The sequence below is a fragment of the Flavobacterium chungangensis genome, from assembly GCF_042654045.1.
GTDB lineage: Bacteria > Bacteroidota > Bacteroidia > Flavobacteriales > Flavobacteriaceae > Flavobacterium > Flavobacterium chungangensis.
This window is the reverse complement of the sequence record NZ_JBHSFY010000006.1, coordinates 1-56,838: the sequence shown is the minus strand read 5'-3', so window position 1 is coordinate 56,838 and position 56,838 is coordinate 1. Positions and strand designations below refer to the sequence as shown.

Annotated in this window: 58 protein-coding genes (1 of these 58 only partly in view); 28 read left to right on the top strand and 30 right to left on the bottom strand. The window is 32.9% G+C overall.

The features are described 5' to 3' along the window. Positions 1-688, bottom strand: partial view of a hypothetical protein gene (locus ACFO3N_RS11155; RefSeq protein ID WP_379797745.1) — the 5' portion only. The gene continues 302 nt to the left of window position 1, outside the view; only the first 688 of its 990 coding nucleotides appear in the window; it begins with the start codon at positions 686-688; its stop codon lies off the left edge, out of view. Positions 689-775: 87 nt separating this feature from the next. Here ACFO3N_RS11155 and ACFO3N_RS11150 point away from each other — a divergent pair, with 87 nt between their 5' ends. Further along, positions 776-1,900 carry a cysteine desulfurase family protein gene (locus ACFO3N_RS11150; RefSeq protein ID WP_379797743.1) on the top strand — a complete coding sequence of 375 codons (1,125 nt, stop codon included), beginning with the start codon at positions 776-778 and terminating at the stop codon, positions 1,898-1,900. A gap of 277 nt (positions 1,901-2,177) precedes the next feature. Here ACFO3N_RS11150 and ACFO3N_RS11145 read toward each other — a convergent pair whose 3' ends face one another. Continuing rightward, entirely contained in the window at positions 2,178-2,747 is a 570-nt protein-coding gene (locus tag ACFO3N_RS11145) for an L-threonylcarbamoyladenylate synthase (protein ID WP_379797740.1), read from the bottom strand. A gap of 218 nt (positions 2,748-2,965) precedes the next feature. Here ACFO3N_RS11145 and ACFO3N_RS11140 point away from each other — a divergent pair, with 218 nt between their 5' ends. Then, positions 2,966-3,685 (top strand): hypothetical protein, encoded by a 720-nt coding sequence (locus tag ACFO3N_RS11140; RefSeq protein ID WP_379797738.1) that lies wholly within the window; start codon positions 2,966-2,968, stop codon positions 3,683-3,685. 105 nt (positions 3,686-3,790) lie between these two features. On the opposite strand, the gene ACFO3N_RS11135 is transcribed toward ACFO3N_RS11140, so the two are convergent. The 3 genes from ACFO3N_RS11135 to ACFO3N_RS11125 all read right to left on the bottom strand — a co-directional run bounded on the left by ACFO3N_RS11135 (position 3,791) and on the right by ACFO3N_RS11125 (position 7,380). Further along, positions 3,791-4,852 carry an acyltransferase family protein gene (locus tag ACFO3N_RS11135; protein WP_379797736.1) on the bottom strand — a complete coding sequence of 354 codons (1,062 nt, stop codon included), beginning with the start codon at positions 4,850-4,852 and terminating at the stop codon, positions 3,791-3,793. A 392-nt stretch (positions 4,853-5,244) separates the two neighbouring features. Beyond that, complete coding sequence (locus ACFO3N_RS11130; protein WP_379797734.1) at positions 5,245-6,216, bottom strand: WaaS/CpsH family glycosyltransferase; 972 nt, start codon at positions 6,214-6,216, stop codon at positions 5,245-5,247. Positions 6,217-6,303: 87 nt separating this feature from the next. Next, the gene (locus tag ACFO3N_RS11125) at positions 6,304-7,380 is read right to left on the bottom strand and encodes a glycosyltransferase family 4 protein (RefSeq protein ID WP_379797732.1); all 1,077 of its coding nucleotides are present in this window, start codon (positions 7,378-7,380) and stop codon (positions 6,304-6,306) included. An 82-nt stretch (positions 7,381-7,462) separates the two neighbouring features. Between ACFO3N_RS11125 and ACFO3N_RS11120 the strand changes: the two genes are divergently transcribed. Continuing rightward, positions 7,463-8,227: a lipopolysaccharide kinase InaA family protein gene (locus ACFO3N_RS11120; protein ID WP_379797730.1), complete on the top strand. Its 765-nt coding sequence runs from the start codon at positions 7,463-7,465 to the stop codon at positions 8,225-8,227. Here the strand turns inward: ACFO3N_RS11120 and ACFO3N_RS11115 are convergent. Next, positions 8,208-8,978: a glycosyltransferase family 2 protein gene (locus ACFO3N_RS11115; protein ID WP_379797728.1), complete on the bottom strand. Its 771-nt coding sequence runs from the start codon at positions 8,976-8,978 to the stop codon at positions 8,208-8,210. The genes ACFO3N_RS11120 and ACFO3N_RS11115 overlap by 20 nt on opposite strands. A gap of 18 nt (positions 8,979-8,996) precedes the next feature. Then, complete coding sequence (locus ACFO3N_RS11110; RefSeq protein WP_379797726.1) at positions 8,997-10,061, bottom strand: glycosyltransferase family 9 protein; 1,065 nt, start codon at positions 10,059-10,061, stop codon at positions 8,997-8,999. Between the two features lie 126 nt (positions 10,062-10,187). Between ACFO3N_RS11110 and ACFO3N_RS11105 the strand changes: the two genes are divergently transcribed. Beyond that, positions 10,188-10,934: a glycosyltransferase family 2 protein gene (locus ACFO3N_RS11105; RefSeq protein WP_379798155.1), complete on the top strand. Its 747-nt coding sequence runs from the start codon at positions 10,188-10,190 to the stop codon at positions 10,932-10,934. A 70-nt stretch (positions 10,935-11,004) separates the two neighbouring features. Here ACFO3N_RS11105 and ACFO3N_RS11100 read toward each other — a convergent pair whose 3' ends face one another. Beyond that, positions 11,005-11,820 carry a 2,3,4,5-tetrahydropyridine-2,6-dicarboxylate N-succinyltransferase gene (locus ACFO3N_RS11100; RefSeq protein WP_248726233.1) on the bottom strand — a complete coding sequence of 272 codons (816 nt, stop codon included), beginning with the start codon at positions 11,818-11,820 and terminating at the stop codon, positions 11,005-11,007. Between the two features lie 263 nt (positions 11,821-12,083). On the opposite strand from ACFO3N_RS11100, the gene ACFO3N_RS11095 reads away from it, so the two are divergent. The 3 genes from ACFO3N_RS11095 (at position 12,084) to ACFO3N_RS11085 (ending at position 14,904) form a co-directional block, all read left to right on the top strand. Further along, a complete protein-coding gene (locus ACFO3N_RS11095) occupies positions 12,084-12,716 on the top strand; it encodes a PAS domain-containing protein (RefSeq protein ID WP_095930926.1) in 633 nt (210 codons plus the stop codon). A 154-nt stretch (positions 12,717-12,870) separates the two neighbouring features. After that, positions 12,871-13,284, top strand: a complete 414-nt coding sequence (gene ruvX, locus ACFO3N_RS11090; RefSeq protein WP_379797724.1) for a Holliday junction resolvase RuvX — start codon at positions 12,871-12,873, stop codon at positions 13,282-13,284. Positions 13,285-13,410: 126 nt separating this feature from the next. Further along, a complete protein-coding gene (locus tag ACFO3N_RS11085) occupies positions 13,411-14,904 on the top strand; it encodes a malate:quinone oxidoreductase (RefSeq protein WP_379797722.1) in 1,494 nt (497 codons plus the stop codon). A gap of 38 nt (positions 14,905-14,942) precedes the next feature. Here ACFO3N_RS11085 and ACFO3N_RS11080 read toward each other — a convergent pair whose 3' ends face one another. Beyond that, on the bottom strand, positions 14,943-17,165 hold the full coding sequence (locus ACFO3N_RS11080; RefSeq protein WP_379797720.1) for an FUSC family protein: 2,223 nt from the start codon (positions 17,163-17,165) through the stop codon (positions 14,943-14,945). A 199-nt stretch (positions 17,166-17,364) separates the two neighbouring features. Between ACFO3N_RS11080 and def the strand changes: the two genes are divergently transcribed. From def to mazG, 3 genes are all read left to right on the top strand, one after another. Then, positions 17,365-17,955: a peptide deformylase gene (def, locus tag ACFO3N_RS11075; RefSeq protein WP_250835534.1), complete on the top strand. Its 591-nt coding sequence runs from the start codon at positions 17,365-17,367 to the stop codon at positions 17,953-17,955. 60 nt (positions 17,956-18,015) lie between these two features. Then, positions 18,016-18,501: a DUF5606 family protein gene (locus tag ACFO3N_RS11070; protein WP_250835535.1), complete on the top strand. Its 486-nt coding sequence runs from the start codon at positions 18,016-18,018 to the stop codon at positions 18,499-18,501. Positions 18,502-18,600: 99 nt separating this feature from the next. Then, positions 18,601-19,371, top strand: coding sequence for a nucleoside triphosphate pyrophosphohydrolase (gene mazG / locus ACFO3N_RS11065; protein ID WP_379797716.1), 771 nt, complete (start codon positions 18,601-18,603; stop codon positions 19,369-19,371). Here the strand turns inward: mazG and ACFO3N_RS11060 are convergent. Further along, positions 19,368-20,051 carry a Crp/Fnr family transcriptional regulator gene (locus tag ACFO3N_RS11060; RefSeq protein WP_320492417.1) on the bottom strand — a complete coding sequence of 228 codons (684 nt, stop codon included), beginning with the start codon at positions 20,049-20,051 and terminating at the stop codon, positions 19,368-19,370. The two genes, mazG and ACFO3N_RS11060, sit on opposite strands and share 4 nt — an antisense overlap. Before the next feature lie 202 nt (positions 20,052-20,253). On the opposite strand from ACFO3N_RS11060, the gene ACFO3N_RS11055 reads away from it, so the two are divergent. The 8 genes from ACFO3N_RS11055 (at position 20,254) to ACFO3N_RS11020 (ending at position 28,877) form a co-directional block, all read left to right on the top strand. Beyond that, positions 20,254-22,638, top strand: a complete 2,385-nt coding sequence (locus ACFO3N_RS11055) for a heavy metal translocating P-type ATPase (RefSeq protein ID WP_379797714.1) — start codon at positions 20,254-20,256, stop codon at positions 22,636-22,638. Positions 22,639-22,755: 117 nt separating this feature from the next. Continuing rightward, positions 22,756-22,947 (top strand): cbb3-type cytochrome oxidase assembly protein CcoS, encoded by a 192-nt coding sequence (gene ccoS / locus ACFO3N_RS11050; protein ID WP_095930917.1) that lies wholly within the window; start codon positions 22,756-22,758, stop codon positions 22,945-22,947. 2 nt (positions 22,948-22,949) lie between these two features. Next, entirely contained in the window at positions 22,950-25,136 is a 2,187-nt protein-coding gene (gene ccoN, locus ACFO3N_RS11045; protein ID WP_379797712.1) for a cytochrome-c oxidase, cbb3-type subunit I, read from the top strand. A gap of 7 nt (positions 25,137-25,143) precedes the next feature. Beyond that, positions 25,144-25,338: a cbb3-type cytochrome oxidase subunit 3 gene (locus ACFO3N_RS11040; protein ID WP_095930915.1), complete on the top strand. Its 195-nt coding sequence runs from the start codon at positions 25,144-25,146 to the stop codon at positions 25,336-25,338. A gap of 2 nt (positions 25,339-25,340) precedes the next feature. Next, entirely contained in the window at positions 25,341-26,279 is a 939-nt protein-coding gene (locus ACFO3N_RS11035) for a cbb3-type cytochrome c oxidase N-terminal domain-containing protein (RefSeq protein ID WP_379797710.1), read from the top strand. A gap of 10 nt (positions 26,280-26,289) precedes the next feature. After that, the gene (gene ccoG, locus ACFO3N_RS11030; RefSeq protein WP_379797708.1) at positions 26,290-27,708 is read left to right on the top strand and encodes a cytochrome c oxidase accessory protein CcoG; all 1,419 of its coding nucleotides are present in this window, start codon (positions 26,290-26,292) and stop codon (positions 27,706-27,708) included. Positions 27,709-27,719: 11 nt separating this feature from the next. Continuing rightward, on the top strand, positions 27,720-28,169 hold the full coding sequence (locus ACFO3N_RS11025) for a FixH family protein (RefSeq protein ID WP_379797706.1): 450 nt from the start codon (positions 27,720-27,722) through the stop codon (positions 28,167-28,169). 6 nt (positions 28,170-28,175) lie between these two features. Then, the gene (locus ACFO3N_RS11020; RefSeq protein WP_379797704.1) at positions 28,176-28,877 is read left to right on the top strand and encodes a sulfite exporter TauE/SafE family protein; all 702 of its coding nucleotides are present in this window, start codon (positions 28,176-28,178) and stop codon (positions 28,875-28,877) included. Between the two features lie 18 nt (positions 28,878-28,895). Here the strand turns inward: ACFO3N_RS11020 and hemN are convergent, their stop codons facing one another. From hemN to ACFO3N_RS10995, 5 genes are all read right to left on the bottom strand, one after another. Then, on the bottom strand, positions 28,896-30,260 hold the full coding sequence (gene hemN / locus ACFO3N_RS11015; protein WP_379797702.1) for an oxygen-independent coproporphyrinogen III oxidase: 1,365 nt from the start codon (positions 30,258-30,260) through the stop codon (positions 28,896-28,898). Positions 30,261-30,379: 119 nt separating this feature from the next. Further along, positions 30,380-30,856, bottom strand: coding sequence for a hypothetical protein (locus ACFO3N_RS11010; protein WP_095930909.1), 477 nt, complete (start codon positions 30,854-30,856; stop codon positions 30,380-30,382). A 105-nt stretch (positions 30,857-30,961) separates the two neighbouring features. Beyond that, positions 30,962-31,309: a hypothetical protein gene (locus ACFO3N_RS11005; protein WP_379797700.1), complete on the bottom strand. Its 348-nt coding sequence runs from the start codon at positions 31,307-31,309 to the stop codon at positions 30,962-30,964. 94 nt (positions 31,310-31,403) lie between these two features. Beyond that, positions 31,404-31,826, bottom strand: coding sequence for a DoxX family protein (locus tag ACFO3N_RS11000; protein WP_095930907.1), 423 nt, complete (start codon positions 31,824-31,826; stop codon positions 31,404-31,406). A 122-nt stretch (positions 31,827-31,948) separates the two neighbouring features. Then, positions 31,949-33,577, bottom strand: coding sequence for an acyl-CoA carboxylase subunit beta (locus tag ACFO3N_RS10995; RefSeq protein WP_379797698.1), 1,629 nt, complete (start codon positions 33,575-33,577; stop codon positions 31,949-31,951). A 239-nt stretch (positions 33,578-33,816) separates the two neighbouring features. On the opposite strand from ACFO3N_RS10995, the gene ACFO3N_RS10990 reads away from it, so the two are divergent. The 4 genes from ACFO3N_RS10990 to ACFO3N_RS10975 all read left to right on the top strand — a co-directional run bounded on the left by ACFO3N_RS10990 (position 33,817) and on the right by ACFO3N_RS10975 (position 35,459). Further along, complete coding sequence (locus tag ACFO3N_RS10990) at positions 33,817-34,407, top strand: TetR/AcrR family transcriptional regulator (RefSeq protein WP_379797696.1); 591 nt, start codon at positions 33,817-33,819, stop codon at positions 34,405-34,407. 69 nt (positions 34,408-34,476) lie between these two features. Then, the gene (locus ACFO3N_RS10985) at positions 34,477-34,935 is read left to right on the top strand and encodes a hypothetical protein (protein WP_095930904.1); all 459 of its coding nucleotides are present in this window, start codon (positions 34,477-34,479) and stop codon (positions 34,933-34,935) included. A gap of 2 nt (positions 34,936-34,937) precedes the next feature. Continuing rightward, positions 34,938-35,249: a DUF3817 domain-containing protein gene (locus ACFO3N_RS10980; protein WP_250835547.1), complete on the top strand. Its 312-nt coding sequence runs from the start codon at positions 34,938-34,940 to the stop codon at positions 35,247-35,249. Positions 35,250-35,252: 3 nt separating this feature from the next. Beyond that, positions 35,253-35,459: a hypothetical protein gene (locus ACFO3N_RS10975; RefSeq protein WP_379797693.1), complete on the top strand. Its 207-nt coding sequence runs from the start codon at positions 35,253-35,255 to the stop codon at positions 35,457-35,459. A gap of 49 nt (positions 35,460-35,508) precedes the next feature. Here the strand turns inward: ACFO3N_RS10975 and lpxD are convergent, their stop codons facing one another. The 3 genes from lpxD to prfB form a co-directional block, all read right to left on the bottom strand. Next, entirely contained in the window at positions 35,509-36,507 is a 999-nt protein-coding gene (lpxD, locus tag ACFO3N_RS10970; protein WP_379797691.1) for a UDP-3-O-(3-hydroxymyristoyl)glucosamine N-acyltransferase, read from the bottom strand. Positions 36,508-36,839: 332 nt separating this feature from the next. Then, positions 36,840-37,286 (bottom strand): peptide-methionine (R)-S-oxide reductase MsrB, encoded by a 447-nt coding sequence (gene msrB, locus ACFO3N_RS10965; RefSeq protein ID WP_379797689.1) that lies wholly within the window; start codon positions 37,284-37,286, stop codon positions 36,840-36,842. 112 nt (positions 37,287-37,398) lie between these two features. Then, positions 37,399-38,497 (bottom strand): peptide chain release factor 2 gene (gene prfB, locus ACFO3N_RS10960; RefSeq protein ID WP_379797687.1). Its coding sequence is split into 2 segments (ribosomal slippage): positions 37,399-38,433 and positions 38,435-38,497, totalling 1,098 coding nucleotides; the frame shifts between segments, so codons are not numbered across the junction. 151 nt (positions 38,498-38,648) lie between these two features. Between prfB and ACFO3N_RS10955 the strand changes: the two genes are divergently transcribed. Continuing rightward, a complete protein-coding gene (locus tag ACFO3N_RS10955) occupies positions 38,649-39,668 on the top strand; it encodes a threonine aldolase family protein (RefSeq protein WP_379797684.1) in 1,020 nt (339 codons plus the stop codon). 132 nt (positions 39,669-39,800) lie between these two features. On the opposite strand, the gene ACFO3N_RS10950 is transcribed toward ACFO3N_RS10955, so the two are convergent. Continuing rightward, on the bottom strand, positions 39,801-40,121 hold the full coding sequence (locus ACFO3N_RS10950; RefSeq protein ID WP_276174292.1) for a YbaB/EbfC family nucleoid-associated protein: 321 nt from the start codon (positions 40,119-40,121) through the stop codon (positions 39,801-39,803). A gap of 144 nt (positions 40,122-40,265) precedes the next feature. Here ACFO3N_RS10950 and ACFO3N_RS10945 point away from each other — a divergent pair, with 144 nt between their 5' ends. The 3 genes from ACFO3N_RS10945 to ACFO3N_RS10935 all read left to right on the top strand — a co-directional run bounded on the left by ACFO3N_RS10945 (position 40,266) and on the right by ACFO3N_RS10935 (position 44,687). Further along, positions 40,266-42,326, top strand: coding sequence for a S9 family peptidase (locus ACFO3N_RS10945; protein WP_379797681.1), 2,061 nt, complete (start codon positions 40,266-40,268; stop codon positions 42,324-42,326). 72 nt (positions 42,327-42,398) lie between these two features. Beyond that, positions 42,399-43,439 carry a PLP-dependent cysteine synthase family protein gene (locus ACFO3N_RS10940; protein ID WP_095930895.1) on the top strand — a complete coding sequence of 347 codons (1,041 nt, stop codon included), beginning with the start codon at positions 42,399-42,401 and terminating at the stop codon, positions 43,437-43,439. 351 nt (positions 43,440-43,790) lie between these two features. Continuing rightward, complete coding sequence (locus ACFO3N_RS10935; RefSeq protein WP_379797678.1) at positions 43,791-44,687, top strand: LamG-like jellyroll fold domain-containing protein; 897 nt, start codon at positions 43,791-43,793, stop codon at positions 44,685-44,687. Between the two features lie 103 nt (positions 44,688-44,790). Here ACFO3N_RS10935 and ACFO3N_RS10930 read toward each other — a convergent pair whose 3' ends face one another. Beyond that, positions 44,791-45,810, bottom strand: a complete 1,020-nt coding sequence (locus ACFO3N_RS10930) for a DUF481 domain-containing protein (protein ID WP_379797676.1) — start codon at positions 45,808-45,810, stop codon at positions 44,791-44,793. A gap of 355 nt (positions 45,811-46,165) precedes the next feature. On the opposite strand from ACFO3N_RS10930, the gene ACFO3N_RS10925 reads away from it, so the two are divergent. Continuing rightward, positions 46,166-47,074: a LamG domain-containing protein gene (locus ACFO3N_RS10925; RefSeq protein ID WP_379797674.1), complete on the top strand. Its 909-nt coding sequence runs from the start codon at positions 46,166-46,168 to the stop codon at positions 47,072-47,074. 95 nt (positions 47,075-47,169) lie between these two features. Here the strand turns inward: ACFO3N_RS10925 and ACFO3N_RS10920 are convergent, their stop codons facing one another. The 10 genes from ACFO3N_RS10920 to gcvT all read right to left on the bottom strand — a co-directional run bounded on the left by ACFO3N_RS10920 (position 47,170) and on the right by gcvT (position 55,415). Next, the gene (locus tag ACFO3N_RS10920) at positions 47,170-47,619 is read right to left on the bottom strand and encodes a hypothetical protein (RefSeq protein WP_379797672.1); all 450 of its coding nucleotides are present in this window, start codon (positions 47,617-47,619) and stop codon (positions 47,170-47,172) included. 62 nt (positions 47,620-47,681) lie between these two features. After that, on the bottom strand, positions 47,682-47,888 hold the full coding sequence (locus ACFO3N_RS10915) for a hypothetical protein (RefSeq protein WP_379797669.1): 207 nt from the start codon (positions 47,886-47,888) through the stop codon (positions 47,682-47,684). A 105-nt stretch (positions 47,889-47,993) separates the two neighbouring features. Then, entirely contained in the window at positions 47,994-48,455 is a 462-nt protein-coding gene (locus tag ACFO3N_RS10910; RefSeq protein WP_379797667.1) for a hypothetical protein, read from the bottom strand. Positions 48,456-48,465: 10 nt separating this feature from the next. Then, positions 48,466-49,038 (bottom strand): SUKH-3 domain-containing protein, encoded by a 573-nt coding sequence (locus tag ACFO3N_RS10905; protein ID WP_379797665.1) that lies wholly within the window; start codon positions 49,036-49,038, stop codon positions 48,466-48,468. Positions 49,039-49,041: 3 nt separating this feature from the next. Then, complete coding sequence (locus ACFO3N_RS10900) at positions 49,042-49,431, bottom strand: hypothetical protein (protein ID WP_379797663.1); 390 nt, start codon at positions 49,429-49,431, stop codon at positions 49,042-49,044. Between the two features lie 22 nt (positions 49,432-49,453). Continuing rightward, positions 49,454-49,942: a hypothetical protein gene (locus ACFO3N_RS10895; protein WP_379797661.1), complete on the bottom strand. Its 489-nt coding sequence runs from the start codon at positions 49,940-49,942 to the stop codon at positions 49,454-49,456. Positions 49,943-50,176: 234 nt separating this feature from the next. Continuing rightward, entirely contained in the window at positions 50,177-50,587 is a 411-nt protein-coding gene (locus tag ACFO3N_RS10890; RefSeq protein ID WP_379797659.1) for a hypothetical protein, read from the bottom strand. Between the two features lie 75 nt (positions 50,588-50,662). Continuing rightward, the gene (locus tag ACFO3N_RS10885; RefSeq protein ID WP_012024626.1) at positions 50,663-51,376 is read right to left on the bottom strand and encodes a YebC/PmpR family DNA-binding transcriptional regulator; all 714 of its coding nucleotides are present in this window, start codon (positions 51,374-51,376) and stop codon (positions 50,663-50,665) included. Positions 51,377-52,096: 720 nt separating this feature from the next. After that, complete coding sequence (locus tag ACFO3N_RS10880) at positions 52,097-54,133, bottom strand: S41 family peptidase (RefSeq protein ID WP_379797656.1); 2,037 nt, start codon at positions 54,131-54,133, stop codon at positions 52,097-52,099. Between the two features lie 199 nt (positions 54,134-54,332). Next, a complete protein-coding gene (gene gcvT / locus ACFO3N_RS10875) occupies positions 54,333-55,415 on the bottom strand; it encodes a glycine cleavage system aminomethyltransferase GcvT (protein WP_379797654.1) in 1,083 nt (360 codons plus the stop codon). Positions 55,416-55,695: 280 nt separating this feature from the next. Between gcvT and ACFO3N_RS10870 the strand changes: the two genes are divergently transcribed. Then, positions 55,696-56,544, top strand: a complete 849-nt coding sequence (locus ACFO3N_RS10870; protein WP_379798153.1) for an NAD(P)H-hydrate dehydratase — start codon at positions 55,696-55,698, stop codon at positions 56,542-56,544. Positions 56,545-56,838 lie beyond the last annotated feature (294 nt).

Sequence of the window (56,838 nt, the reverse complement as noted above, 5' to 3'; positions counted from 1 at the left end):
AACTTGTACGAGGTTGATTGCTAGCTGTAATTACATTTACGATCAAAGCAGGATCGATATCTTCAATCGATAAATAAAATGAATTGTTGTAATTGTAAGTTTTGTTGTCACATTCATAAGCCGACCCATTCGGATTGGTTTTGAAAGTCAAATCGGCCTTAGTTACATTTGTGTTGTATGTTCCAAACACAAATTCAGCTTCTGTTTGGTTTCCTGCTGGTTTTGCAAATGTGATATTTCTAAAAATAATGCTATGTTCGTAACCCTTTATTCTTGTGCTTCCATCAGTTGCACTTGAATCTACTAGCTGAGTTGTCGCAACTTCAATCAAACCTTCAACGGCATTCCATTCTTCAGTTACTTTTGGAGTGGTAGGAGGTATTGCGCCACAAATATTATCTTTTGCTACAGTTCCGTCATAAGCTCTATAAACTACACGGTATGATCCTTTTCCATTTGCGTCAATAGTATACGTGTAGGTTCCTTGATCATTAATAATTGCTCCTTGAGGCAATTGAAGCAAAAGCGCTTCCTGAGATTTTAGTTTATAAATTAAAGTATTGGTTAACGGATCACAGGCTGACGATTCCTGTACATCAGCAAAATCTATTTCGTCTACAGTTAAATCTCCATCATCGCATCCGTTCAAAAAGAGAGCGAACAATAGGAGGGCAGCATATTTTTTCATCGTAAAATTTATTTGGGTCAAAAATAGTGAAAAAATTGCCAAATGATATTTAAGATTTGACAATTGATATTTCTTAACTTTGCAGCAATGAAAAAAGTATATCTAGATAATGCCTCAACAACTGCCATGCGTCCTGAAGTAATTCAGGAAATGACAAAAATAATGCTTGAGGATTACGGAAACCCATCGTCTACACATAGTTTTGGTCGAAACGGTAAGACCATATTAGAACTTTCTAGAAAGAGTATTGCAAAACACTTAAATTGCACTGCTCAAGAAATAATTTTCACCTCTGGCGGAACAGAAGCCGACAACTGGATTTTACGCTCTGCTGTTGAAGATTTGAAGGTGGAGAGAATTATTACTTCAAAAATTGAACATCATGCTGTTTTGCATACTGTTTGGGTGCTTCAGGAAGAATACAATATTCAAGTTGATTATGTAAATGTAAATGCAGATGGTAGTTTAGATCTAACGCATTTGTCTAATTTATTATCCGAAGAAAAAAAGACTTTGGTTAGTTTAATGCATGTCAATAACGAAACGGGGGCAATTTTAGATCTAGATCGTGTAAGTTTGATTTGCAAGCAGTATAGTGCTTTGTTCCATTCAGACACAGTTCAATCTATCGGAAAAACAGAAATCGATCTGCAAAAAACGCCTATTGATTTTATTTTGGCGAGTGCACATAAATTTCACGGGCCAAAAGGTATTGGATTTGCTTTTATTCGAAAAAATTCGGGTCTGCAACCTTTGCTTTTTGGAGGAGAACAAGAAAAAGGTCTTCGCGCAGGAACCGAAGCGGTGCATCAGATTGCTGGTATGGCAAAAGCTTTGTCTATTTCTTATGAAAAATTAGAGGAAGAAAGAATTTATATTTTAGGAATAAAAAATTATCTAATAGAACAATTAGAAATTCATTTTCCAAATTTTAGAATTAACGGAAAAAAAGAAGATTTCTATAACATTATCAATATCATTCTGCCATTTTCGTCAGACAAAACTTCGATGTTGCTTTTTAGTTTAGATATGAAAGGAATTGCTATTTCTAGAGGAAGCGCTTGCCAGTCTGGAAGTATTAAACCATCGCACGTTTTAAACGAAATGCTTTCGGAGACCGATTTAAAATTACCAAATCTCCGAATTTCATTTAGTCATTACAACACCAAAGAAGATATCGATTGGCTTATCGAGAGCTTGAAAACGGTATAAGTTGCTAAGGTTCTGAGATGCTGAGATTCTAAGTTTTTTTAACCGCGGAGTGCGCTAAGAATTACGCAAAGGTCGCTAAGTTTTTTTAGAGCCATTAAAATGAAAAAGTTCGCAAAGCTTGTTTTGATAAAGCTTTGCGAACTTTTTTACTCTATTTAGATTCTCAACAAAAGCTTCTTTGCGTACTTTGCGGTAAAAACTAAACTCAAAGTTTTTGAAACCTGAAACTTGAAACTTGAAACTTGAAACCTGAAACCTGAAACTTGAAACAAAAAAGCTATTTGCGTATAACTTTTACCTGAGAATCTTTAGTTAATTTGATTATCGTAGACGATTTCCCGTTTATTTTGTCTTGGTTTAATTTTACAACATAATCAACACCATTAATAATTTCTGGACTAATGTCCTTGAAAGCTATTGGTGTCGGTTGTCCAGAAATGTTAGCAGAAGTAGAAACCAAAGGTTTTTTCATTCTCTCCATCAATTTGAAGCAGAAAGGTTCCTTTACCAATCTAACTCCTAGCGATTTGTCTTCAGCAATAATATTTGGAGCAACATTTCTAGCATCATCAAGAATTAAAGTAGTTGGTTTCTCCGATAAATCCCAGATTTGCCATGCAACTTCAGGAATCTCTTTAAACACATTGTACAGCATCTTTTCGCCATTCATTAAAACAATCATGCTTTGTGTTTCTGCACGCTGTTTTAATTTGTAGATTTTAGCAACAGCTTCTGGGTTTGTAGCGTCACAGCCAATTCCCCAAACTGTATCTGTCGGATAAAGAATGATTCCGCCTTCTTTGATTACTTCGTATGCGTTTATAATTTCTTGATTGATATTTTCCATTAGAAAAAGACTTTTATTTTGGCAAAGATAATAATTCAAATTCCCGAATTAGATATTTATTAATTTATCATTAATTCGCTACATAAATTTTGATGTTACTTTTTTAATTTTATTTTTGTAATATATTTTTTATTTTTAATGATATTTTTTTTAAAAAAGTAAATTTATTCTTAATTTTGTGTAAATTTTTATACGTTTAATCTTAAAAATACCCAAAAATGAAAAAATTATTATTTAGTGTTTTAATTGCCGCATCGTTATTTTCATGTAGTAATAATGATGAAGAACAAGTTTTATCTGTTGCTGATAAAAAAGAAGTATCTATGAAAAATACAGATGGTACTATAGTTACAGCAATACAAACTGAGGCATTTGAAAAAATAATTTCTAATCTTAAAAAAGCAAATGAGAATGATAAGGCAGCTTCTTTGACTGCTAAGTATAAAGATGATAATGGAACGATGAAATTAATTGGTTCTGCTGGAAAATCATCTAGTTCTTCTGCTAAATCTGCAGCTCAAATTACATTTCAATACAGAGCCCATGTAACTGGGAAACCGGAAAACGGGCATGGCTGGTTACCTTGGTTTATACTTGGTACACCAGTCGGTACAATGGGAGAAAGCAGAAGATTAGAGGCAATTCAATTTTCAAATGCGTCTTCTATACCATTTTTTCAGGCTAGAGCCCATGTACAAGGGCACGGTTGGTTGCCATATGTGGGATTGGGAGATGTTGTAGGAACTACAGGGCAAGAACGTAGAGCAGAAGCTTTTCAAATTTTTGTTCCAGCAAGTTTTGCAAATCAGGTTGTTTACAGGGTTTATGTTCAAAACATTGGTTGGATGCCATATGTAAATAATGGTGAAATTGCAGGAACTACTGGACAAGGATTGAGAGTAGAATCTTTCCAAATGAATATGGTAGTTATAGAATAGATTCTGGTAAAAAAAATATACAACTAATAAAAAAAATCGGTTTTCTATTTGAGAACCGATTTTTTTTTTAGTTGTATGATAAGTTTTTTTAGAAGTCAGTTTTTATTATAACTGACTTTTTTTATTTCTATTTTTTGTTAAACTCATTAAAGGATGTTCAATATATTTAAAGCTAAGTTGACAAATAAGAATTAAAGGTATGATTGATAATGTAATAATAGACCAATATTCAATATTAGTTAATGCTTTTGCTTCTTCAAAACCAATTATATAATAAAATATAATAAAAAGTAAAATACCATGAAGTAAATATATGCTGTAAGTAATTTGACCCAATTTGCGAGAAAATGCACTTGACAAAACTCCGAAAAAATTGTTTCCAGAAGCAATTATTAAAAATACGATTGATGCTGATATAATTGGAAATGGTTTTCTGCCGCTGTTGAAAAAATAGACTGAAACAGCTAATAATAACAGTGCTAATATGGTGTACTTTTTTTGTTTTAAAATCGTATTAAACTTTTTTGTATTTATTAATAATGCAACACAAATTCCGCCAACAAAAGGCATAAAATGCCTTAATGACGATTTGTTTATAACCATAATTATTGCGGCGGTAATTGTAAAACCGATTAAAGCCTTATAGTTGATTTTTATTTTAAAGAACAATGCAATAAGAGGTAATAAAAAGTAAAAAACCCATTCGTAAGGCAATGTCCAAGTAATTCCAGCATTTAGAATAAAAGTATTTTCTAAGCCATTTAAGTTTGAATTTTTCTTGCTGACGTTAAAAAATATCCAGGAAAGAACACTTTTTAAGTTCTCTGAAAATGGAACTCTAATATTAAAATTAGTCAAGCAGGCCACTAGAATAAAAATGACAATTATAGAAAAAATATACATTGGGAAAAGCCTTAAAAATCTTGATTTAAGATAGTTTGACCAGTCAATTTCTCTAGTTTTATTAGTGAGTAATTTGGTTGTAAATAGAAAACTAGTAATTATGAAAAAGAAGACGACTGAAGTTTCTCCAAATTGATTGAATAAATTAGATTCAGGATCTTTCCAATCTGTAGTTTTTAGAAATACTTGCCAGATAAACGCATGATGCAAAAAAACAAAAAAAGCCAAGTAGCCTCGTAACCCGTCAATTTCAGGATATTTCATTTCTGGAAGATCGATTCTTATTATTTTGTTTACGAGCAAAACGGAGAGTACTAAAACAACTAGAATTGGAATAAAAAATGCGTAAATGGTGAAATTCATTTTTACTGTGTGATAAAGTATACTGTTGTTTCAATTCTTAACTTGAAAAAATGAACAGATATTATTGTTTTTTTTGCAAACATACTCAATCCTAAATAATTATTGAAAGAATAGTCTGTAAAAAAAAAAAATAATAATTTAAAGTAAAGGGTTGATGAAAAAAAGATTGTATAGGGTTAAAAATGTTATCAGATAGTAAAATACAAAGACGTAAAAATCTTTTTAGCCTCAAATTGATATTTAAAATGAAAAAGCAATTATGACAATGAAATTTTAATTTGAGGAAAGTTTTTTTAAATACTGCTTTTTTTTAAAACTACGTTCTCGCACCATCCTTCGATAGTATATTGATGCAAAATGGAATCTGGAATTTTCTCGTATTCATTTTCAAAAAAAGCCACAGGTATAACCGGTTTTTTTTTGTCAATAATCAGAATATTATTTGGATTGTAAAAATCGTAGTTTTTAATATCGTGATTTGTTGTTATAATTTTTTTTTCCAGTCCTAAGCTTTCAAAAATTCTAAAAGTTAATCCAATCTGTCCATCTCTATGAATGTCTAACAGTACTTTCGATCGATCTGCGTAGTCATTAACTTCTGATAAAGGCACATGCTTGTTAATATACGTAATGCCATCAGTTCCTGTTTTAGGCTCATTTTTTTTATCGTAAACAATAAACTTGAAGTTTATATTTTTAGATTTTAATTCGTTAGCTATTCGAATTAAGGTAGAAAGCCTTTTATCTATTGTGCTAATATTAAAAACACCATATTCTGCGGGAATTTCTTTATTAGAAGATGTGTTTTTCGTATAAATCCAATTAGGAGCAAAACTCAAATTAAAGTTTGCACAATCTTCTTTTTCAAATGAATAGACTTCATCAAAACTAGGAATAACTCGTTTAATTTTTGGACAGCGGTAAATATTGTCATTAAAAAAGCCGATGGATTTTTTAGTGAATTTTTTAAATTTTAAAATACTATTAGAATCAATAAAATCGCCTTTTATAGTTAGAATTACATCTTGAATCTCATGGTTTTTTTCTAATTCTTTCAGTATTTCTTTCCCGTGATGTAGGGTTTTTAGATTCTTTTTAAAAAAAGCTTTCAAAATAAAATTATAAACCCTGTGAAAAACAGAAGGATATTTGTATCTATAATCTCTAAAATTTATATGGCGTACATTATGTCCTTGTTTTTCTAGAGCTGAAGAAATGCATTCGTTCATTCCTAAATTATCTAGGCTTACTAGTGTTATATTCATTAATTAGCTTGATTTGTTTCTAACTCAATTTTATAGGTATAATTTGTAATATTTTACTTAGTACTAGTTGATTGTTTTTTTGTAATTTTACATTAAAATCTCATTGTATACTTTTAGGTACTCTGCTGCAGCTGTTTTCCAATTAAAACTTGCTGCTCTTTGTTTAAAAAACAATTCATTTTCATTTTTATTATTTTCATAGGTATTTAATCCGTCAAATAATACTGTTTTCATATTTTCAGGATCAAAATCTGACCAGTATTTTGCAGCAGTCCCTCCAATTTCGGGTAGAGAAGTTTTATCAGATAAAAAAGTTGGTTTTCCAAAACTCATTGCTTCGATGGGCGGTAGGCCAAAACCTTCTCTGATTGAAGGAAAAAGAAATGCAGTACAATTTTTCATAAAAAACTGTTTGCCTTGATCGGTTACTTTTCCCGTTAAAAAAACTTGATCCGTTAAGCCATTATGACTTATAAGCTGTTTTATTTTTTCGCCGTATTTTTTATCATTGTTACCAGAAATAATTAAATTGTAATCTTTGATTAATTTCATCATGTTGATGATTGATTCAAAGTTTTTTCTTTCAATAAAATCACCAATTGTATAAAAGAAAGGCTTATCTGTAGGAACATTTGGTACGTATGAAGATGTGTCTAGAAATTCGGTGATTGGATTTCCGTTGTGGATAACATATTCTGGAATGTTTGGAACATTAAAATATTGGTGCGTTTGTTTTTTTGCAAATTCTGATATGTAGGTAACAGCAGTTGCTTTATTTAGCTTTTCTAAAAAAAGTTTGTTTCTTTTATGATTAATATCAGAAGATACTTCTTCGGTAAAATTTACATCGTGAATTGTAAGTAGATACTTTGTTTTTGTAAAAGGCTCAACTTTTATGTTTTGATTTACAGAATGCCATAAGTCATATTTTTTACGAATTCTAAAGAATTTCATTCGTGATAAATTATTGTACTTGTTGTAATTGAATTTTTTTCCAAACTCGCTTTCAAGAAATTTTATATCCGTAGCGTTTAATGTTAGTTTTAAGTTTTCAAATTCTAACTGAGATAAACCTTTTATTAATTCATAATTGAAAGTTCCTAAACCAGTAGCTCTGTTATTTATGTTATGGGTTTCTAGAAAAACAGTCTTTTGTTGTGACATCCTTTATTTTTTTACGAAAATACAATATTAATTTGAAGTGTTAGATTGTATATGTATTTTTGTAGTTAATAAAAATATACTGATGAATTTTAAAGTAAATGCAATTTTCAAGAATAATACAGACTCCATTCTAGACAGTATTAAAGATTTTAATAATGCAGGAATTCTTTTTGGAAATGGCGATCGTAATAAAATAAAACTGTTTGATTTAAATGGTAAAACTATAAACATAAAATCATTTAAAATTCCAAACTTAATTAATAAAGTTGCTTATAGGTATTTTAGAAAATCAAAAGCAAGACGTTCATTTGAATATGCAACTATATTATTAGAAAAAGGAATAGGAACTCCTGAACCTATTGCATTTCTTGAAAATTTTAATAGTATTGGGTTAAAAGACAGCTATTACGTGAGCGAACACTTAAATGCTGATTTAACTTACAGAGAGCTTGTAGAAGTGCCTGATTATCCGGATCGTGATAATATTCTAAGACAATTTACCAAATTCAGTTTTGATCTTCATGAAAAGGGAATTGAATTTTTAGATCATTCTCCAGGAAACACTTTAATAAAAAAGAATGCAAACGGAAATTATGATTTTTTTCTAGTTGATTTGAACAGAATGGAATTTCATACTACAATGTCTTTTGAAACTCGTATGAAAAACTTATGCCGTTTGACTCCATTAAAAGAAATGGTTGCAACAATGAGTAACGAATATGCTAAATATTATAATGAACCTGAAGAGAAGATTTTCAATACTTTATGGAAAGATACTTCAGATTTTCAAGAAAAATTTTATCGAAAAAAACGTCTGAAAAAGAAACTTAAATTCTGGAAGAAGTAATTCTTCTTAACTCTTTATAGCGAACAAAAACGCTGTAAGCATTAAGATAGCAGATTGTTACACCTTTACCTCCGTCCAGAAAACCCAATCGGATTATAAATTGGTACAAAAAAGTGTATAAAGGATGAAGAAATAGCAGTGGGAAATAAGGTTTTATGCCTTTTGCAAATTTTTCATTGGCTTTAAGAATTCCATAATTGTACATTTTCGATTTATAATCCTCATAAGAAGAGTAGGAGAAATGTATAATTTTATTTTTTAAAGTTGAGATTGGTCCGTTTACAATCAGTTTTTCGTGAACGGTTCTTTCTTCGTTGTATCTGCATTTTGATTTATTAAAAAGCCTAAAAATCTTGTCGGTTTGCCAGCCGCTAAAGTTTAGTTGGCGCTCCTTAAACATAAAAATACGATAGACAAAATAAGCGCTCGCGGCTTTTTCAGCATTAATTGCAGTAACGATTTCAGATTTTAATTCAGGTGTTAATCTTTCGTCAGCATCAATAAATAAAACCCATGAGTTTTTGGCTTGCTCTAAGGCAAAATTTCGCTGAGAGGTGTAATCAATAAAAGGATTCTGAATTAATTTTACGTTTTCGAAAGACTCGACAATAGGTACCGTTTTATCGGTGCTGTAAGAATCAACAACAATTATTTCATCAGCAAAATCAATGTCTTCAAGAAGTGATTTTATATGATGTTCTTCATTAAGCGTAATAATCAATACTGATAATTTTTGCTTTTCACTATTCATTGGTGATGCTTTGCTTTTTCAATTTTTATATTCCTGAAAATAAGTCTCTAATTTTTTAAGCATAAGTTCCAACGGATATTCAGCATAATATTCAAAAGTATGTTCTTTTATGTATTGTTCGGTGTGCTTCTCGTAAATCTCAGGTTTTAAATCTTTTAAATGAATTGAAGCATTTTTCGCTTCATTTTCAAACAACTGCCAAGTTTCTTTTCTAACAGAAGGAGTAAAGATAGAGAAAGTAGGTATTTCTAGTGCTTTGGCCATATTTACAGCTCCTCCTTCGTTTCCTATCAACATCTCGCATTGAGAAAGTATTGCTAAAAACTGACGCAAATCTGTAGCGTACAAATCGAAAATAATATGCTTTTTTGTTTCTTCAGAACAATGGTTATAAACCTCCAAAGCTTCCTCTTTCTGGTTCGGAATATAATTAAAGAGAATAGTAGCGTTTGTTTTTGCTACTGTAAAATCGATGATTTTTGCCATTCCGTCAAGCGGATAGGTTTTGTAGTGCTCGCTTCCTAAAATTCCAAACATAATAAGAGGTTTTTCAGGATCAATATTGTAGCTTTTTAAAATGCTTTTTGCTTCTGCAATTTCAGATTCTTTTAAAAAGATTTTCGGTTTTACATTCGTTATCTTTTCAGTAAAAAAAGGTTTAAGAAGCAATAATCTATTTTCAATTGCCAAACCATGTTCTGACTTTATGGCATCAAAACGTTCATAACTATAATTGTAAAAGATATTAGAATACCATTTATGATACGAAACTTTATATTTTGCTCCAGAAAAAAACGTAATTAAACTAGTTCCTAATTTGCTGTAAACGTCTATTACGGCATCATATTTTTTTCTTCGAATCTCAAAAATGAATTTAAGGAATCCAAAAGTCGATTTTCGGATTTTATTAGTCACCGGAATGATGTTATCGATATTCGGATTTTCTTTTAGAACATCAATCGAATTGGGATAACACATATAGTCAATTGTAGCGTCAGGAAACTTGCTCTTCAAGTTATTGCAAATAATTGTGCTTGTTAAAACGTCTCCAATTCTTTTTTGTTGGATAACTAATATTCTCATCTGGTTTTTTATTCAATTTGAAAGCTAAAGTACAAACTATTTTATGAAGTGCACAAGTGATGGCGGTAATAAGATTAAACTAAATTAAAAAGTTATATTTTTGTGGTCAACAAATTAAAATTTATAATGGGAATTAGCGGTTTGGTTATTACTTTCAATGAAGAAAAAAACATTGGAAAATGTATAGATGCCTTATTTAAAGTTTGTGATGAAGTTATTATTGTAGACTCTTTCAGCAAAGATCGCACAGTAGAAATAGCTAAAGAAAAAGGAGCGCAGGTTGTCCAGCAGGCATTTTTAGGAGATGGTCCGCAGCGTACGCACGGTTTGCCTTTTTGTAAAAATGACTGGATTTTAAACCTTGATGCAGATGAGTTTTTAGACAAAGACGCAGAAGATTTTATTCTAAAGAAAAAATATTTGGAAGGAAATTACGATGCCATGAGTTTTAGAGTAAAAAACTTTTTGGCAGATAAACTAATTGATTTCTCAGGTTGGTATCCAGACCATAAAGTCCGTTTTTTTAATAAGCAAACAGCGCATCCTTCAGATTCTAAAGTGCATCAGAAAATTGTTGCTCAAAATGAGAAAAAAGTTGCTGTACATATTTTGCACTATGGCTGGGATTCTTTAGATCAAATCATTGCTAAAAAGAATCAATACTCGGGCTGGCATGCACAACAGTTATTTGATCAAGGAAAAAGAATTAATGCCTTTAAACCTGTTTTGAACGGAACTGTAGCTTTTGTTAGATGCTATTTCTTTAAAAAAGGAATCTTTAACGGTCTTGACGGATTATCAATCGCAATGATTCAGGCTTTTTTTTCTTACATGAAATATGCTAAACTTATTAAACTTCAAAAAAATAAATAATAAAAAAATCCAAATTCCATTAATAATAAATTGGAATTTGGATTTTTAAATATTGTAGACTTTTTAAAGCTTACACCGCAACATCGTATTCGCGAAGTGCATTGTTTAAAGAAGTTTTTAAATCTGTAGATGGTTTACGAGTTCCAATGATTAATGCACAAGGAACTTGGAATTCTCCAGCGGCGAATTTCTTTGTATAGCTTCCAGGAATAACCACAGAACGAGCAGGTACATAACCTTTCATTTCAACTGGCTCATCACCTGTAACATCGATAATTTTTGTAGATGCCGTCAAACATACGTTAGCTCCAAGAACTGCTTCTTTACCAACGTGAACACCTTCAACCACGATACAACGAGAACCGATAAAAGCACCGTCTTCAATAATAACTGGAGCAGCTTGTAATGGCTCCAAAACACCACCAATACCCACACCACCGCTTAAGTGTACGTTTTTGCCAATTTGAGCACAGCTTCCTACAGTTGCCCAAGTATCAACCATTGTACCTTCGTCTACATAAGCACCAATGTTTACGTAACTTGGCATTAAGATAACGCCGCTTGAGATGTAAGCTCCATAACGAGCAACAGCATTTGGTACTACACGAATTCCTTTTTCAGCATAATTTCTTTTTAGCAACATTTTGTCGTGGTACTCAAAAATACCAGATTCCCATGTTTCCATTTTTTGAATCGGGAAATACATCACAACCGCTTTCTTAACCCATTCGTTTACCTGCCATTTGTCACCAACTGGTTCAGCAACACGTAATTTTCCAGCGTCTACTAATTCGATAACTTCTCTAATAGCATCAGTTGTTGCGGTTTCTTGTAATAAAGCTCTATTTTCCCAAGCTTGTTCAATTATAGTCTGTAAAGAATTCATACGTTTAATTTTTTGGCAAAGATAAGGTATTTGTAGAAATGCAAAAAAGTAAAAGGGTTTGAAAATGTTACAGATTTAACTTTTTGTTTCTTATTTGTATGGTTAATGAGGTAACATGTATTTTTTACTAATACCATTGCCACTAGAAGTTTTTTTTATATCAAAATATGACAAAAGTCAGGGTTTCTGCTTTTTCTTCGCTTTAATTTCGCAGTGTTGATCAACAATTCCATTCCATAAATAAATCATATAAGCAGTAAAATATGAATCAAGAAAATCACCTTCAAAACAGAGTAATTATAGACAAAGAAGTAAGCTGGGATAAAACTCAGGTTATTATGAGTAAAACAAATGCTTTTGGTATTATCGAATATGCCAACGAAGTGTTTGTAGATGTTTGTGGTTACGAAGACTATGAATTAATGGGGCAGCCTCATAATATCATACGTCACCCCGATATGCCAAAAGTTATTTTTAAAGTACTATGGGAAAATCTTAAAAACGGGAAAAACTTTCACGCTATTGTAAAAAACCTTGCAAAGTCTGGAAGATACTATTGGGTAATTACAGATTTTGAAATCGCCCGAGACGAAAACGATGTTATTGTAAATTATTTCGGAAGAAGACAAGCTGTACCGCAAGAAGTTATTGCGATGCATATTGAACCTTTATATAAAAAGTTATTGCAGATTGAAGCCGCAAGCGGAGTTGAATTTAGCGAAAAGTATTTAATAGGATTCTTAGAAGAGAAAAAGAGAACATACGTTGAATATATTAAGGAGCTGATTTACGAGCACGAAAAATCTCAATCTAAGTTTGCTAATTACAGTGAAGAAGAAGATGCAGGAGAGGAAGAAGAACACAGAGGTTTTTTTGGCCGATTGTTTGGAAGATAAATTGAGTTATTTTTTAGGTTTGAATATTTGGATAAAAGTCCGTCTTGAATTTTTAAGGCGGATTTTTTATTGAAAACTATCTTGGAAAAGTTATTTTGAGTGAAATGGAAAAATACAAAAATATTTTGAACTAAATTTGCTGAAAAATTACAACATGCCAAGAATTCTTTCAATAGATTACGGACAAAAACGCACAGGAATTGCTGTTACAGACGAAATGCAGATTATTGCTTCGGGCTTAACTACAATTCCGACTCATACTTTGATTGACTTTTTGAAAGATTATTTTGCTAAAGAAAAAGTCGAAGCGGTTTTGATTGGTGAACCCAAACAAATGAACGGTCTTCCGTCTGAAAGTGCTTCTGTGATTAATGGTTTTGTAACTCATTTTTCGAATATTTTCCCCGATATGAAAGTAATTCGTGTTGATGAGCGTTTTACTTCAAAAATGGCATTTCAAACCATGATTGATAGCGGTTTAAATAAAAAGCAACGTCAGAACAAAGGTTTGATAGACGAAATTTCTGCTACAATTCTGCTCCAAGATTATCTTTCCTCAAAAAAATAACGCTGTTCGTCGTATTTTTTATTTATAATTTAATGGTTTTTAGAAAATCCTAACTTTTATCATCTAAAAATTAGTTTTTTTTTGCAATTAAAAAAGTACCTTTGCACTTTAAATAAAAATACTGTTATGCCTGACGAAACCATACGTTCAAATAGTGATGTAGTACTCATTGGCGCTGGAATAATGAGTGCCACTCTTGGAGTAATTTTGAAAGAATTACAACCAGATATAAAAATTGAAATTTACGAAAGATTAGATGTTGCAGCTGCTGAAAGTTCTGATGCTTGGAATAATGCAGGAACGGGACACTCTGCTTTTTGTGAATTAAATTATACTCCAGAAAAGGCAGACGGTAGCATCGACCCTAAAAAAGCAATAAGCATCGCAGAGTCATTTGAGATTTCTCGCCAGTTTTGGTCTTACTTAGTGCAGCAAAATAAAGTGCCGTCTCCGGATAATTTTATTAAAAGCGTACCTCATATGAGTTTTGTATGGGGAGATAAAAACGTAGATTATTTAAAAAAGAGATTTGAAGCGCTTCAAAGCAATCCAATTTTCTCTGATATGACTTTCAGTACCGATTTTGAGCAGCTTCAGAAATGGATGCCATTGGTAATGGAAGGCAGAACTGCCGATGAAAGATTAGCGGCGACACATATGGAAATTGGTACCGATGTTAACTTTGGTGCTTTAACAAGAAGTATGTTCAATTACTTAGAAAAATTAGACGGTGTTTCTTTGTTCTTTAATCATGAAGTTAAAAAACTAAGACAGCGTGAGGATAAATCTTGGAGAATTAAAATTAAAGATTTGTCGACAGGAAAAACTCGTAAAGCCTATACTAAATTTGTATTTATTGGTGCAGGAGGAGGTTCTCTTCCTTTATTAGAAAAAGCAAATGTGCCAGAAGGAAATGGATATGGAGGTTTCCCTGTAAGCGGACAATGGCTAAAATGTACAAATCCTGAGGTAATTGCAAAACACCAAGCAAAAGTTTACGGAAAAGCAAGTGTTGGAGCTCCTCCAATGTCTGTTCCGCATATTGATACTCGTGTAATTGATGGAGAAAAAGCACTTCTTTTTGGTCCATTTGCAGGATTTTCAACTCGTTTCTTGAAAAATGGTTCTTATTTAGATTTGCCGTTATCTATTAAACCTAACAATTTAATTCCGATGCTGGCTGCAGGATATCACAATATTCCATTAACGAAATATTTGATCCAGCAAGTGCGCCAGTCTCCAAAAGATAGAATGAAAGCTTTACGCGAATATCTTCCAACAGCACGTTCAAAAGATTGGAAATTGGAAAAAGCAGGACAGCGTGTTCAGGTTATCAAAAAAGATGAAAAAGATGGTGGAGTTTTAGAATTTGGTACCGAAGTAATTAATACGCATGACGGAACGTTGGCGGTTTTATTAGGTGCTTCTCCAGGTGCTTCTACAGCTGTAGCGATTATGGTTGATTTGATCAGCAGATGTTTTGCGCATCAAATTAAAACACCAGAATGGCAAGCAAAATTAAAAACAATGATTCCTTCTTACGGTCAGACTTTAAATGATAAGCCAGAACTTTTACAAGAGCTTAGGAAACAAACAGCAGAAGTTTTAAAATTAAATTAATCTTCTCCTTATTTGAATAAAAAACAAATCCAGATGAATTAATCTGGATTTGTTTTTTTTAGGTCGGTTGTGTTTTTTAGAATTTTTTCTGCCAGATTACTCATCCAAATCAATTGTTCAATTACCATTTGCGCTTCCTGCATTTTAGCTTGACGCGTTTCTTTATCCAAATCATCATCTTCGGCTAAGCGCGTAAAATGCTTTCGTTTTAATTCTTCAAATTGCAAAGTCACATCTTCTTTTTCAAAAAAAGTATCCTTTATAATAACTTCATTTCTTAAAACAGAAATAGAATGATCCAAATTGGCTAAAATTGTTTTGATGATATAATTAAAAGAATCTGATGCAGAAGTGGTTTGGTGCGACTGAATATAAGTTGACAATGAAGCCAAAGCAGATAATAAAGAGTGGTTTAAAACTACCAATTTGTTCACCAAAGGCATTGTCTTCTGTTTCGATTTTGGCTCTTGCATCATGCGCTGGAAAGAAGTCATTAAATTGCCTATTTCAACAAAAGCATTTTTTCTTGCAAGACGGTAAGAAGTAGGAACTTCTCCTTTTTTATTATAAAAATCTGCAATTTCTTTGAGGTAATTCCTGTTGGCTCGAATCGTGTTTTCGATATGAATTGGCGTATTGATAAATTCCCACGCAGGCCATAAAAACTGATTGGCAATAAAGGCTAAAATAGCTCCAGCAAGCGAATCTAGTATTCTGTATTGGATTACCTCATTGATATCTGGGGTAAGAATTCCGTAAATAAAAACGACATACATCGTAACAAATGTCGCACTTATCTTATAGTTGATTTGGGTAAATGAAATTCCCAAAAGCATACATACAATAGAGAAAATGCTCAATGCTACGTGATTCTGAATAATCGATACAATTCCGAAAGCTATAAATCCTCCCAAAACAGTTCCGAACATCCTGTTGTAAGATCGTTCTTTTGTTAAGCCGTAACCAGGGCGCATGATTACTACAATAGTAAGCAGAATCCAATATACGTTTTGAAATGGAAGCACTTGTCCGAGAAAGAAACCAATTAAAATAGTAATGGTTAATCGTATCGAATGCCTGAAAATTGACGAAGAATAACTTAAATTTTCGATTAAAGTTCGCAACGGATAATATTGCGGCGTAAGGAATTTTTCAAGTTCCTTGTCTTTATCTTTTAGTTTATAAGACTGCATGGCCAGAGAAAGTGCACGCTGAATGGTTTTGATTTTTCCAACTTGATTTTTAGCATATTTCAGCATATTGGTCAGCATTAAAACCCCTTCTGCGGCTTCTTCCTTGCCTAATGTTTTTTCATAATCAAAAATGGCAAATTCTAGAGCATCCAATTCGTTTTTCAAATCATGTTTATCAACATAAACACTAATATGACGTACATTTTTTGAAAGCTTCTTAAGGGTTGAAGCCAGTTTATAGGCAACATTTTGATAGGTTCTTAAAACATTGGGATGTTTGGCGAATTTTTCATGAAGTTTGCTGTGATCGAAAGAAGTGTACAACGCCAATTCTTGAATTTCGACCAAAGTAATAAAAACTAAAAGCATTTTTCGATTCTGACTCGTAATTCCAGATGCATTCTGGTTTCCAATCAGCATTTTTCTTAAATCTTCATGAATAAGATTCAATTCTACCTGTACAGCTAGTTGTTTCTCGATTATAGCTTTTCTATTGGCTTCAGGGCTCCATAAATCACCTCTTAGTTTTAGATATTTGGCAGTAAGTTTTATTCCTTCGGCAATTTGTAATTCTACATATTTATAGGGCTGTACAAAATGAAAAACAAGAGATACTACCAAATATAGAATTCCTCCAATAAAAATAAAGCCAGAATATTCAAAAGCTTCCCAACCTTCATGTAAATGTCCAAAAGAAAGAGAAATCGATAATAAAGCCGAGAAAGAAATCAGAGTTGCTCGCTGCCCGTAAACTGAAATCATAGAGCATAAAAACAATAGAAATCCTAAAAAGATATAAAAAAGAAAAGGATATGGATAGACGAGATTTACTAGCAAATTAACGCCTGAAACAATAAATGAGGCAGCAACTAATCCTTTTATTTTATGGCTAAGAGAACTCGGAATATCGCTGGGATAGGTGTAAAAAGCTCCAAGTGCGATGGTGAACCCAATTTCAAAATGGCCTAAGAAATTTAAAACTAAAACAGGGACAACAGAAGCAATAGTTACTTTGGAAGCATTGAAAAACGAAGTGCTGTTTGTAAATTTTGAAATCTTATCAATCATAAAAAGAGGTTTACTAACAAAGGTAAGAATTGTAGGAGTGATTTTGGCATAATTATGGTTGAGATTTTTAACAGCTTGTAAAAAATGCGATATAATAGATTATTAGAATCATTCTTGACTATTTTTTACTATTTTTGCCAGCTGAAATAGCATAACTTTAATTCTGTTTTTGCAGCATATTAAATATAAATAAAAACAAATGATTTTACCAATTGTAGGATACGGTGATCCTGTTTTAAGAAAAGTAGGGCAGGACGTTACACCAGAATATCCAAACCTAAAAGAAACGATCGCAAATATGTACGAGACGATGTACAATGCGTATGGAGTTGGACTTGCTGCACCGCAGGTTGGGCTTCCAATTCGTTTGTTTGTTATAGACACAACGCCTTTTAGTGATGATGAGGATCTTCCTTCAGAGGAACAAAAAGATTTGAAAGGCTTTAAGAAGACTTTTATCAATGCTAAAATCGTTAAAGAAGAAGGAGAAGAGTGGGGATTTAATGAAGGCTGTTTGAGTATTCCAGATGTGCGTGAAGACGTTTACAGAAAACCAACTGTTACAATCGAATATTGTGAAGAAGATTTTGTAATGAAAACGGAAGTATTTGACGGATTAATCGCAAGAGTTATCCAACACGAATATGATCATATTGAAGGAATTTTGTTTACAGATAAAATATCATCTCTTAAGAAGCGTTTAATCCAAAAGAAATTGAAAAATATTACTGAGGGAAAAACGTCTCAGGAATATAGAATGAAATTTTTCGCAGCTAAAAAAGCAAGGTAAGTTTTCTAAATAGTTAGAAACAAAAAATAAATCAAATTCTTAATACTAATTTTAATAAAAATGAATTTAACGAAAATTTTAGCCATTTCAGGAAAACCAGGTTTATACGAATTAAAAGTACAAACTCGTACAGGTTTTGTGGCGGAATCATTAATTGATGGGAAGAAGATTACTGTAAATCTAAAAAGCAATGTAAGTTTATTGTCTGAAATTTCGATTTATACTTATGAAGGTGAAAAACCGTTAACTGAAGTAATGCAGCAGATTGCCGTTAAAGAAAATAAAGGACAAGCTATTTCTCATAAAGAAGATAACGCTACTTTGTCTGCTTATTTCAAACAAATTCTTCCAGATTACGACGAAGAAAGAGTTTATCCATCAGATATCAAAAAAGTATTAAATTGGTACAACACGCTTCAAGCAAAAGGTTTAGTAACAGACTTAGCTCCTGCAGTTGAAGAACCAAAAGAAGAAGCTCCTGTTGCTGCAGAGAAACCAAAAAAAGCTCCAGCAGCTAAAAAAGCAAAAGCTAAAAAAGAAGAATAGTAGTTTTTCTTTAAATATAAAATAATCCTGTTAAGATGTTTTCTTGACAGGATTTTTTAATTTTACAGAATCGAGTTTAAATCAAAAGAAAACTTCAAAATGAGCAGAGAAAACCAGTTAAAAGCATTTGAGAGATTATTGAATATCATGGATGAACTTCGTGAGCAATGTCCGTGGGATAAAAAGCAAACATTGCAGACATTGAGACATCTCACAATCGAAGAAACCTACGAGTTAGGCGATGCTATTCTGGACAATGATTTAAATGAAGTTAAAAAAGAATTGGGAGATTTACTGCTTCATATTGTTTTTTATGCCAAAATAGGTAGCGAAACCAATGATTTTGATATTGCTGATGTTTGTAATGAAATCTGCGAGAAACTAATTCATCGTCATCCTCATATTTATGGAGATGTAAAAGTAGAGAATGAAGAAGAAGTAAAACAAAATTGGGAAAAACTAAAACTGAAAGAAGGTAAAAAATCTGTTTTAGAAGGTGTGCCAAGAAGTCTTCCTGCTTTAGTGAAAGCAAGCCGAATTCAAGATAAAGTTAAAGGAGTAGGCTTTGATTGGGAAGAACCTCATCAGGTTTGGGATAAAGTTCAAGAAGAATTACAAGAATTGCAAGACGAGGTAAAATCTGGAAACCAAGATAAAATCGAAGACGAATTCGGAGATGTTTTGTTTTCTATGATTAATTACTCAAGATTTTTAAATGTAAATCCAGAAGACGCACTAGAAAGAACCAATAAAAAGTTTATTAAGCGTTTTCAATACTTAGAAAGTAAAGCAAACGAATTAGGTAAGCCATTAATGGATATGACACTTACAGAAATGGACGTTTTCTGGAATGAAGCTAAAAAACTCTAGTTGTCGGCTAATTTCTTTAAAGCGCGAACGTCTTTAAGCATAATTTTTTTACCAACCAATTCTATTAATCCCAATTTATTAAAATCAGATAATAAGCGAATACAACTTTCTGTTGCTGTACCAATAATTCCTGCAAGTTCTTCTCTAGTTAGCTGAACTTTAAGTGTTTTATCAGTATCTTCTCCAAACTCGTCATGTAATTGCAATAAAGTTTCGGCAAGTCGCTGTTTAACGGTTTTCTGTACTAAAGCAATTTTTTCGTTTTCAGATTCTTTTAAATCTTCGCACACAGACTGCATCAGATTTAAAGAAAACTGATTGTTACTGTTAAAGAAATTGATGATTTCAGTTTTAGGAATAAAACAAACCTCCATGTCGGCAATCGCTTTTGCAGTCAAGTTTGCCGGCTCGTTACTAATCATCGAGCGCTGTCCAAGTAGTTCACCAGATTTTACTAGTTTTACAATTTGATCTTTTCCGTTTGCACTCAATTTTGAAAGCTTTCCAACACCATCTTTAATACAAAAAACGCCATTGGTTACTTCGCCTTCTTCAAAAATGGCTTCACCTTTTTTAATCTTATAAGAGGTTTTACTGCTGGCTAATTTAATAACTTCTTCTTTGTTAAGGGCTTTTAATGAGCTTAGCTGACGTACAATGCATTGATCACATTTGTTCATGACAATATTTGTTTGCTGCAAAAATAAGCATATTTAAGGGTTTTAACCACCATAATAAGGTAAAATTATTATAAATTAGGGTTTACTCTCGTTGGAGCTTTATATTTTATAAATTTAGAAATCCGATTTCAAAATAACATGATAATTGTCATCTTAAAAATTACGCTTTAATTGGAAATTTGCAACAAATAAAAACAAGTTTATGAGGGAGCAAAGTTGTTTTCATTGTGGTTTAACTATTGAACAAAATGAAGAAATTGATTTTGATGATAAAAAGTTTTGTTGCACAGGCTGTAAAACAGTTTACGAAATTTTCAGCATCAATGACCTAACATCTTATTATGATTTTGAAAAGTCTCCAGGCGCCACTCCGCAAGACATCAAAGGAAAATATGATTTTTTAGAAAATGAAACCATACTAGCAAAGGTTTTGGAATTTCAGGAAGGAAACACTTCGATTGTTTCGCTCAATATTCCGCATATACATTGCAGTTCTTGTATCTGGATTTTAGAAAACCTAAATCGTCTTCAGCCAGGAATTAGTACTTCTCAGGTTAACTTTCACGAAAAGAAAGTTAGAATTACATTTAATTCAGATGTCGTTTCTTTAAAAGAAATTGTTTATCGCTTAAGTTCTATTGGTTACGAACCTTACATAAGTCTAGAAAATTACGGAACGGCAAAAGCAAAGGTAGACAGGAGTTTAACTTATAAACTTGGGGTCGCATTTTTTTGTTTTGGAAATATTATGCTGCTTTCATTTCCAGAATATTTCGAAATGAAAGAATTCTGGTTGGATAGTTACAAGCCGTTTTTCAGATTACTGATTTTTCTTTTAGCATTACCAAGCTTCTTGTATTCGGCAAGCGGCTATTATATTTCTGCCTATCATAGCATTAGAACTAGAATGCTTAACATTGATATTCCGATTGCTTTAGGTATTATCGTGATGTTTATTCGAAGTACATACGACATGCTAATGGATCACGGTCCAGGATTTTTTGACAGTTTAGCCAGTTTAGTGTTCTTTATGCTTCTTGGTAAAATGTTTCAAATTAAAACGTATAGCTTTTTAAGTTTCGAAAGAGATTTTAAATCCTATTTCCCAATTGCTGTTACTAAAATAAATAAAGATGCTACCGAAGATAATGTCGCTATTTATGATGTTTTAAAAGGAGACCGATTATTAATTAGAAACCAAGAACTTATACCCGTTGATGGAATTTTAATTAGCGAAAGCGCAGAGATAGATTATAGTTTTGTTACAGGAGAAGCAGTGCCAATTACTAAAAAGTCTGGAGATAAAATATTTGCAGGAGGAAAACAGATTGGAAAAGTAATAGAAATGGAGGTATTGCATTCTGTTTCACAAAGTTATCTGACTCAGTTATGGAGTAACGAAATTTTTCAGAAGAAAGTAGATCAAAAACACAAAACCATAACAGATGCAATAAGCCGATATTTTACCCCTATTTTATTGCTAATTGCATTTGGTGGTTTTGGTTATTGGATTTTTATTGATGCCAATACTGCTTTTAATGTTTTTACAGCCGTATTAATTGTAGCTTGCCCTTGTGCACTAGCTCTTACAGCTCCGTTTACTTTTGGAAACATATTGCGAATTTTAGGGAAAAAGAAGTTTTATCTAAAAAATGCGATTGTAATCGAACAACTTGCTAAGGTGGATACAATTGTTTTTGATAAAACAGGAACAATTACAACGAATAAAAAATCGAATATAATGTATGAAGGAAATGCTATTTCGGATTCAGATATTGTATTGATTAAAAATGTATTACGAGGATCAAATCATCCATTAAGCCGAATGCTTTATGATTTTCTTCCAGATGCTAAACGTGTCGCTGTAGAAGAATTTGAAGAGATTACAGGAAAAGGAATTTTGGCAACTGTTGAGGATAAAGAAATTAGAATTGGTTCAGGACAATTTGTAAATGATATAGTTGCAGATGGTTCGGAAATTGAAAAGACGGCCTTACATATTAAAATAGGAGAGGATTATTTTGGGAAATTTACTTTTCAAAATCAATATCGTGAAGGTTTAGAAAAACTTTTTGCAGATTTGAGTAAAGCTTATAAAATCAAAGTGCTTTCTGGAGATAATGATGGTGAGAGGGCTAATTTAGAAGCGATTCTTCCAAAAGGAACTGAGTTGATCTTTAATCAGAAACCAGAGCAAAAACTCGAATACATAAAGAAACTTCAGGAAAAAGGGCAAAATGTAATGATGGTTGGCGACGGGCTGAATGATGCTGGAGCGCTGGCACAAAGCAACGTCGGGATTTCTATTTCGGAGAATGTAAATGTCTTTTCACCTGCATGTGATGCAATTCTAGATGCAACAGAATTTTCACGTTTAAACTACTTTTTAAAGCTCTCACATAAAGCGATTTCTATTATTAAAATGAGTTTCGGACTTTCCTTGCTTTACAACGTTGTTGGGCTCGCATTTGCGGTTACAGGAAACCTACTTCCGTTAGTTGCCGCTATCATTATGCCGTTGAGTACAATTACTATTGTAAGTTTTGTGACTTTAATGTCTAACTATTTCAGTAACAGAAATTTATAATAATTATAATTTGTGTTATAAGATTTTTTTTATAAATTTAACAATCTTTTTGTTTATGATAATTATCATATTTTATACGCCCTTAACGAAGTAATTTTGTTAATATAAATCTAAGGTATGAGTGTTATTTATCTATTAATTTCAGTAAGTATTTTTGTGGCAATCTGTTTCTTTATTGCCTTTATCGCTGCTGTCAAGTCTGGACAGTACGATGATGATTATACCCCTTCAGTCAGAATTCTTTTTGATGACGAAACCAAAATTAATTCCCAAAATAATAATTCACCAATCGAAGAAAAACAAGTATAATTATGGAAATGGAACAGTTTTATTACGACAACAAAATTGTAAAAAAATTCATTTACGCCACAATACTATTTGGTGTTGTGGGTATGTTAGTGGGACTTACCCTTGCGGTAATGTACCTTTTTCCCAACATTACAGATGGGATTTCGTGGCTTAGTTACGGCCGTTTGAGACCGTTACACACCAATGCAGTTATTTTTGCCTTTGTGGGTAATGCTTTCTTTGCTGGTATGTACTACTCGCTACAAAGATTGCTAAAAGCCAGAATGTTTAGTGATTTTTTAAGTAATCTTCATTTCTGGGGATGGCAGTTAATTATTGTAGCAGCCGCAATTACACTTCCGTTAGGTTATACTTCTTCTAAAGAATATGCAGAGCTAGAGTGGCCAATTGACATTGCAATCGCTTTAATTTGGGTGGTAATGGGAATCAATATGATTGGAACCATGCTGCGTCGTAGAGAGCGTCACTTGTATGTTGCAATCTGGTTTTATTTAGCAACATTTGTAACGGTAGCAGTACTTCATATCTTTAATAATATAGAAATTCCAGTTTCAGCTTTAAAAAGCTACTCTGTATATGCAGGTGTTCAGGATGCGCTTGTACAATGGTGGTATGGGCACAATGCGGTGGCATTCTTCCTTACAACTCCGTTCTTGGGATTAATGTACTATTTCGTTCCAAAAATTGCAAACAGACCTGTTTATTCTTATAGATTATCTATTATTCACTTTTGGTCTTTAATCTTTATATATATCTGGGCAGGACCTCACCACTTATTGTATTCTGCATTGCCAAACTGGGCTCAGAATTTAGGGGTTGCATTCTCAGTAATGTTAATTGCTCCATCTTGGGGAGGTATGATCAATGGTCTTCTTACATTAAGAGGAGCTTGGGATAAAGTTCGTGAAGAACCTGTTTTAAAATTCTTCGTAGTTGCAATTACAGGTTACGGTATGGCAACTTTTGAAGGTCCGATGTTATCTTTAAAAAACGTAAATGCTATTGCGCATTATACGGACTGGATCGTAGCACACGTACACGTAGGGGCTTTAGCTTGGAATGGTTTCATGTCATTTGGTATTATCTATTGGCTGATTCCAAGAATGACAAAGTCAGAGCTATTCTCTAAGAAATTAGCAAACTTCCATTTCTGGATTGGGACTTTAGGTATTATTGTATATACAATTCCGTTATATGTGGCTGGTTTCCAACAAGCATCAATGTGGAAACAATTTAATCCAGATGGTACTTTAACTTATGGTAACTTCCTTGAAACTGTAACGGCTATTATGCCAATGTATTGGATGAGAGCTATTGGAGGTAGTTTGTATCTAATAGGTATGCTGACCTTGGTTTATAATATTATTATGACTGTAAAAGCTGGTAATACAATTGAAGATGAATTGGCTCAGGCTCCAGCTTTACAAATAATAAAAAGCAGTAGATTAAGTGGAGAGAAATTCCACTCATGGTTAGAAAGAAAACCAATCCAGTTAACCATTTTAGCAACTATTGCAATTTTAATTGGAGGTATTATTCAGATTGTTCCAACGATAATGGTAAAATCAAATATTCCAACTATTTCAAGTGTAAAACCATATACGCCGTTAGAGCTTGAAGGACGTGATTTATATATCAGAGAAGGTTGTGTTGGATGTCACTCTCAGTCTGTTCGTCCGTTCAGAAGTGAGGTTGAACGTTATGGAGTTCAGTCAAAAGCAGGTGAGTTTGTTTACGACCATCCATTCTTATGGGGATCAAAACGTACAGGGCCAGATTTGTTAAGAGTAGGTGGTAAGTACAATGACAATTGGCATTTTAACCACATGTGGAATCCGCAAAGTACATCTGCGGGATCAATTATGCCAGGTTACAAATGGTTGTTTGATAACGAACCGATGGATATTTCATTGACTCAGAAGAAAATGCAGGCAATGATTTCTTTAGGGGTGCCATATACTCCAGAAGAGGTTGCTAATGCACAAAGAACTTTAAGAGAGCAGGCTGTTAAGATAGAAAAAAACTTAGAAAGCGATCCTGATTTTGTTAAGAGTTACGAAGACAGCCGCAAAAAAGCTGAAGCAAAAGGCGAGAAATTCATTCCGATGAACGAAAGAGAAATCGTTGCTTTGATCGCTTATATTCAAAGACTTGGTACTGATATTAAAGTAAAAGAAACTTCAAAATAACAGCATTATGTTTGAACAAATAAAACACAATATGGAAACAATATCGGGTATAGAAGTTTACCCGATTATTTCCCTCTTAATTTTCTTCTTATTCTTTGTAGGATTAGGCGTTTGGGTATTCTCTTATAGAAAAGAAAAAATTCAAGAAATGAGTAATATACCTTTAGATGAAGGACTTAGTGTAATTACAAAAGATAGATAAAAATGAAAAAGTTTTTCCCAGTATATGTTAGAGTACCGTTGATTTTCTTCATCGTATTTGCTTTGATGGAATATTTTATAGACTCAGGCGATAAGCCCGCTTTTGTAAAGTTCCCAATGGTAGCACTCTTTTTATTCGTCTTTTTATTTATTCTGATTGCAATCGAAATTACGCTTAGTGCTGTAAATCGGGTGATGTATCAATTGCTGTCACCAGAAGAAAAAGCGCAAAAAGAACTTGAAGAAAGTTTAAGCTTCAAAGAAAGCACTTGGTTTAAAAACCTTATGCATAAATTGACTAAAACAGAACCGATTGAAAAAGAAGCTGATTTATTGATGGATCATGATTATGACGGAATCAAAGAATTAGATAATAATTTACCGCCATGGTGGGTATATTTATTCTACATCTGTATCATTTTTGGAGTAATCTATGTAGTTCGTTACGATGTTTTAGGAGCTGATGATCAAGAAATGGAGCTGAAAAAAGAATTAGCTCAAGCAAAGATTGATGTTGCAGAATACATGAAAACAGCACCAGATTTAATGGATGAAAAAACAGTTGTTTTACTAACTGATGCACCAAGTTTGGATGAAGGTAAAACAATTTTTGCAACCAATTGTGCCGCATGCCACCGTGCAGATGGAGGAGGTCAAATCGGGCCTAACCTTACAGATGATAAATGGATTTTAGGAGGAGGAATTAAAAATCTATTCCACACGATTACAAATGGAGGTAGAGATGGTAAAGGGATGATTGCTTGGAAAGGAACCCTTAAACCAAAAGAAATACAAAAAGTGGCAAGTTATATTCTTTCTTTACAAGGAAGTAATCCTAAAGATCCAAAAGAAGCTGAAGGAGAAGTTTGGGTAGATGATAGTGCTCCCAAAACAGATGCGGCCGCTACAGCACCAAAAGATACCACACAAGTTAAAAAATAATTAGAATATCATGTCAAATTTACCAGACGAAGCTTTTAGAGATACCATTGGAACAATAGATGAAGGTGGAAAACGAAAATTTATATTTCCTAAAAAACCGTCTGGTAAATTTTATGATTATAGAAAAATTGTCAGCTATGTTTTGTTGGCAATTTTATTCATAAATCCTTTTATCAAGGTTAATGGGAATCAGTTTATGATGTTCAATATCTTAGAGCGTCGTTTTAATATCTTTGGATTCCCTTTTTGGCCACAGGATTTTTATCTCTTCGTAATTTCAATGCTGATCGGCGTTGTATTTATACTCTTATTTACTGTTGTTTTTGGAAGGATTTTTTGTGGATGGATTTGTCCCCAGACTATTTTCCTTGAATTGGTTTTCCGTCGAATAGAATATTGGATTGATGGAGATCGCGGAGCGCAAACTCGTTTAGCGAAACAAGAATGGAATGCAGAAAAAATTAGAAAAAGACTGATTAAGTGGACTATTTTCTTTCTGATCTCTTTCCTTATTGCTAATGTTTTTCTTGCTTATTTGGTAGGAAGCGACACATTATTTTTAATGATTGAGCAAGGCCCGATAAAACAGGCAAGCAATTTTATAGCATTACTAATATTTACTGGGGTTTTCTATTTTGTTTTTGTATGGTTTCGCGAACAGGTTTGTATTATAGCTTGTCCGTACGGAAGATTGCAAGGTGTTCTTTTAGACAATAAATCAATAAATGTTGCCTATGATTTTGTACGAGGTGAAAAAGAAGAAGGCCGTGCAAAATTCAATAAAAAAGAAGATAGAGCATTAACAGGAAAAGGAGATTGTATTGATTGTCTTCAATGTGTTCATGTTTGCCCTATGGGAATTGATATTAGAAACGGAACACAGTTAGAATGTACAAACTGTACAGCTTGTATCGATGAGTGTGATCATATTATGGAATCTGTAGGATTGCCAAAAGGTCTTATTCGTTATGCTTCTGAAGATGAAATTGCTAAAAAAGAACCTTTTAAGTTTACAACGAGAATGAAAGGTTATACAGCTGTTCTCTTTATTTTATTGAGTATTTTTGTTGGAATGCTGTTTTTAAGAACGGATGTTCAAGCGGTAGTTTTACGTTTACCAGGTCAGTTGTTCCAGCATAATGGAGAAAAAATTAGTAATGTTTACACCTATAAAATTGTAAACAAAACTATGAAAGATTATAATGATATTCATTTTGAATTAATAGATCAGAAGGGAGAAATTAAAAATGTTGGGAAGAGACATTTTAAGGTTGCAAAAGAAGGAATTTCTCAAGGAACATTATTCATTGAAATCGATGAAGTTTTATTGGAAAGTGATAAAACAAAGGTAAAAATAGGGGTTTATAATGGTTCTGAACTCATAGAAACAACAACAACAAATTTCTTAGGACCGCGTAGTTTTAATTAAAATATAGTATTATGAAATTTAATTGGGGAACTGGAATCGTCATTGCATTCGGATTGTTTATGACATTCATTTTATATTTTGTTTTTGAAGTGCAGTCAAATTCTAAATACGATAATGATCTGGTAGTTGAAGAATATTACAAGCACGATACGCATTTTCAGGAAGAAATGGCAAGGATTCAAAATGCACACGATTTACAGCATAAGCCATCAATAAAATATACTGAAGATGGGGTAGCGGTAATTTTTCCTGCAGGATTTGAAAGTGATAAGGTGAAAGGTAATATTCAATTGTATAGACCTTCAAACAAAAAATTCGATTTTAATACTCAAATTGCTTTAAACAATTCAGAAATTATTATTCCACAGAAAAAACTAATAAAGGGTCGTTGGGATGTGAATATGGAATGGCAATACGAAGGAAAAAAATATCTCACTAAAGAAGTCATTTACGTAAACTAAATCAAAATGTTATTCTCTGCTTTATTTTTAGGTTTAATAAGTAGTCTGCATTGTGTTGGAATGTGCGGGCCAATTGCTATGATGCTTCCTGTAGACAGGCAAAATGAAGCCAAAAGAGTAACACAGATTATGACATATCATTTTGGTCGATTAACTGCGTATTCAGCAATTGGGCTGATTTTTGGATTGCTCGGAAGAGGTTTTTTTCTCGCAGGATTACAGCAGAAAATGTCAATAATTATTGGTGTAATTATGATTGTTGTGGTTTTGATTCCTGAGAAGAAATTTGCTCAGTATAATTTTTCTAAACCAGTATACAAAATCATTTCTAAAGTTAAAGCAAATTTGGGAAGTCAGTTTAAAAACAAGAGTTATAAATCTCTTTTTACAATTGGTCTTCTAAACGGATTTTTGCCTTGTGGAATGGTTTATGTTGCTTTGTTTGGAGCAATAGCCATGCAGAGCGCAGGTCTTGGTGTACTTTATATGCTTTTGTTTGGAATCGGAACAATTCCTTTGATGACGATTGTGGTTTATGTCAATACATTGCTGAAACTGCCTTTCAGAAACAAAATTCAAAAGGCAATTCCTTATGTAGCAGTTATAATTGGAGTTTTATTTATCCTTCGTGGATTAGGATTAGGCATTCCTTATATTTCTCCTTCAAACATGAGTTTATTTGTGCAGCAGACTCCAAACTGTCACTAGAAGATATATTTTAAGTTATTATACAGTCATCGAAAACAAATTTGTTTCCGGTGACTTTCTTTTTAGATGTAAATCAAAAGCCATACAAATATTACGTACAAAAGGTCTTCCTTCTTCTGTAATTTTGATTTTATTACTTTCAACAACAATTAAATTATCGTTTTCGATTTCCTTTAAAGCAATAATAACCTCAGGAAGTTCGGCAAAATTTAGAGATTCTCCAGTCCAGGAAGTCTCCAATTCACAGGTTAAATTTAGAATATGTTTTCTAATGATTAGATCTTCAGCGTTCAAAATATGGCCTTTTACAACAGGAAGTTGGTCAGACTCTAAAATCTCGTAATATTCCTCTAGGCTTTTGGTGTTTTGTGCAAAACTATACCAGCTGTCGCTAATAGAAGATACGCCAAGTCCAATCATAACCTGCGTTTTAGAAGCACTATAGCCCATGAAGTTTCTATGCAGATTTCCATTATGTGCGGCTTTATATAAACTATCATCTGCTAAAGCAAAATGGTCCATGCCAATTTCATGATAACCATTTTGGATTAAAAGTTTTTTACCAATTTCATACAGTTTTCTTTTTTCTGAATCTTTAGGTAGATTTTCGTCATTAAAACCACGTTGTCCATTCCCTTTTATCCAAGGTACGTGTGCATAACTGTAAAACGCTAGTCTATCTGGTTTTAATGAGTTGGTTTTTTCAACTGTATCTATTACATCTTCAATAGTTTGAAACGGAAGTCCAAAGATAATATCGTGTCCAATTGATGTGTAGCCAATTTCTTTTGCCCAAAAAGTAACTTTGGCAACATTATGAAATGGCTGAATTCTATTTATAGCTTTTTGAACAGTTGCAGAGTAATCTTGAACTCCAAAACTTACTCGGCGAAAGCCTAATTCGTAAAGTTTTTTAAGCTGTTCGTAAGTTGTATTGTTTGGGTGCCCTTCAAAACTAAATTCGTGATTTGCTGCTTTTACAGCATTTTTAAAAATTCCGTTTATAAGGCTCTCCAGATTTTCTTTTGAAAAGAATGTTGGAGTTCCTCCGCCTAAATGTATTTCTTTAATAACGGGCTTTTCTGGAAGTAAATCACAATACATTTTCCATTCTTTAAGAACTGCCTGAATGTATTTCTCTTCTACGGAGTGATTTTTAGTAATACGTTTGTTGCATCCGCAGAAAGTGCACATGCTTTCGCAAAAAGGCAGGTGAATGTATAAACTGATTCCGTTCTTTGAATTGCTTTCTGAGAATGATTGTTTTAAAGTAGTAATCCATTTTTCTGATGTAAAGTCAGCTTCATTCCAATATGGAACTGTAGGATAACTAGTATATCTTGGACCTGGGACATTGTACTTTTGTGTCAAAGAAATTTTCATAATGACGGATTTAGTTTTCGTCAAAATTAAGACTTAAGCCGAAGACATAAAATGACAAATATCATATAACTTGTAAAAAAAAAGAGACCCAAAATGAGCCTCTTTACTGAATTAAATAACTAACGTGATATAGAATCTTGGATGATTTTAAGCCATTTTTTCGCAAACTGATGATCTTGATAGACACTAATCTGTTTGATGCGGTCGTCATCAAAATCATAGAATGGAATTAATATTTTTTTGGATGTTTCTTTTTCTTGAAACTCGAAATCAATTTTGATGATTGTATCTGAACCAGCATCTGTTGTCGGAATTAATTTGCTAGAAGCAATCGTATTTAAGTCGACATAGGTTGATTCCTGCTGATTTGGATTGAAATTCATTAAAATGAATTTATTGTTTTTCTGATCAATCGTTAAAGTCTTATTATTGATTGATTCTGTCAAATCAAAATCTTCTGGATGATTTGGATTGAATCTTTTCTTGATGTTTAAAATTCTTGATTTGCTAGCTGCAGAGGAGCGCGCAGAAAAATATACTGGGATAGCGACAATAATTAAAATCACAATACCCATAATGGTGGTAGTAGTTTCCATGATGTTTTTAATGAAATAAATAAATGATGTAAAGCGGTTTTCAGTTTGAAAACGGCTAATTAAATGCTAGAAGAATAATCTTCTAGGGAAAAATCAAGTATTTATTTACCAGAAAAAATGGAAAGCATATAGTATGACCAAAACCTTTTTACTTTGAGTAGTAAAGAGTTTAGTATATGCTGTGTTATAAGTAACGGTTTGATGCTGTGGGATTAGCGGTAATAACGTGTCAAAACATTTAATAATTCCGCTAGGATTTGTTTTGATGTTTGCGGCAAAATGATAACTTCCCTGAGGTTGTATAAATGCGGACGAATCTAAAACGTCTTTACAGAAATTGGAATCCGATTTTTCTGTTTCGATTGAGCGCGCAGAATCTTGGTCTGCCTGATAAGCAAACAATCCCGCTAGCAAAAGCGTAATAAAAATAACGGTTTTACGAATCCAATTCATGCTGGCGAATTTAAGTCATAAAACGCAATTAAAGAAATTTTATAGAATTAATTAACACTCAAAAAAAGACCCCAATAAAATGGGGGCTTAAGAGTTATTGTTGCATTTTAAAATAGTAATCTGCCGAGTGTTTACCGCTTCCATAGAATAGGAAAAAGATGCAGACAAATAAAATGATTAATGCTAAAACTAAACTTTCGGAGTGCATTTGTCCCATAAAGTTAATGAGAACAGCCCCAAATAAAATGGGTAATTGAGCTGCAATTGCCCATCTGGTTAAAAGTCCAAAAATAATCATTATACCACCAATCATATGGGCAGGAGCAATGTAATGCAGCATAAACATACCTCCGCCATACTTATCGATAGGGGAAATCAAATCATGCAGGTATTGAATATTGGTGACGAAAGAGACACCTTTCATAAATAAAAATCCACCCAAAACAATACGTACTAAATCAACTGGTAAATAAGTGTGCGAATTTGCCCATTTATTCAAACTTTTTACATTTTCCATGATGTTGTGTGATTAAAAATTATATACTAAGTTACTAATTTTTAATTAAATATTTATTTTTAACATCTTGAAAATAAGTTTTTTGCTTTTAATTTAATGTTTCTTTAAGAATTCTTAAATTACTAAACTTGAATGACTCCCAAATTGAATGCTTTTTGAATAGGAGCGTGGTTTGCAGCTTCAATTCCCATAGAAATCCAATTGCGGGTTTCTAATGGATCAATAATTGCGTCTGTCCACAATCTTGAGGCTGCGTAATAAGGTGAAGTCTGCTCGTCGTAACGTGCTTTTATTTTATTGAATAGCTCTGTTTCTTTTGCTTCATCGACTTTCTCTCCTTTCGCTTTAAGCGAAGAAGCCTCAATTTGCGCTAATACTTTTGCGGCTTGAGTTCCACCCATTACAGCAAGTTCTGCGCTTGGCCAAGCAAATATTAATCGAGGATCATAAGCTTTTCCGCACATTGCATAGTTTCCTGCTCCGTATGAATTTCCGATAATAACGGTAAATTTTGGAACAACCGAATTACTTACAGCATTTACCATTTTGGCACCGTCTTTAATAATTCCGCCATGTTCAGATTTTGAACCTACCATGAAGCCAGTAACATCTTGTAAAAACACCAATGGAATTTTTTTCTGGTTGCAATTGGCAATAAAACGAGTAGCTTTATCGGCACTGTCAGAATAAATAACACCGCCAAACTGCATTTCTCCTTTTTTGGTTTTCACCACTTTTCTTTGGTTGGCAATAATCCCTACAGCCCAGCCATCGATTCTGGCATAACCTGTAATTAGAGATTGTCCGTAACCTTCTTTGTAAGCTTCAAATTCTGAATTATCAACCAGACGCTTAATGATTTCCATCATATCGTATTGTTCGGTTCTGGCTTTTGGAAGGATTCCGTAAATATCATTTGGTTCTAATGCCGGTTTTTCCGATTTGATTCGGCTATAGCCAGCTTTATCAAAATCACCAATTTTATCTACAATATTTTTTATTTTGTCTAAAGCATCTTTATCGTCTTTGGCTTTATAATCGGTAACGCCTGAAATTTCGCAATGTGTTGTCGCACCTCCTAAAGTTTCATTGTCTATTGTTTCTCCAATAGCCGCTTTTACTAAATAGCTTCCAGCAAGGAAAATACTTCCTGTTTTATCAACGATTAGCGCTTCGTCGCTCATAATTGGCAGATAAGCTCCGCCAGCAACACAGCTTCCCATAACAGCAGCAATTTGGGTAATACCCATGCTGCTCATTTGAGCGTTGTTTCTAAAAATACGTCCAAAATGTTCTTTGTCTGGAAAAATTTCATCTTGCATTGGCAGATAAACTCCTGCACTGTCTACAAGATAAATTATAGGAAGTCGGTTTTCCATCGCAATTTCTTGCGCACGAAGATTTTTCTTTCCTGTAATCGGAAACCAAGCTCCGGCTTTTACAGTTGCATCATTGGCAACTACAATACATTGTTTGCCTTTGATGTAGCCAATTTTCACCACAACACCTCCAGAAGGGCAACCACCATGTTCTGGATACATTCCTTCTCCAGCAAACCCTCCAATTTCAATACTTTTAGAATTTTCATCCAATAAATAAGCGATTCTTTCGCGAGCGGTCATTTTGCCTTCGGCATGCAGTTTCTCGATTCTTTTTTCGCCTCCGCCTAATTTTACTTTGGCGAATTTTTGTTTTAGTTCAGAAAGAAGTAATTTATTGTGATCTTCGTTTTTATTGAAGTTTAAATCCATGATATAGTATTGATTTTGTAAAATAGTGTTGGCTAATTTACAAAATCAATTGAAATAAACCGATCGCTTTGTGAATTAAGAAAAAGTTTATAATTCTGGTTTTTTATTTAAATTAGGATATGATGTAAAACAATTGAAACACCTTTTTTAATCTTTCTGCTCTATGTTCGTATGTGTTAAAATTCATTTACACCAATTATTTTTCTTTAATTTGCTATTCATACTAATTAGTATTTTTTATGTCAAAAGCAGCAAATACACGGCTTACAATTCTTCATAAAGCATTTGAATTGATTTATACCAAAGGGTATCAAACCACTAGTATTGATGAAATTATTGCGACAACTCAAGTAACAAAAGGTGCTTTCTACTATCATTTTAAAACGAAAGATGAAATGGGAGTTGCAATTATTGAAGAAATTCTAAAGCCAACGATGCAGGAACATTTCATAAAACCAACAGAAGCTTCTCAAAATCCAATTGAAGATTTTTATAATATGATTTCGTATCTGTTGCTTGAAGATCCTTTCCTGCAGGCAAAGTATGGCTGTCCTGTTGGAAATCTTACTCAGGAAATGACGCCATGGAATACTAAATTCAGTGAAGCTTTAGCCGAATTGGTTGATTTGTGGAAGGCAACCATCATCAATTCAATTGAAAAAGGAAAAGAAGCAGGTTTAATTCGCAAAGATGTTGTTGGCGAACAAGTAGCATTTTTTATCTTATCGGGTTATTGGGGAATACGAAATTTCGGGAAACTTCAGAACGATAATTCTTCTTATCTGGTTTATTTAAAGGAACTTAATGTTTATTTGAATGGTTTGAAATAAAATTAATATTCAAAAACATACCAACTAGTATGTTTTTGAATATATTTGCATTGTCTAAATCAAAAAACAATGTATCAAACACTTTTAGAAGGCCATTCGTTTGTGAGGTGGCTTGTATTAGTAAGCTTATTGTATTCTATTTTCATTGCTTACAAGGGGTATTCTCAAAAACTTCCTTTTACCAAAAAGGATAACCTCCTCCGACACTGGACAGCCACAATTGCTCATATTCAGCTTCTTTTTGGAATATTGGTATATGTGCAAAGTCCGATTGTGAAATATTTTTGGAGAAATTATAAAGATGCTGTTCAAAATCTGGATGCTTCTTTCTTCGGAATTATTCATATTACTTTAATGCTTGTAGCGATTATTTTTATAACAATTGGATCTGCTTTAGCCAAAAGAAAACTTTCTGACAAAGAGAAGTTTAAAACCATGCTTATTTGGTTTTCTATCGCTTTAATAATCATTTTTATTGCCATTCCGTGGCCATTTTCACCTCTTGCTAACCGACCTTATTTTAGATAATTATGAAAAATTTATTTCAGACCAATACTGGACGTTTACGAATTATTGGATTTCTTGAAGGAATTTCACTTTTGATTTTGCTTTTTATAGCAATGCCTATGAAATATATTTTTGAAATGCCATTTTTGACTAGGCCAATAGGAACCATTCATGGTGCTTTATTTCTACTTTTTATATTTAATACAATAAGCGTTGGAGTAGAGCAGAACTGGAAGTTTGCCACTACAACATGGAAAGTGCTTTTGGCTTGTGTAATTCCCTTTGGTACTTTTTATATTGATTCTAAAATTTTAAGTAAGATTAAAAACGGGTAACTCATGATTTTTGTATTCAAAACAAATGTTGACAGCATTTCGAAAGTGAAGAAAGTCACGCCAAAACTGAATCGTTTGTTTCCAGATTCAAAATGGAATTTTGATCTTGAAGATCGAGATAATATTCTCAGATTTGAATGTAAAGATGATATTGTCGAAAAAGTAATTTTCCTGATGAAAGTTATTGGCTTTGAATGTGAAGCTTTATAAAAGAAAAAACATCCGCTTTTGCGGATGTTTTTTTATAAATAGAATTGAATTATTTTTTTGAACTGCAGACCATTTGTTTTAACAATGCCCATTGTTTTAAAGCATCACGAGCTTCAACGGCAGGGTACCCAAGCATTGTTTTTCCTGCAGGAACATCTCCGGTAACTCCAGATCCGGCGCCAATTACTGCTCCATCTCCAATTGTAGTGTGGTCTTTTATAGAAGCGCTTCCGCCAATAATAACTCCGTTTCCTAAGGTTACAGAACCTGCTAAACCACTGTTTCCGGCCATAATGCAGAACTTGCCTAATTTGCTATTATGTCCAATCTGGACTAAATTATCAATTTTGCATCCGTCTCCCAGAATTGTAGAGCTGAATTTTCCTCGGTCCACACAAGAATTTGCGCCAATTTCAACTCCATTTCCAATGATAACATTCCCAATTTGCGGAATCTTTACCAATCCTTTTTCCGTACAAGGACGAAATCCAAAACCATCTGCACCAATTGTTGCGTTTGGATGAATGATGCATTCGCTTCCGATATGACAACGTTCACGAACAACAGTTCCAGACCAGATAATCGTGTTTCTTCCGATTGTGCATTCGTCTAAAATGGTCACGTTAGGATAAATTATGGTGTTAGCGCCAATTTCTACTTTTGGACCAATGTAGCAGCCAGCGCCAATTTTAACGCCTTCACCAATTATAGCGGTTTCGTCTATAGTGGCTGTTTTATGAATATTGTTATGAAAGATTGGGGCAGGGGGAGCAAAAAGGGCAAGGATTTGTGACATTGCCAAATCGGCATTTTTTACTTTTATAAAAGCGCGGTTCTCTCCAGGCTCTATTGAAATATCTTCGTTTACAACTGCAATGGAAGCATTAGATGTCGACCAGTATTTTTCGTATTTTTTATTTCCGATAAATGAGATTTCCGAAGTCGTTGCTTTTTCTAATTGTTCTGTTGCAGTTACGCTTTGTGAAGTACTGCCGTAAATTACACCATTAATAACTTCGCTAATTTCTTGAATTGAATAGGATCTCATTGACAAATTTTAATCGACTAAAGGGTTATTTTTTGCCAAATAAAATGAATTAGATTTTAATTACCTAATTATTTTTTCATGTTTCTTAATAAATGTTTAAAATAAGATGTTAATTTTTACAAAATTAACATTCAGTGTATTAATTTAATGAGGGTTTTTTAATGAATTGAGTAATAGATGCTTGGATATTTTGTTTAGAATAATTGAAAATTGGGTATAGAAAACAAATAATTTAATTGTTAGGTTATAGCTTACATTTGTTTTGTTAAATCACTTGTAGTGAGGGTTTAATAAAAAAAGCGATTCGTTTTAAGGAATCGCTTTTTTATGTATTATTCTGTGATTTTTGATAAAGAAACTGCATTAATGCAGTAGCGTAAACCACTTGGAGGCGGACCATCGGGAAAAATGTGACCTAAATGCGAATCGCAAACATTGCAGGTTACTTCAACACGGATCATTCCGTGAGATCTATCAGCATGATATCCAACCGCATTTTCTTTTACAGGTTGTGTAAAAGAGGGCCATCCTGTTCCAGATTCGAACTTTTCGCTGGCATCAAACAATAAAGTGCCACAGCATTTACACTCGTAAATTCCAGGTTCAAACAAACTGCACATTTCTGAGCTAAAAGATCTTTCAGTTCCCTTTAAACGTGTAACTTGAAATTCTTCTGGAGTTAGAATTTGTTTCCATTCTTCATCCGTTTTCTCCACTCTTTTGTCTGGAGCTGGATTTCCTTTATTTGTAAAATGAATTACATCTGCCCATTTTATCATAACTTTTTTGTTTTAAAGTTTTAGGTTTCAAGTTTCAGGTTCACTGCAAGTGAATATTAAAAAAACTGAACACTGCCACTGAACACTGCTACTGAACACTGGCGACTGAATACTACTCCTCTTCCTTCTGTCCCATCATCATCAGATAGGCTTTAAGGAAAGGATCGATATTTCCGTTCATTACGCCGTCAACATCGCTGGTTTCGTAACCTGTACGAACGTCTTTTACTAATTTATAAGGTTGCATAACGTAATTACGAATTTGCGAACCCCACTCAATTTTCATTTTTCCAGCTTCAATATCAGCACGTTGCGCTTGTTGTTTCTTTAATTCGATTTCATACAATTGAGAACGAAGCATTTGCATAGCACGCTGTCTGTTGTCTTGTTGAGATCTTGTTTCAGAACATTGAATCTGAATTCCAGTTGGTTTGTGAACTAACTGAACTTTAGTTTCAACTTTATTTACATTCTGTCCACCCGCACCACTCGAACGAGAAGTTGTGATTTCGATATCGGCAGGATTAATGTCGATTTCTATACTATCATCAACTAATGGATAAACATAAACCGATACGAATGAAGTATGACGTTTTGCGTTACTGTCAAAAGGCGAAATACGAACCAAACGGTGAACACCATTTTCTCCTTTTAAATACCCGAATGAGTAATCTCCTTCGAATTCTAAAGTTACGGTTTTAATTCCGGCAACGTCGCCTTCTTGAAAGTTAAGCTCTTTGATTTTGTAACCATAGCTTTCTCCCCACATCATGTACATGCGCATCAGCATTCCTGCCCAGTCACAGCTCTCTGTTCCGCCAGCTCCTGCAGTAATTTGAACTACTGCACTTAAACTGTCGCCTTCATCAGAAAGCATGTTTTTGAATTCGATATTTTCAATATGTGCTTGTGCCGCTTCATATTGTTCATCTAATTCCTCTACAGAAAGTTCTCCTTCTTTGTAAAAATCATAAGCCAGCTGTAATTCTTCTGTAAGTGATACGGCTTTGTCATAATCTTCAATCCATTTTTTCTTGTTTCGAAGGTTCTTTACAATGTTCTCTGCTTCTTTGGGATTGTTCCAAAAATCAGGAGCAAAAGTTTTTTCTTCTTCGTTTGCAATCTCGATTAGTTTAGCATCGACGTCAAAGATACCTCCTCAACGCACCAAGGCGCTCCACAATACCTTTTACTTGTTCGGCTGTTGTCATAAATTAATTAATAGGTTTTTATATGTTTTTTAGAATTATTACGTTAATTTGGTCTATAGAAACGAGCGAGTTAAATTTTATTAAACTTGCCAAGAATAACTATTTGTAATACGTAATTTTGCATACAAAAATAAGATATAGTTTTTAGAATATGGAAATAAATTTAATCAGCGATACCATAACAAAGCCTACTTATGAGATGCTTCAGTATATGTTTAACGCTCATGTCGGCGATGATGTATACAAACAGGACCCAACGGTGATTGAATTAGAAAACAGAACAGCGGAGTTTTTTGGTATGGAAGCTGGGCTTTTTTTTCCGTCTGGAACTATGGCAAACCAGACTGCAATTAAGCTGCACACGCAGCCTGGAGAGCAATTAATTGCAGATAAATATGCTCATGTTTATCATTATGAAGGTGGAGGAGTTTCTTTTAATAGCGGGGTTTCTTGCTGTTTATTGGATGGAAATCGCGGAATGATAACTGCTGCGCAAGTAAAAGCTGCAATAAACGATCCAGAGTTTTATCATAGCCCGTTAACGAGTTTGGTTTGTGTTGAAAATACAACCAATAAAGGCGGTGGAGCTTGTTATGAATTAGAAGATTTAAGAGAAATAAAAAAGGTTTGTGATGCTCATAATTTAAAGTTCCATTTAGATGGCGCTCGAATTTGGAATGCGTTAGTAGCTAAAAGACAGAATCCTAGAGAATTTGGGGCAATTTTCGATACCATTTCAGTTTGTTTGTCTAAAGGATTAGGCGCACCAATTGGTTCTGTACTGCTTGGAAGTAAAGCTGATATTTACAGAGCGTTGAGAATCAGGAAGATATTAGGTGGGGGAATGCGTCAAGTTGGTTATTTGGCCGCAGCAGGATTATATGCTTTGGCTCATAATATCGAAAGATTGGCAGAAGATCATCGCAGAGCGAAAGAAATTGCAAAGATTTTAAGCACAAAGCCTTGGATTGCATCTATTGAACCCGTTGAAACCAATATTTTGATTTTTTCGCTTGCAGAAGGTTACAGCGACCAATTGCTAATCGAAAAATTAAAACAGAAAAATATTTTGATAAGTTCTTTGGGGCATAACAAACTTCGTATTGTAACGCATTTAGATTATAAAGAAGTAATGCATACTTATGTAATTGATACGCTTTCGAAGTTTTAGAGAAAGTGACAAAGTGACAAAGGTTCAGAGTAACAAAGTTTATAAAAAAAGACGCAATATGCGTCTTTTTTTATTTTTAAGGTAAGAAAAGAAACCTTTGTATCTTTGCAACTCTGTATCTCTGTATCTTTCTTATTTAAAAAGATTATCCATTCCAGGAATAGACGGCATGTCCATTCTGGCTACGGCGTCTAATTCTCTTTCGTTTACATTTGTAGCTTTTTCAATTGCTTTGTTTAGCGTTACGATCAAATAATCTTCTAATTGCTCTTTATCTTCTAAAAGAGAATCATCAATAGAAAGCGATTTTATTTTTCTACTAGCAGTGATAGTAACTTTTAATAATCCGTCAGCGCTTTGTTCATCAATCAAAACAGTATCTAAGCGCTTTTTAGTATCTTCAATTTTTTGCTGGGTTTCTTTAAGTTTGCCCATCATTCCCATTAAATCCATTTTTGTTGATTTTTTAAATTATTTCAGACAAAATTACTATATTGCTGTGTGAATTCAATAGAATAATTTAAGAAAAAATTAATTCTGTTCTGTTGGGTTTGTGCTATTTTTGCGTCTTCATATTTAAAAATTAATGCTCAATAAATGCAAAATGATATATCGGCCCCAAAGGCTAAAATAATTCCAAAGACATTAAAAAAACATAAAGAAGCTAGGATTGACAATTATTTCTGGCTTAATGACCGAGAGGATTCTGAAGTAATTGATTATCTAAATAAGGAGAATGCTTATTACGAAAGCATGACTTCTCATACCCAAAATTTAAAAGATAGTCTATTTGAAGAGATGAAATCAAGGATTAAAGAAGACGACTCTTCTGTTCCTTATTTTTATAATGGATACTTTTATATTACACGTTTCGAAACAGGTCAGGATTATCCAATTTTTGCAAGAAAAAAAGGAAGTCTTTCTGCCGAAGAAGAAATTCTTTTTAATTGTAACGAAATGGCAAAAGGACACGCTTATTTCAAATTAGGTGGTTTAAGCATTAGTCCAGATAACAAATTTGCTAGTTTTGGAGTAGATATTGTTGGAAGAAGAATTTATACGATTCAAATAAAAAACTTAGAGACTGGTGAAATCTTAGCAGATAAAATAGAAAATGTTACAGGTGCTTCAGTGTGGGCAAATGACAACAGTACTATTTTTTATGTGAGACAAGATCAAGTTACGTTGAGAGCCGATAAGGTTTTTAGACATAAATTAAATACAGCATCTGAAAATGATGTTTTGGTTTTTGATGAAATAGATGATACTTTTAATGTGTCCATCAGTAAAGAAAAATCAAGAAAATATATTGTTATTGGTTCTGGAAGTACATTAACGACGGAATATAGAATTCTAAATTCAAGTAATCCAGATGGAGAATTTACAGTTTTTCAGCCTCGTGTACGCGGGTTAGAATACAGTATTTCTCATTACGAAGATTCTTTTTATATTCTAACCAATAAAGATAAGGCGACCAATTTTAAATTGATGAAAACGCCTGAAGGTAAAACAGGAAAGAAAAACTGGGTAGATCTTATTCCGCATAGAGAAGATGTCTTGTTGGAAGATATTGAAATTTTTAAGAACTATTTGGTCGTAGAAGAACGTTCTAACGGATTAAATCATATTAGGATCATGCCTTGGGGCGATGAGCCAGATTATTATCTTCCTTTTGGCAGTGAAACGTATAACGCGTACACGACAACCAATGTTGATTTTGATACCGATATTTTGCGTTACAGTTATCAATCATTGGCAACGCCGTCTTCTGTAATTGATTTTAATATGAAGACTAAAACTAAAGAAATCTTGAAAGAACAAGAGGTTTTGGGAGGGAAATTTGACAAGAACAATTATATAGAAGAAAGAGTTTGGGCAACAGCCAGAGATGGCGTAAAAGTGCCTATTTCGATGGTTTACAGAAAAGGATTGGAGAAAAATGGTAAAAATCCGTTGTTGCTTTACGCATACGGTTCGTACGGAATTACGATGGATACGTACTTTTCTTCGACAAGATTGTCACTTCTGGACCGCGGATTTGTTTATGCAATCGCCCATATTAGAGGAGGCGAGGACCTAGGAAGACAATGGTATGAAGACGGAAAACTGTTAAAAAAGAAAAATACCTTTACAGATTTCATCGATTGCTCTAAATTTGTAATAGACCAAAAGTACACTTCTCCTGAACATCTTTATGCTGAAGGAGGATCTGCTGGAGGACTTTTAATGGGAGTGATTGTAAATGAAGCTCCTGAATTGTATAATGGCGTTATCGCTCAGGTGCCTTTTGTAGACGTAATTACCACGATGTTGGACGACAGTATTCCGCTTACAACTGGAGAGTATGACGAATGGGGGAACCCAAACAAGAAAGAATATTACGATTATATGTTGTCGTATTCGCCTTACGATAACGTAAAAGCACAAGAATATCCTAATATGTATGTGTCTACTGGTCTTCATGATTCGCAGGTACAATATTGGGAGCCAGCTAAATGGGTTGCAAAATTGCGAGATTTGAAAACAAATAATAAACTTTTGTTTTTAGATACCAACATGGATGCAGGTCATGGCGGGGCTTCGGGACGTTTTGAGGCTTTAAAAGACTTAGCAAAAGAATTTAGTTTTTTATTAGATTTAGAAAAAATTAAAAGCTAATTAGAAATTTTTTGTTAAATTTGCAACCTATCAAGGTTAATTTAGAAAAGACCTTTGATTAACTATTTTTTTATGAAAGAAGAAATAACTGCTTATAATAATGTTTTAGAGTTAATAGGAAACACCCCCCTTATTAAGCTAAATAAAATTACCGAAGAGTTAGAAGGAAATTTCTACGCAAAGGTAGAAGCTTTCAACCCAGGTCATTCCTCAAAAGATAGAATAGCACTATATATTATTGAAGAAGCCGAAAGAAAAGGAATTCTATCTCCGGGAGATACCATTATCGAAACAACATCTGGTAATACAGGATTTAGTTTAGCAATGGTAAGCATTATTAAAGGTTACAATTGTATTTTGGCTGTAAGTTCAAAATCATCTAAAGATAAAATTGACATGTTGAGAAGTTTAGGCGCCAAAGTGTATGTCTGTCCGGCTCACGTTTCTGCAGATGATGAAAGATCTTATTATAATGTAGCAAAACGTTTGCACGAAGAGACAAAAGGTTCAGTCTACATTAATCAATATTTCAATCAATTAAATATTGATGCTCACTATAACACTACAGGTCCAGAGATTTGGGAACAAACAAAAGGACAAATTACGCACTTAGTTGCTTGCAGCGGAACAGGAGGAACTATCTCTGGAACTGCAAAATTCTTAAAAGAAAAAAATCCAAATATTAGAATTTTAGGAGTTGATGCTTTTGGTTCTGTATTGAAAAAATACCACGAGACTAAAGAATTCGATAGCAAAGAAATTTACCCTTACCGTATAGAAGGTCTTGGTAAGAACTTAATCCCATCGGCTACAGATTTTGATATTATTGATAAATTCATGAAAGTAACCGATGAAGAAAGTGCTCACTCTGCTAGAGAGATTACTAGAAAAGAAGGTTTATTTGTTGGATATACTTCTGGAGCAGTAATGCAAGCTATTAAGCAATATGCTGAAGAAGGAGAATTTACAAAAGAGAGTAATATTATTGCCATCTTCCCAGATCATGGTTCTCGTTACATGAGTAAAGTATTCAGCGATGACTGGATGAACGAGCAAGGTTTCTTTGATAGTGTTAACGAAGAAGAAGCTCAAAAAATTGAATTCGTAAAGTAGTATAAAGTACTTTATTCTAATATAGAAACTCCATTCGTAATTTCGAATGGAGTTTTTTTTTGTTGGCTTCTTTTTCGGCAAGTAAACAAACATGTAAAAGTTAAAATTTATTATTTTGTTGATTATACCGTATTTATACGTAGGAAATTATTAAGATTAATAAATTTAATTTAAAGTTTTAATAAAATTATTGAGTTTTAAAAAATGACTTTTTATAGATGAAATGATTAAAAAACGTTATTTTAACGAGTATTTAGGTAAGTTGTCGGAAATATTTTAGCTCGATACCATAATAATATAGTTTAGAGGTATTAAAATAACATAGTTGTTTAATCCCTAAAATCTACTATTATGAAAAAATTACTACTAACAGTATTGTTTGTAAGTTATTTGAATGTGAATGCGCAAACACCGATTCAGGAATTTAACTTTAATGGTACTTTAAATAATACGGCAAACACCACTTCGTTTATCGGTACCAACAATTTTGTAGCAGACAGAGCTGGAGTTATAAAAGGAGCTCAACGATTAAATAATAAAGCTCTAGAAGCTGTAATCGATAACCTGCCTCAAGGAAAAAGCTCAAGAACAATTAGTATTTGGGTTAAGTTTAATGATATTTCAAACGCAAACTATATTTGGGGTTACGGAAGTCCTCTTACTGCGCAATATTGCGGGCTATTACAGCAAGGAACAACTTCTTCTAACTCCGATTTAAGTTTGGCTGCTTGGGGTGCTTCTAATGATGTTATTGTATCTACACCGCTTGAAAAGAACATTTGGTATAATTATACGATTACCTACGAAGGAGCTACTTCTAAGATATATCGCGATGGTAAATTATTGAAATATCTAGAGGGTATGGTAAGGTCTACTAATGGAAATATTTTTAGATTGGGCGAAATTAATACAATGGTTGGAATAAATGCTGATATAGACGATTTAAAGATTTATAATATAGCGCTGACCCCAGATCAGGTAAATGAGTTATATGAGAGCGAAAAGGCTTCTAATTTGCTTGTAGCAGCAGTTGCAGAGGCTAAAACAGCTAAATCGGCAGTAAAAGCAAAAACAAATCAAACTATTATTGCTTCGGGCGATGTTAGTGGAATAACAAAAAGTGTAGAAGTTTATTCGCAAGGACAAAAGTTAATGGGTAGTAATGCAACGAATATAAGCGATCTTCCAGAAGGGACTTATTTATTAAAAATTACCAGTACTCCATCAAAAAAAATTACCTCAAAATAAATGGTTTTTTAGTTTTTAAATGTTAGTTAGTTTTTTTTATTGCGTAAGCAATTGAGTTTTTGGAATAGTAAGGAAAGCTTTCTGTATTCAGGAGGCTTTTTTTTTAGTCTAATTTCCATCCAAAAGTGGTCTGAAACACATAATCATCTTTAGATGCCCCTGGCTTTGGTTTGTTGTCGTAGTTGTAAACAAAAGAAAGTTTAATAAAAAAATCTAGTGGCAAGTCGTATTTCGTATCAACAGAAAAATCGGTACGAATCCTTTTGCTTTCTGTTAAACTAGGAAAAAAGGTCACTTTAGACTGAATGCTAAAATCACCAATATCATATAAGTTAAGATCGCTGCCTAAAAATAGCTCCAAACTTTTATTCGGTTCAGGAGTTTCTGTAAAACGTTCGTGGTTAAAAGACAATCCGGAAGCGATTCCCCAGTATTTTTTGTTGCTATGAATGATATATTTTCCGAAACCTGCTTTTGAAACAACACGAAGATCAATATCCTGTTCTGTATTCTTTAAAGTCACCACCGATAGCGGAATAAAATAATCCTTTGGCAGTAAATGTACATAACTAACATCGGTATCAATTCTTCGTATAGGATCGCTATCATCTTGTATCGATTGAATTTGTTTAAACATAGCAGTTCCATACCATTTTTTTGCAGTGTAGCCTAAATTTACGTTTATTGTTAGTTGCTGTAAACTTTGCGCTTTGGTTAATTTGATTCCGGCATCAAAGCTGGCATCGAGTCTGTGCCAAAAACTATCATCAACCGGTTTTATACGTACAATATCGGCAAGATTAACAATGCTTTTGGTTTGTGTTTCCACATTGGTGATTTCACATTTATTGGGAGTTTTGGTTTTGGTAATTTTTCCGTTTAATAGATTGCCATTAGAAAGGTTGATAATATGAACTCTTTCCGAGCCAATGCTTTTAACGTATTTCCATTCTAATTTAAAATCGTCTTTACTGTAATCGGTTTCAATCTGTACAATGCCTTTATTCATGGTTTTTATTTCACCTACAATAATATCATTGTTTTTCAATACAAGAGTGTCAGAAATCTGTGCAGTGATTTTTAAGAAAAATAAAAGAAAAAATAATAGTAAAATTTTCTTCATGTCTAGATTTATTTCTTTGATTTCCAGCTTGTAATGTTAAAGTTAGAAATAAAAACGTAATGTAAGATAGAATAGCAAAAAAATAGTGTTTTGAATGTTGTCCAATATTATGGATAAGTTGAAGAGCGCTTAAAGCAATTGGAAGAAGCGGTTATTTAAGCTGTTAAGTGTTTTTGTGAGAATTATGCATTTGTATGTAGGAATTGTTTGGAGATGCTGAATTTTAATTATAGTTTTAACAAATTTTCTAAAAATAATAAACGAAATTTTAGAACTGTAAAATCTAATGAATTTAAATTTTACAGTCAGTTGCTATTTGCCCTAAACCAAAACTATTCTGATAAAAGCTACTACTATGAAAAAAATATTACTCACTTTAATGTTTGTAAATTTTTTAACTGCTAACGCGCAAAATCCGGTACAGGAATTTAATTTCAATGGAAATTTGAACAGTACCGATAATACGATTTCGTTTTTAGGCACGCCGCTTTTTGTAAATGACAGAACGGGAAGTCCTAAAAGTGCTTTAAGGCTTACCAGTAAGGCTTATCAGGCAGTAGTAGGTGAGCTTCCTCAGGATAATAAACCCAAAACAATATCGGTTTGGGTAAAATTTAATGCGGTAAATATTCCGAATTATATTTTGGGTTACGGTGCAGCAGTAAACGGACAATACTTTGGATTAGTGCAGCAGCCTGTGTCTGGAAGCAATTCAGATTTGAGTTTGGTAGGATGGGGAGACGCAAATAATGTAATTGTTTCTGTGCCTTTAGTAAAAGAAACTTGGTATTTTTATAGTATTACCTATGATGGAAATATTTCTAAAATCTACCGAAATGGCGAATTGCTAAAATCTGCCGAAGGAATTCAGCGTTCTGCAAAAGGTTATATTTTAAATCTTGGAAAATTGAATACCTCAACGAGTATCAATGCAGATATTGACGATTTAAGATTGTATAGTGTTGCCATGACAGACGAACAAGTGAGGGAAGCGTATAATAGTTCAAAACCAAGTGGTGGACCAATAACGGAAAGCGTACCCGTCTCAAGTCCTGCAACTTCAATTACATCAAAAAAAGCTGTTGTAGCAGCTATGCCTGTAAAGACTGCAGCTCCCGCGACTTCAGCAGAAACCAATAAAAGTGGTAAAACCATTGAGGTTTTCTCACAAGGAAAGCAAATAATGAGTGCCAATGCCTCTAATATTACTGATTTGCCCGAAGGAACTTATTTGATTAAGGTTATTAATGGTTCTAAAAAATAATCATTAAGGTTTGTGTAATGTCTTTGTTGCGTTTAATTAAGTAGCCTTCATTTTCGTTTTGAGAATTTAAAGAAATAAGATTTAAGAACAACTGTTTAACTTTTACTTTTTTTAAAAATAGAAATCAGACAAGGAATTATGAGTAAAATCAGTGCATAAATAATTATACCTTTAATATAAATTGTAGGTTGTAGTTCATTTGTATCTCGTAATATAGTTTTGTTTACATTTTTGCAATACCACACTTTTAAATATTGTCCCTTTGTATCTAGCGAGGTATTTTCCATTAAATAAGAAGTAGAATAGTATATGTTTTCATTTATTTTTTGTTTTTCTAAAACACCATAATACCAAGAATTAGATCCGCTTGAATTGGAGGAATTATTATTCTCTATCTTATAAATGTATAATTTATCTTTTTCATAATATTTGGCTGGATCCAAATTATAATATATTAATTTGAGATCCCTGAAATTATGTGTTAATTCAGAAATTAATCCACCAATAGCAAAGACTAATGTAATGTAGGCTAGCAGTTTTCTCATTAATGCTAAGTTAAATTTATTTTCATATAAAAAAACCTTCTGAATTTCAGAAGGCTTGTAAATTATCTCTTTTTCTGCTGGCCAGGAGCATAAGCTTTTGCGCTTTTATCTCCATTCATTTTTTTGGCTTGTCCTGGTGGTATTTTTTTACCAGATGGAGCAGGGTGGTTGTGAACGTGTGTATGTGTACTGCAGCTAATTACACTTAATACTAGGAACAAAAGAACTAGTGCGACTACAGCAATTCTTGTGATTTTTGATGTTTGCATTTTTTAGTTTTAATTATTTGAGGTGTTGCAAATATAATCTAAATGTTATCTTTAGCTATTTTTAGGTCTAGTTTAAAATGAGTTCAAATAGTTTCTTGTCATTTTTTATTTTTCATAAACTCCATAAATGAAAATGCTTTCAGGCGCATAACTTCCATTGGTGCAGTAAATAACAATTAGCTCATCGTTTTCTGAAATTTCAAATTGTCTAGAGTTGTGAGCTTCTGTAAAAGCATAATAAACGCCATCTTCTTCTTTGATTTGAAAATTATATTTTGAAGATATTGATTCGAGTTCTTCCTTAGTATAGAATCTAAAGGTCGATAATACCTTGACATTTTCTTTAATAATATAAATTCTTTTATGGTTTAATTCTACATACGAATTACTCCAAATAGCGTAATCATCAGAACTAAACCAATCATAGTATTGATTGGCTACTTTATACAGTTTTAAGCCGTCAAAAAAAAGGTAATTGAAAGTTTTTTCTAATTCGTTTTTTAAATTCATTGTTCTAAGATGAGTTATTTTATAATTTTTTCGAATGTAAACGACTCTTCTTTCCATTCAAAGGTTTTTAATCCCAAGGATTATCTTTAAACAATGGGTTAATAGGCAGAGGGTGAGGTAATTCTTTTCCAGCGGGAGGCATCCATTTCATAGTGTGCTCATTAAAAATGTACATATATGCTGAACCTATTACTATTTTGAGAAGAGCCTCAAAAGCATTATCTGAAACCCAAGTAAATTGGGGGATAAAGTCTATGATATAAAAATTGCCATTTTCATCCATATGGACTGAGTTATTTTCGATTAATCCAGCAACATAATACAATGGTGTGCCAATCAATGTTGAATAATAATACTCAAGATTATCCTTTTTAAAATCAATTTCATCATTTATTCTATAAATCTTAAAATTATAGTATTCTACAACTTTTAGATTGCTAAAATGATCTATATTGATAATCATTGTTTCTAGTTTATTCTCAGCATGAAGGGTCAGACCGCCAAATTCACAATAAAAATCTTGAATTTTCGGTGGAAACATTTTATAAAGAGGTGTATTTTCAATTTCGTCTTTTATGTTTCTTCCTTCATACCATCCTGCATTGATAAGTGCGTCTTTAAAAAGCTCTTTTTTATCCATAAACTATTCAATAATTATTTTTTCTATCTGTAAAACTCCATGTATAAAAAAGCCATAATAACCTCTATTTTCATGAACCTCAAAAATTAAAAGATAAGTGTTCTGGCAATCTTTAAAATTACAAATCTGATACCTAAATGAAAATAGTGCGTTTTGATCCTCCAAATATTCTAGTTTAACTATATTGTTTTGGGCTAAATCATGATTTGTTATCAAACCAGTTTCGATTAATGAGCTTAAAAAATTAGAGTTTTTAAAAGAAATAATAACTTCATGTTTTATTCCTCCGTTTCCGCAGTAGAAATTAAAATATACTTCAGAATCAGGAGTTTCAATTGGAAACGATCTTTCGCCACCTAATTGTATTTTTTTTATAATTGAAATTTTGGTCATAGTTGAGTAGCCTGACTTTTAATTATCGCCTTTTTATTTTTGCAATTATTTCATCTGTCAGTAATGGAGATTCCCAAATTCCAAGAATATAAGTTACATCTTCTCCTAAACTATCTTCTCCAGCTCCTCTAGGCTGATATTCATACTGCCAGCGACGAAATTCAATCATTAGATATTCTTTATCGCCAGATTCAATTAAAGTAATATCGCCAGGACTATTATACAGTTTATGGATTTTTAGAACGCTTACGTAATATCCTTCATAACGAGCATGTTCTTCAATTTCAAATCCGTATGTTTTGGATAAAAATAATAACTCATTTATTGTAAAAGTATCATCAGCAACTAATCTTTTTGTGTAGGTCTTTTTCTCTGCAGATTCTATATTTGAGATTTTTATTGAAGGTCTTATCAACTCTGTTTTTATTGAACTTATTCCTTCAAGATTATTTGTGCTTCCATCACCGAAAATTTCAGATTGGATACAGTAGAAATTTTCTATTAGTTTCATTTAGAGAATTTGTTTAAATAAAAAGTCTTCTGAAAACCAAAAGACTTATATTTTTTTAGCTAATAACACTAATCACAATAAATAAGATTACAAGGGCTATTACAGCAAATTTCATAAATTTTGATGATTGCATAATTGAAGATTTAAATTAGTTTATATCTGATAGTAGCAAATATAATTTTTTATTTGAAACTAAAGCCCAAATAAATTGAAACAGGAAAAGTTTTAGAAATTTTAATTTTTATATTTCCAATACTTGTAATTTTCAGGAATCAGTTCTAAAAACTGAACTTGATTTTCTATAAAAATACCTTTCCAGCCTTCCATAATTCTATTTTCTAAAGACTGATCAAAGAAGTTGCTATAAAGCTTTTTATGGTCAAAATCAATGTACAAACTTGGAAGAAAATTATTATAAGTGCTTTTATTTAAATTGGAATATTCGGTTTTAAATGCATTATAAATACTTTCAAATTCAATTTTTAAAGGTTCTATTTCTTGTAAGTATTTATTGTTCAGAATTTCATTTTCCCAATCGTCTAAAAGCCACCATGAATTTTCTCCAAAATAAATAGATGGCTTATTGTCTAATTTGATAATTACAAATATTCCATCCTGAAATTTATTAAAATAAGAATTCATCATTTTACGAATTTGTATTTAGGGTAAAAAAAAGCTCCAGAAAAATCCAGAGCTTTTTTAATATATTTGATAGAAAGACTATTCTTCTTTCATGGTATGATAAACGTTCATAACGTCATCATCTTCTTCGATTTTCTCGATTAGTTTTTCAACATCAGCAATTTGAGCTTCAGTTAATTCTTTAGTGATCTGCGGAATACGCTCAAAACCAGAAGAAAGGATTTCAAGACCTCTATTTTCTAATTCTTTCTGCAAAGCACCAAAACTTCCAAAAGGAGCATAGATTAAAATTCCGTCTTCGTCTTCAAAAACCTCTTCAGCACCAAAATCGATAAGTTCTAATTCTAATTCCTCAGCGTCGATACCATCTTTTGCAATTCTGAAGTTGCAAGTGTGGTCAAACATAAACTCAACAGAACCTTGAGTTCCCATTGTTCCGTTGCATTTGTTGAAATAACTACGAATATTAGCTACAGTTCTGTTATTGTTATCAGAAGCAGTTTCAATTAAGATTGCAATTCCGTGAGGAGCATATCCTTCAAACAAAATTTCTTTATAGTTAGCAGTATCTTTATTACTTGCATTTTTAATCGCGCGCTCCACATTGTCCTTAGGCATGTTGGCAGCCTTCGCATTTTGTATAACAGCTCTTAATCTAGAATTGGCATCTGGGTTTGGTCCACCTTCTTTAACAGCCATTACGATATCTTTACCAATTCTGGTAAACGTTTTGGCCATTGCAGACCAACGTTTCATTTTTCTTCCTTTTCTAAATTCGAACGCTCTTCCCATTTCTAATTTTTAGTTTTGTGATGCAAAAATAAGGTTTTCCTAATTTTTACAAAAACAAAATTGTTCTTTTTTGTTTCAGGTTTCAGGTTTCAAGTTATTTAGGTTGTGTTGAATTTAACCGCAAAGTGCGCAAAGGTTTACGCAAGGTTCGCAAAGTTTTATTTATATAGCTTTGGATATTTGTTCTTTTTTGTTTCAGGTTTCAAGTTGATTGGATTACGCTGATTTTAAACGCAAAGTGCGCAAAGTTTTTTTTATTTAAGATTACGCTTATAAACACAAAGTTCGCAAAGCGAAATGGATAAAGCTTTGCGAACTCTTTTATTTTATAACTTAACTTAAAAAACTTCTTGGCGTTCTTTGCGTAAATCTTTGCGCACTTTGCGGTAAAAAAAAACTCATGCAGTTAAACCTGAAACCAGATCATTATTTGATAATTCCATTAAACTCATTAAAGATATTTGTTCTTTTTTGTTTCAAGTTGAATGCTTACGCTGATTTTAAACGCAAAGTGCGCAAAGTTTTTTTTATTTAAGATTACGCTTATAAACACAAAGTTCGCAAAGCGAAATAGATAAAGCTTTGCGAACTCTTTTATTTTATAACTTAACTTAAAAAACTTCTTGGCGTTCTTTGCGTAAACCTTTGCGCACTTTGCGGTAAAAAAAATCTCATGCAGTTAAACCTGAAACCTGAAACCTGAAACCTGAAACAAAATCATTATTTACTAATTCCGTTAAACTCATTAATGATATTTACAGCTTCGTTGAGGTACGGATTGGTTTTAAGATTATCCATTTGATATTGATTGATCGTTTTATCATTTGGATAAGCGCCTAGAAGAAACTGATTAACGCTAGAATTGTACACATCAAGCGGATTATTTTCATCATTAAAAGTATTGATCTCTGTCCAAAGTTCACCTAATGTCTTTTTCTGCTTGAAAACCGAATCTAATGTCATTGGAATTTCGGCTTTAGGAGCATTCACAATTTGATCTATTTTAAGGTTAATCTTTTTAATGTTATTGAAAAAATAATTGTCTGATAATCTCGCCGAGCTGTTTTTAGCAATTTTGTCTATCAGATTTCGCTTTACATACGTCTTGTATTTTAAGAACGGTTCGATGCTGTCGTTTTTTATAGCCGTCGGAAAGTCGCTTTCTTTTTGGTAAATATCTTCGTAAAATTCAGGTAGTACAACATCTGGCTTTACGCCGATATATTGATGACTTTTGCCCGTAATCCTGTAAAATTTATTGATTGTAATTTTTAAGAAATCGGTATTTTTATCTTCTTCAAGCGGAAGAATAGTCTGCATTGTGGCTTTTCCGAGGGTATTGCTTCCTAGCAAAAGCGCACGGTTATAATCTTGCATAATAGAAGCAAAAAACTCGCTTGCTGAAGCCGTATTGCTATTTACCAAAACTACAATTGGACCACGATAAATAACGCCTTTAAACGGATCGTTAATAACAGATTTCTCTTTTTTGTTATCTATTACAATCGAAAGCGGACCGTAATCTACAAACATTCCAGCCAGTTTTATGGCTTCTTCCATAGAGCCGCCGCCATTGTCTATAAGATCAATAACAAGTCCTTGTATGCTGTCTCTTTGCAGTTTTATAACCTCGCGCGCCACGTCATCTGCACAGCCTTTTCTGCTGTTGCCATCAAGATCGGCATAGAAACTCGGAATTTTTATATATCCAATTTTACTGTCTTTGCCAATGATGAAACTGAAAACAGAATTTTCTTCATCTTTCATCATTTGTTTTTCAATATAAACATCAAAATTTTTGCCCGAATTGCGTTTTAAAGTAAGCGTAATATGCTTATTGTTTTCAGATAAAATCATGGACGATATAGACTCCAAAGAAGCACAAGAAACTTGAAGTGTTTCTTTCTGATTGGAAATCGAAATAATCTGATCGCCTTTTTTTATCTGTCCAGTCTGATACGCCGGTCCGTTTGGATCTACCTCATCGATAATAATTTCGTTTTTCTCGTTGAGGTTTACCGTCATTCCAAGCGATAAATGTTCTTTAGACAAAGAAGCAACAAAACTCGTTTTAGAATCATCGCTAAAATAAGCAGTATGAGGGTCAAAATAGGTGCAGAAGAAATTGTATAGTTTTTCTTCCTGTTTGGTGTTAGAATCTATTAGCGAATTAAAACGACAGATTTCATTTGTAAGGATTTGATTTTTAGAGGCTTGTTCGATAGATTTGAAATTGGTTTTTAAAGAATCGAGATTATCGCTCGTTTCAACAATATCATCTAAGATTTGATAACGCAGTTTTTTTACCCAAACCTTTTCTAAGTCTTCTTTCTTCAAGTAAAAAGCAAAAGATTTTTTATAAAAACGGATCGTATCTTTCTTGGTATAATCAATCGGAATGGTCTGAATTTTTTCTAAAACTTTTTTAGTGCGTAAAAGGCCGTTGATGTATGTAGCTTTAATATCGGTAAGAAAACTGCAGTCGTTCTTTAAAATTAAATTGTCGAGATTGTAACGGTATTTCTGAGCCAATTCGTCATATTCGCTCTTAAAAAAAATATTGCGTGAAGGATCAAGTTCGTTAATAAGATTGTCAAAAACAAACACAGAAAGACTGTCATCAACTGGTTTTGGCCGTAAGTGTTCTGCCTGAATAAGCGCATTTATTTTGTTTAATATTTCACAAGTTTCTGCGCTGTTCTGACCAATGGATATAGTTGATGTCAGCAAAAAAAGGAGTAGTGAAATCTTTTTCATAAATGGAAATTCATGGGTTCATGATTAAAGTTACACTAATTTTTTTACAAATTGTAGGTTTTTTAGCAAAATATCGACAATGAAAAGTTTTTAATCGTTAAACGAACGTACACCAAATAATTTAACTTGAATTTGCCTATTTTGAAGAAAAAAAAATGCGTTACAATCGTAACGCATTTTTAAACTATAAAGTCAAAACTTATTTCTTGTAAAACGGTAATTTAACCACTTTTGCAGGAACATCATTTTTTCTAATTCTAATAAAAATATCGCTGTCAACCGCACTATTTGCAACGGTTACATATCCTAAACCAATTCCTTTATTCATAGAAGGAGACATAGTTCCAGAAGTTACAATTCCGATTACTGCTCCAGAACCATCAACAATTTCGTAATCATGTCTTGGCACAGCGCGCTCTTGCATTTCAAAAGCAACTAATTTTCTTGTAACACCAGCTTCTTTTTGTTTTTTAAGCGCTTCAGAATTAGTGAAATCTTTTGTGAATTTCGTAATCCATCCTAAACCAGCTTCAAGTGGAGAAGTTGTGTCGTTAATATCATTTCCGTAAAGACAGAATCCCATTTCAAGACGTAAAGTATCACGAGCTGCAAGACCAATTGGTTTAATTCCGTAAGATGCTCCAGCTTCAAAAACTTTATTCCAAACTTGTTCTACTTCATTGTTTTTACAGTAAATTTCAAATCCGCCAGAACCAGTATAACCTGTAGCAGAAATAATTACATGCTCAATTCCAGCAAAATCACCAACTTCAAAATGATAATAAGCAATTTCAGATAAATTTACAGAAGTCAAAGCCTGCATAGCTTCAACCGCTTTTGGACCTTGAATCGCCAATAAAGAATAGTCTTCAGAAATATTCTTCATCTCAACTCCCAAATCATTGTGAGAAGAAATCCAGTTCCAGTCTTTTTCAATATTCGAAGCATTTACAACTAGTAAATACTGCTCTTCTTTCATTTTATAAATAATCAAATCATCAACAATTCCACCTTCATTATTTGGAAGACAAGAATATTGCGCTCTTCCAATTGTCAAAGTAGATGCATCGTTTGAAGTCACTTTTTGAATCAAAGCCAAAGCATTTGGACCTGTCAACAAAAATTCACCCATATGCGAAACGTCAAAAACTCCTACGCCGTTACGAACCGTTTCGTGTTCAGCATTAACCCCTTCATAAGTAATAGGCATATTATAACCAGCAAAAGGAAGCATTTTCGCTCCTAAACCTTCATGTATGTGCGTAAGCGCAGTATTTTTCATTGTGTTGTTTTATAAAATTATTTTGCAAATCTATTCAAAAAATATCAAATTTGAATGTCTTAAATTATAAATTTCGCAATAATTAGGAGCTATTTCCTGCTATCCGCTATATCTTTTGCTTTTAAAGAAAAAACAAAAAGGATACCGCTTCAAACGAAGTTCACTGAACTCCTATAAAAAATAAAAATATGGTGAAGTAATCAGGGCTAGGGCTAACAGTTTCAAAAGAACAATCATGATTTCGATTTTTTATGTAATTTTATTATATAAAAGTATTCAAATGAAATCATCGTATTTAATTACAAAAGAAGAGATTCTGAAATTATACAAACCAATAGATTCCAAAGCACATAAAGGAACCCAAGGTCATGCGGTGATTATTGCCGGAAGTTATGGCAAAATAGGAGCAGCGGTTTTAGCTTCAAAATCCTGTCTAAAAACAGGCTGCGGACTCGTAACAACTTTTGTACCCAAATGCGGTTATCAAATACTTCAAATCTCCATTCCAGAAGTGATGGTGGCAACTGATGAAAACGTGAATTTTATAACCAATATTCATCTGCCACTAATTCCGCAAGCAGTTGGAATTGGCCCAGGAATAGGAAAGGAGCTGGGAGCACAAAAAGCTTTATTTGAATTTTTAAGAGTCAATAAGGCCCCTTTAGTTCTCGATGCAGATGCGTTGAATATTATTTCAGAAAATTTATCTTGGTTAGAATTAGTTCCAGAAGATACCATCTTAACGCCTCACCCAAAAGAATTGGAACGTTTGATAGGAAAATGGAATTCAGAAGCTGAGAAATTTCAAAAAACAATCGCTTTTTCAGAAAAATACAAAGTCATTGTAGTTATGAAGGGCGCACCAACCTACATTATCAACAGAACTTCGGTATACGAAAACACAACAGGAAACGCAGCTTTAGCAACAGCAGGAAGCGGAGATACCTTAACCGGAATCCTCACCAGTCTTTTAGCACAAGGCTACGAACCCAAATACGCCTCAAAATTTGGCGTCTACCTCCACGGACTAACAGCCGATTTAGCCTTGCCCAAAACGGGTTATGAGTCTTTTACGGCTTCTACTATTATTAAGTACTTAGGAAAAGCTTTTTTGAGTTTAGATGTTTAAGAGATTTTATTTTAACGCAGAGAGCACAAAGTTTTTTCGCAAAGGACGCTGAGTTTTTAAGTTGCTTCGCTTTTTTAAGATCACAAAGTAGTTTCTTTTTTTCTTTGTCATCTTGAATGAAGTCGAAGGAACGCAAAGGTTTTTATTATTAAGAGTACAACATCCAGTTTGTCATCCTGATTTCTATGATAAAACCAAATCTTTTTCATAAAAGGTTTGGTTTTTTATTACCGCAAAAACTCGATGGATTATTTTGTTTCTCACGGCATTTAAAACACTCATTTTATTTTTTCC

Excerpts from the sequence above, each read along its gene's own strand:
- ACFO3N_RS11150 (WP_379797743.1), top strand. The coding sequence starts at position 776 with ATGAAAAAAGTATATCTAGATAATGCCTCAACAACTGCCATGCGTCCT.
- ACFO3N_RS11145 (WP_379797740.1), bottom strand. The coding sequence starts at position 2,747 with ATGGAAAATATCAATCAAGAAATTATAAACGCATACGAAGTAATCAAA.
- ACFO3N_RS11140 (WP_379797738.1), top strand. The coding sequence starts at position 2,966 with ATGAAAAAATTATTATTTAGTGTTTTAATTGCCGCATCGTTATTTTCA.
- ACFO3N_RS11135 (WP_379797736.1), bottom strand. The coding sequence starts at position 4,852 with ATGAAATATCCTGAAATTGACGGGTTACGAGGCTACTTGGCTTTTTTT.
- ACFO3N_RS11130 (WP_379797734.1), bottom strand. The coding sequence starts at position 6,216 with ATGAATATAACACTAGTAAGCCTAGATAATTTAGGAATGAACGAATGC.
- ACFO3N_RS11125 (WP_379797732.1), bottom strand. The coding sequence starts at position 7,380 with ATGTCACAACAAAAGACTGTTTTTCTAGAAACCCATAACATAAATAAC.
- ACFO3N_RS11120 (WP_379797730.1), top strand. The coding sequence starts at position 7,463 with ATGAATTTTAAAGTAAATGCAATTTTCAAGAATAATACAGACTCCATT.
- ACFO3N_RS11115 (WP_379797728.1), bottom strand. The coding sequence starts at position 8,978 with ATGAATAGTGAAAAGCAAAAATTATCAGTATTGATTATTACGCTTAAT.
- ACFO3N_RS11110 (WP_379797726.1), bottom strand. The coding sequence starts at position 10,061 with ATGAGAATATTAGTTATCCAACAAAAAAGAATTGGAGACGTTTTAACA.
- ACFO3N_RS11105 (WP_379798155.1), top strand. The coding sequence starts at position 10,188 with ATGGGAATTAGCGGTTTGGTTATTACTTTCAATGAAGAAAAAAACATT.
- ACFO3N_RS11100 (WP_248726233.1), bottom strand. The coding sequence starts at position 11,820 with ATGAATTCTTTACAGACTATAATTGAACAAGCTTGGGAAAATAGAGCT.
- ACFO3N_RS11095 (WP_095930926.1), top strand. The coding sequence starts at position 12,084 with ATGAATCAAGAAAATCACCTTCAAAACAGAGTAATTATAGACAAAGAA.
- ruvX (WP_379797724.1), top strand. The coding sequence starts at position 12,871 with ATGCCAAGAATTCTTTCAATAGATTACGGACAAAAACGCACAGGAATT.
- ACFO3N_RS11085 (WP_379797722.1), top strand. The coding sequence starts at position 13,411 with ATGCCTGACGAAACCATACGTTCAAATAGTGATGTAGTACTCATTGGC.
- ACFO3N_RS11080 (WP_379797720.1), bottom strand. The coding sequence starts at position 17,165 with ATGATTGATAAGATTTCAAAATTTACAAACAGCACTTCGTTTTTCAAT.
- def (WP_250835534.1), top strand. The coding sequence starts at position 17,365 with ATGATTTTACCAATTGTAGGATACGGTGATCCTGTTTTAAGAAAAGTA.
- ACFO3N_RS11070 (WP_250835535.1), top strand. The coding sequence starts at position 18,016 with ATGAATTTAACGAAAATTTTAGCCATTTCAGGAAAACCAGGTTTATAC.
- mazG (WP_379797716.1), top strand. The coding sequence starts at position 18,601 with ATGAGCAGAGAAAACCAGTTAAAAGCATTTGAGAGATTATTGAATATC.
- ACFO3N_RS11060 (WP_320492417.1), bottom strand. The coding sequence starts at position 20,051 with ATGAACAAATGTGATCAATGCATTGTACGTCAGCTAAGCTCATTAAAA.
- ACFO3N_RS11055 (WP_379797714.1), top strand. The coding sequence starts at position 20,254 with ATGAGGGAGCAAAGTTGTTTTCATTGTGGTTTAACTATTGAACAAAAT.
- ccoS (WP_095930917.1), top strand. The coding sequence starts at position 22,756 with ATGAGTGTTATTTATCTATTAATTTCAGTAAGTATTTTTGTGGCAATC.
- ccoN (WP_379797712.1), top strand. The coding sequence starts at position 22,950 with ATGGAAATGGAACAGTTTTATTACGACAACAAAATTGTAAAAAAATTC.
- ACFO3N_RS11040 (WP_095930915.1), top strand. The coding sequence starts at position 25,144 with ATGTTTGAACAAATAAAACACAATATGGAAACAATATCGGGTATAGAA.
- ACFO3N_RS11035 (WP_379797710.1), top strand. The coding sequence starts at position 25,341 with ATGAAAAAGTTTTTCCCAGTATATGTTAGAGTACCGTTGATTTTCTTC.
- ccoG (WP_379797708.1), top strand. The coding sequence starts at position 26,290 with ATGTCAAATTTACCAGACGAAGCTTTTAGAGATACCATTGGAACAATA.
- ACFO3N_RS11025 (WP_379797706.1), top strand. The coding sequence starts at position 27,720 with ATGAAATTTAATTGGGGAACTGGAATCGTCATTGCATTCGGATTGTTT.
- ACFO3N_RS11020 (WP_379797704.1), top strand. The coding sequence starts at position 28,176 with ATGTTATTCTCTGCTTTATTTTTAGGTTTAATAAGTAGTCTGCATTGT.
- hemN (WP_379797702.1), bottom strand. The coding sequence starts at position 30,260 with ATGAAAATTTCTTTGACACAAAAGTACAATGTCCCAGGTCCAAGATAT.
- ACFO3N_RS11010 (WP_095930909.1), bottom strand. The coding sequence starts at position 30,856 with ATGGAAACTACTACCACCATTATGGGTATTGTGATTTTAATTATTGTC.
- ACFO3N_RS11005 (WP_379797700.1), bottom strand. The coding sequence starts at position 31,309 with ATGAATTGGATTCGTAAAACCGTTATTTTTATTACGCTTTTGCTAGCG.
- ACFO3N_RS11000 (WP_095930907.1), bottom strand. The coding sequence starts at position 31,826 with ATGGAAAATGTAAAAAGTTTGAATAAATGGGCAAATTCGCACACTTAT.
- ACFO3N_RS10995 (WP_379797698.1), bottom strand. The coding sequence starts at position 33,577 with ATGGATTTAAACTTCAATAAAAACGAAGATCACAATAAATTACTTCTT.
- ACFO3N_RS10990 (WP_379797696.1), top strand. The coding sequence starts at position 33,817 with ATGTCAAAAGCAGCAAATACACGGCTTACAATTCTTCATAAAGCATTT.
- ACFO3N_RS10985 (WP_095930904.1), top strand. The coding sequence starts at position 34,477 with ATGTATCAAACACTTTTAGAAGGCCATTCGTTTGTGAGGTGGCTTGTA.
- ACFO3N_RS10980 (WP_250835547.1), top strand. The coding sequence starts at position 34,938 with ATGAAAAATTTATTTCAGACCAATACTGGACGTTTACGAATTATTGGA.
- ACFO3N_RS10975 (WP_379797693.1), top strand. The coding sequence starts at position 35,253 with ATGATTTTTGTATTCAAAACAAATGTTGACAGCATTTCGAAAGTGAAG.
- lpxD (WP_379797691.1), bottom strand. The coding sequence starts at position 36,507 with ATGAGATCCTATTCAATTCAAGAAATTAGCGAAGTTATTAATGGTGTA.
- msrB (WP_379797689.1), bottom strand. The coding sequence starts at position 37,286 with ATGATAAAATGGGCAGATGTAATTCATTTTACAAATAAAGGAAATCCA.
- ACFO3N_RS10955 (WP_379797684.1), top strand. The coding sequence starts at position 38,649 with ATGGAAATAAATTTAATCAGCGATACCATAACAAAGCCTACTTATGAG.
- ACFO3N_RS10950 (WP_276174292.1), bottom strand. The coding sequence starts at position 40,121 with ATGGATTTAATGGGAATGATGGGCAAACTTAAAGAAACCCAGCAAAAA.
- ACFO3N_RS10945 (WP_379797681.1), top strand. The coding sequence starts at position 40,266 with ATGCAAAATGATATATCGGCCCCAAAGGCTAAAATAATTCCAAAGACA.
- ACFO3N_RS10940 (WP_095930895.1), top strand. The coding sequence starts at position 42,399 with ATGAAAGAAGAAATAACTGCTTATAATAATGTTTTAGAGTTAATAGGA.
- ACFO3N_RS10935 (WP_379797678.1), top strand. The coding sequence starts at position 43,791 with ATGAAAAAATTACTACTAACAGTATTGTTTGTAAGTTATTTGAATGTG.
- ACFO3N_RS10930 (WP_379797676.1), bottom strand. The coding sequence starts at position 45,810 with ATGAAGAAAATTTTACTATTATTTTTTCTTTTATTTTTCTTAAAAATC.
- ACFO3N_RS10925 (WP_379797674.1), top strand. The coding sequence starts at position 46,166 with ATGAAAAAAATATTACTCACTTTAATGTTTGTAAATTTTTTAACTGCT.
- ACFO3N_RS10920 (WP_379797672.1), bottom strand. The coding sequence starts at position 47,619 with ATGAGAAAACTGCTAGCCTACATTACATTAGTCTTTGCTATTGGTGGA.
- ACFO3N_RS10915 (WP_379797669.1), bottom strand. The coding sequence starts at position 47,888 with ATGCAAACATCAAAAATCACAAGAATTGCTGTAGTCGCACTAGTTCTT.
- ACFO3N_RS10910 (WP_379797667.1), bottom strand. The coding sequence starts at position 48,455 with ATGGAAAGAAGAGTCGTTTACATTCGAAAAAATTATAAAATAACTCAT.
- ACFO3N_RS10905 (WP_379797665.1), bottom strand. The coding sequence starts at position 49,038 with ATGGATAAAAAAGAGCTTTTTAAAGACGCACTTATCAATGCAGGATGG.
- ACFO3N_RS10900 (WP_379797663.1), bottom strand. The coding sequence starts at position 49,431 with ATGACCAAAATTTCAATTATAAAAAAAATACAATTAGGTGGCGAAAGA.
- ACFO3N_RS10895 (WP_379797661.1), bottom strand. The coding sequence starts at position 49,942 with ATGAAACTAATAGAAAATTTCTACTGTATCCAATCTGAAATTTTCGGT.
- ACFO3N_RS10890 (WP_379797659.1), bottom strand. The coding sequence starts at position 50,587 with ATGATGAATTCTTATTTTAATAAATTTCAGGATGGAATATTTGTAATT.
- ACFO3N_RS10885 (WP_012024626.1), bottom strand. The coding sequence starts at position 51,376 with ATGGGAAGAGCGTTCGAATTTAGAAAAGGAAGAAAAATGAAACGTTGG.
- ACFO3N_RS10880 (WP_379797656.1), bottom strand. The coding sequence starts at position 54,133 with ATGAAAAAGATTTCACTACTCCTTTTTTTGCTGACATCAACTATATCC.
- gcvT (WP_379797654.1), bottom strand. The coding sequence starts at position 55,415 with ATGAAAAATACTGCGCTTACGCACATACATGAAGGTTTAGGAGCGAAA.
- ACFO3N_RS10870 (WP_379798153.1), top strand. The coding sequence starts at position 55,696 with ATGAAATCATCGTATTTAATTACAAAAGAAGAGATTCTGAAATTATAC.